This is a genomic window from Bacteroides sp. GD17, assembly GCF_038448625.1.
Classification (GTDB): domain Bacteria; phylum Bacteroidota; class Bacteroidia; order Bacteroidales; family Bacteroidaceae; genus Bacteroides.
Genome location: NZ_JBCEZS010000008.1, coordinates 57,672 through 115,342, shown reverse-complemented (window position 1 = coordinate 115,342; position 57,671 = coordinate 57,672). Strand labels below are relative to the sequence as shown.

Genomic DNA, 57,671 nt, shown 5'->3' with positions numbered 1-57,671 from the left:
CTGTATACGGGCGAAATTGTAGTGGGAGGTCTGTATGGATTGAACCGTTTCAGGCCCGATAATATAAAGTACAACAGTACGTTGCCGAAAGTGATGTTTACCGGTTTCCAACTGTTCAATGAAGAGGTAAAGGTGGGCGAGGAGTATGCCGGGCGCATTATATTGCCGGAAGCTCTGAATGAAACCCAGGAAATCGTTTTGGACTATAAGCAGAATGTTTTTACTGTACTGTTTGCTTCGGACAATTATGTACTTCCCGAAAAGACGCAGTATTTCTACAAACTGGATGGATTCAACGAAGACTGGCTGACAAGTATGTCCGACATGCACCGCGTCACTTATACAAATCTGGCACCGGGAACTTATACGCTGCGGGTAAAGGCTACGAACAGTGACGGATATGCGGGCACTGAAGAAGCTTGCCTGAAGATTGTTATCCTTCCGCCTTTCTGGATGACTCCATGGGCGTATGTTGTCTATATACTTCTGATTCTTGGCATCATCTTCTTCTCACTCTACACCGTGCAGCGCAGGGAACGGAATAAGTTCAAGATACGCCAGATGGAGGAAGATGCGAAAAAGAAGGAAGAACTGAACCAGATGAAGTTCCGCTTCTTTACGAACGTCAGTCACGAACTGCGTACACCGTTGACGTTGATTATATCGCCGTTGGAAAGTATGATGAAGGAGATTGGGGATGAAAAGCAGCAAAGCAAATTGAAACTGATGTACCGCAATGCGCAGCGTTTGCTGAATCTGGTCAACCAACTGCTGGATTTCCGTAAGAACGAGATGGCGGGTATGCATCTCACCTTGTCCGAAGGGGATATTGTGTCCTATGTGCGCAGTATCTGTACTTCCTTTCTGATACTTTCCGAAAAGAAGAACGTGCATCTCACCTTTTTCTCGGCTATGGAATCACTGAACATGTCGTTCGACGAGGATAAGATAGGCAAGGTGGTGATGAACCTTCTCTCCAATGCTTTCAAGTTTACTCCGGAAGGAGGACGGGTCGACGTAGCATTGGAGATGTCGAAGGAGGCACCCGGCAGGTTGCTGATAAAAGTTGCGGATACGGGCATCGGCATCAGGGATGAAGACAAGGAGCGAATTTTCGAACGTTTCTATCAAGTAGAGCAGGAAGAACCGGACCATCAGTCTACAGGCAGCGGCATCGGGCTGAGCCTGGTACGTGATTTTGTGATGTTGCATGAAGGCACGGTACGTGTGGTCGATAATGTGGGGTCGGGCAGTGTGTTTATGGTTGAAATACCGGTCAAACATGTGAAGCTGACCGCCGTTCCGGCACAGTCTGCCGAAACGGCACGCGAGGATGAGGAACTTTTATCTGCTATGGATAAAGAAGAAGCGTTACAGAATGAATTGCCGGATGATGTGGAAGACGATGACAGCGAGAGCGAAAAGGAAAAACCGCTGGCTCTTATCGTGGACGACAATGAGGACTTGATTGCATTTATGAAAGACAGTCTGAGCCTGTACTTCCGCATCCGGTCCGCCTCCAACGGCCGGGAAGCCTGGCAAATGATACCGGACTTGATGCCGGATATTGTTGTCAGTGATGTGATGATGCCCGAAATGGACGGCAATGAGTTGTGCCGCTGGGTGAAGACGGATAAGCGTACTTGTGACATTCCGATGATATTGCTCACTGCCCGTCAAACGGTGGAAGATAAAGTGGAAGGCCTGACTATTGGTGCGGATGATTATGTGACGAAACCTTTCAATGTGGAAATCCTGATTCTGCGTATGCGCAAGTTGATTGCCTTGAGTAAAAAGCATAAGGTACGGACACACATCGATCCCGAGCCGAGTGAAATAGCCATTACTTCACTGGACGAGAAGTTGATAGAGAATGCTATCAAATATGTAGAGGCGAATATTGCCCGCAGCGATTTGTCCGTAGAGGAGTTGAGCCATGAGTTAGGCATGAGCCGGGTGCATCTATACAAGAAGTTGTTGCAGATTACAGGCAAAACGCCTATCGAGTTTATCCGTATCATACGCTTGAAACGAGCGGCGCAACTGTTGCGCGAAAGCCAGCAAAATGTATCGGAGATAGCGTATCAGTTGGGCTTTAATAACCCCAAGTATTTCAGCAAATATTTCAAGGATGAATTCGGCGTTTTACCGTCTGTTTATCAAGAAAGAGAAGGTAAATAACAAACGATACCCATTACAGAAACATATTGTCTTTTAGAAAATCAAATGAGCCCTCTCGTTTCAACATTGGAGGGGCGCTTGTTTGGATGAAACTTCCTACTTTTACACTCGGAGAAAATAACTTTAAAAACAGTAATATGAAATTGAAAAACACTTCAGTTTATTTGCTTACCGGGTTGTTGCTTGCAGCATGTGCCGGAAGCGGATACCAGAAAACCGGAAACGGTGTGGTTGTAGAAGTTAAGCAACAGCAACCGACAGATGTACGTAAAGTACGGGTAGAAGTTATGGGAGAGAAGCTTATCCATGTATCGGCTACCCCGGAAAAAAACTTTTCACAGGAAAAGAGCCTCATTGTAGTTCCCCAACAGAACAAGACGGATTTTAAGGTAGAAGAGCAGGGCGATGAGATCTTTGTAAAGACATCGCAGGTATGCGCCATTGTGTCTAAGGCAACCGGTGAAGTCCGCTTTACCGATGCAGCCGGCAAGCAGATCCTTGCAGAAGACCAGAGAAGCTTTGCGCCGGTTGAAGTGGAGGGTACGAAGGGTTACACTGTCCGTCAGGTATTCCAGTCGCCCGATGATGAAGCCCTTTATGGTCTGGGACAGCATCAGGCGGATGAGTTCAATTATAAGGGAAAGAACGAAGAACTCTTTCAGTACAATACAAAAGTCTCTGTACCTTTCATCGTATCCAATAAGAACTACGGTGTGCTCTGGGACAGCTATTCACTTTGCCGCTTCGGCGATTCACGCGATTATTCACAGTTGGGTGGTGTGTTCAAGCTCTATGATAAAGAGGGGAAAGAGGGTGCACTGACCGGAACTTATGTTCCGTCTCCCAGAACGAAAGCAGAAACATTGGTACGTCGCGAGGATTCTCTTTACTTCGAACATCTGAAAAGGGAAGATTTGTCCAAGGTAGTGAACCTACCGGTAGGATTCCCGCTCGGTGGTGCGCAGGTCACATACGAGGGCGAGATTGAGCCGTCGGAAAGCGGATTGTTCCGTTTCATCCTGTATTATGCCGGATATATAAAGGTATATATAAACAATGAACTCGTTGTTCCCGAACGCTGGCGTACTTCTTGGAATCCTAACAGCTACAAGTTTGCCGTTAAGCTCGAAGCAGGCAAGCGAGTACCTTTAAAGATTGAGTGGAATCCCGATGGCGGTGTGTCCTATTGCGGATTGCGCGTCATGGACCCCGTGCCCGATGCAGAGCAGAACAAACTGGCCTGGTGGGGCGAAATGCAGAACGAGATAGACTACTACTTTGTATACGGTGACAATATGGACGATGTTATCGGAGGTTACCGTACATTGACCGGCAAGTCGCAGATCATGCCGAAGTGGGCGATGGGCTACTGGCAAAGCCGCGAACGCTATAAGACGCAAGATGAGATAGTAGGAACATTGAAAGAATTCCGCAAACGTCAGATTCCTATCGATAACATTGTACAGGATTGGAACTACTGGCCGGAAGATTCTTGGGGCAGTCACGAATTCGACAAAGCACGTTTCCCCGATCCGAAGGGAATGGTCGATTCTATCCACGCGCTGAACGCCCGAATCATGATTTCGGTTTGGCCTAAGTTCTATGCAACCACAGAACACTATAAAGAATTTGATAAGAACGGTTGGATGTACCAACTGGCCGTTAAAGACAGCATCCGCGACTGGATTGGCCCCGGCTACATCGGCTCGTTCTATGACGCATACGCGGCAGATGCCCGCAAACTTTTCTGGAAACAGATGGAAGATCACCTTTATACGTTGGGCATCGATGCCTGGTGGATGGATGCCAGCGAACCGAATATCCGTGACTGTACGGATATCCAGTATCGTAAAGACCTTAGTGGACCTACCGCTCTCGGTCCTTCTGCCAAGTTCTTCAATGCGTATGCTTTGATGAATGCCGAAGCTATCTACGACGGACAGCGCGGCGTGAACAACGACCAGCGTGTATTCCTCTTGACCCGTTCGGGCTTTGCAGGATTGCAGCGTTACTCTACTGCCACCTGGAGTGGTGATATCGCTACCCGTTGGGAAGATATGAAAGCGCAGATCTCTGCCGGTCTGAACTTTGCAGTCAGCGGTATTCCTTACTGGACGATGGACATCGGCGGCTTCTGCGTAGAGAACCGTTACGTGGCCGGACAGATGGAGTACGACAGAAGCGGTCGCGAGAATGCCGATTATAAGGAATGGCGGGAGTTGAACACCCGTTGGTATCAGTTCGGAGCTTTCTGTCCGTTGTATCGTGCACATGGCCAGTTCCCGTTGCGCGAGGCATGGAACATTGCGCCGGAGGGACATCCTGCTTACAATTCTATTCTTTACTATACGAAGTTGCGCTATAATATGATGCCGTATATCTACTCGTTGGCCGGTATGACCTATTTCAATGATTATACCATCATGCGTCCGCTGGTGATGGACTTTACGGCAGATGCGAATGTGAATAATATCAGCGATCAGTTTATGTTCGGTCCTGCCATCATGGCTGCGCCGGTTTATGAGTACGGTGCACGTAGCCGCGAGATGTACTTCCCCGCAGGTTGTGGCTGGTACGATTTCTACTCTGGCAAGTACACGGAAGGCGGACAGAAGCTGAAGGTAGATGCTCCGTACGAACGCATGCCGCTGTATGTGCGTGCAGGTGCCATTGTTCCTTACGGTCCCGATATGCAGTATAGCGATGAAAAACCGGCTGAAGACATTACGCTTTATGTTTATGCAGGTAAGGACGGCGCATTCACGCTGTACGAAGACGAAGGTGTGAACTACAACTACGAGAAGGGACAATACGCCACTATTCCGTTCACTTACAATGATGCTGAAGGTACTTTGACTATCGGTGACCGCACGGGTGAATTCCCCGGTATGCTGAAGGAACGTACGTTCAACGTTGTAAAGGTAAGCAAAGACAAACCGCAACCGTTCGATTTGAAGGCGAAGGGTACCGTGGTGAAGTATGACGGAAAGGCGCAGAGTGTACAAATCTAAATGATAATTTAGCGCAGCAAAGCATCAGTGCAGCAAGCCTGAAAGGCTTCCTGCTATCAGCCCAGGGCAATGCCCTGGGTCATAATGCACCTCTATCTCTGCGCCCTGAAAGGGCAAAAGCCCGTGTGTTATATCTTATGCCCTTTCAGGGCGTAAGGTCAGAGGGGCTTAAACCCAGGGCGTTGCCCTGGGCTGATAGATGAAAGCCCTTCAGGCTTTACTGCAAGTAATCCGAATAGAAACCTTGCTCCAGCGCTATGCTGGTAAATTCTCATTTATCTAATTCAATACCATGAAGAAACTATCAATAATACAACTGTTACCGTGCCTGCTCCTTTTACTATTGGCAGGTGCATGTACTTCTCAAAAGGAAGTAACCGATACTCGCCAGCAAAGATTTACAGATGGCTGGGCTTTCCGTTTAGGCGATGATGCTGCAGCAGCCCGTCCGGACTATAACGACTCGGACTGGCGGCGGCTGAACCTGCCTCACGACTGGGCTGTAGAAGGAGACTTCGATCGAAAGAATCCTTCGGGAACGGGTGGGGGAGCCTTACCCGGCGGCATCGGCTGGTATCGCAAAACGTTTACCGCCGATAAAGCGGATGAAGGCAAGCGCATGCGCATTGACTTCGACGGCGCTTATATGAATTCTACCGTTTACATCAACGGACACGAACTGGGCACACGCCCCTACGGCTATATCTCATTCAGCTACGACCTGACCCCGTACATCAAGTGGGGAGAGAAGAACGTGGTTGCCGTACGTGTAGATAATGCCGAACAACCCAATTCCCGCTGGTATTCCGGTTGCGGCATCTACCGCAATGTATGGCTGACGAAGCTGAACCCGGTGCATGTGGCACAATGGGGGACTTACGTCACCGCCGATGAGGTCTCGAAGAACAGCGCCCGTCTCACCGTTCGCACTACTTTGGAGAACAGCCAGGATGTGGATGCTCCGTTGGAACTGATATCCCGATTGGTAGACGAAAAGGGCAAAGTAGTAAGCGAAGTTTCCAGCCAGGTAACCGTAGAAAAGGGCAAGCAGCTTGAAGCGGTACAAGAGATAGCCGTTGAAAATCCTGAGCTGTGGAGCATCGACCGCCCTTATCTTTATAATGTAAAGACCGAAGTCCGCATGGCGGGCGCTCCGGTTGATACCTACAACACCCCTTTCGGTATCCGTACCTTCCGCTTCGATGCCCAAAAAGGATTTATCCTGAACGGCGAGCAGGTGAAGATAAACGGTGTCTGCATGCACCACGACCTGGGCTGTCTGGGTGCTGCCATCAACACCCGCGCCATCGAGCGACAGCTGGAAATATTGAAAGAGATGGGTTGCAACGGCGTCCGCTGTTCCCACAACCCGCCTTCGCCCGAGCTGCTCGACCTTTGCGACCGTATGGGCTTCATCGTAATGGACGAAACTTTCGACATGTGGCGCAAGCGCAAGACCCGTCACGACTACTCCCGCTACTTCAACGACTGGCACGAGCGCGACCTTACCGATCTCATCGTACGCGACCGTAACCATCCTTCCATCTTTATGTGGAGCATCGGCAACGAAGTGCTGGAACAATGGACCGACGCCAAAGCCGACACCCTTAGCCTGGAAGAAGCGAATCTGATTCTGAACTTCGGACGCAGTGCCGATATGCTGGCCGGCGGAGAGGAAATGTCCGTCAACTCACTGCTGACGAAGAAGCTGGCAGATATGGTAAAGGCACTCGACCCCACGCGTCCCGTGACTGCGGGTTGCAACGAGCCGAACCCCAATAACCACCTGTTCCGTTCGGGAGCATTGGATATCATCGGCTTCAATTACCACGACGATTGGTTTGCAGGCGTTCCCGAGAACTTCCCGGGCAAGCCGTTTATTGTGACGGAGAGTGTATCAGGCTTGATGACCCGCGGCTATTACCGCATGCCGAGCGACTCGATGTTCATCTGGCCTGTAAGTTGGGACAAACCATTCTATGAATCGTCTCTCTCTTGTTCTTCTTACGATAACTGCCATGTGCCTTGGGGAAATTATCATGAGGGCTCGTTGCGCCATGTGAAGAACAACGACTTTATCAGCGGGCAGTACATCTGGACCGGTTTCGATTATATCGGCGAGCCTACTCCTCATGGCTGGCCTGCACGCAGTTCCTTCTTCGGAATCATAGACCTGGCAGGCTTCCCGAAAGACGTCTACTATATGTATCAATCCGAGTGGCGCCCTGACAAGAACGTGCTGCACCTCTTCCCGCACTGGAACTGGACTCCGGGACAGGACATTGACCTGTGGGCCTACTATAACAATGCCGATGAAGTGGAACTCTTTGTGAACGGTCAGTCGCAAGGCGTGCGCAGCAAGGGCAAGGACGATTTCCATGTGATGTGGCGTGTGAAGTACGAGCCGGGCACGGTGAAGGCCATTTCCCGTAAGGACGGCAAGGTGGTGGCTGAGCAGGAAATCCGTACAGCCGGCGAGCCTGCACAGATTCGTCTGACACCGGACCGCAGCACGATCCAGGCCGACGGTCGCGACTTGAGTTTCGTTACGGTAGAGATATTGGATAAGGACGGCAATCTTTGCCCCAATGCCGAGAACGATGTAACGTTTGCCCTCGACGGCTCCGGATTCATTGCCGGTGTAGACAATGGTAGCCCCATTTCGCTGGAGCGCTTCAAAGATAATCACCGCAAGGCTTTCTATGGAAAGTGCCTGGTGGTGATACAAAACGACGGCCAGCCCGGCAGCGTCAAGGTGACGGCTACGGCGGACGGTTTGAGTAAGGCGACAACGGCTATTAAAGTGAAATAGTAATTTACCAGCGAGCGCTACGCAGGTAAATTCCCATTTAACTTGAATCGATATAGAAATGAATGAAATGATAAACATGAGTATCTCAAACTCTCCCGCCTGAAAGGGGGAGTACCCCGTAGGGGGAGGGGGTCTTACATAAGCAGAGAGTAACTTTGCAATAGATAAGTCCCTGCGGGTGTAAGACCCCTCCGCCCTACGGGCACCTCCCCTTTCAGGCGGAGGAGTTTGAGATACTCTTGCTCATATCCTGTCAGAAAGGAATTAATTCCGCCAACAGGTTAATACAATATCTATATGAAAACACTTCTTTCTTCTCTTCTTCTTATTATTTCGGCACCGCTTCTTGCTGCCGGAATGCCTGTCGGAACACCTGCTGAAACATCTGCCGGAACGCCATCCGACACCTGTAACCATCAGCTCTACTATACCGCCCCCGCCGCTATTTGGGAAGAAACCCTTCCCCTGGGCAATGGCCGTCTGGGTATGATGCCCGATGGAGGTATCCTTCGCGAGCACATCGTCCTGAACGAAATATCTCTTTGGAGTGGTATGGAAGCCGATTACAGCAATCCCGATGCTGCAAAAAGCCTGCCTGCCATCCGCCAATTACTATTCGAGGGCAAGAACCGCGAAGCGCAGGAACTGATGTACAGCAGCTTCGTTCCCAAGAAGCAGGAGACGGATGGAAGATATGGAGCCTATCAGGTATTGGGTGATTTGAATATTGATTTTAATTATGCCTCCCAGTCTCCGACTTCCGCTCCCCAACCTCAGCACTACCGCCGTTGGCTCAACTTGCGTGATGCCGTGGCAACCACCACTTTTACTCAAAACGATGTCACTTACCGCCGCGAATACTTCGTTTCCCGCGATCGCGACGTAATGATCGTGCATCTGACTGCCGACTGCAAAGGAGCCCTCAACTTCTCCGCCCGCCTGAGTCGCGCCGAACGTGGCACAGTAACCGCCGCAGGCAATACTCTTCTGATGAACGGCACCCTGGATAGCGGCAAGCCCGGACAAGACGGTATGAAGTACCGTGTTGCCATGCGCCTTGTCTCCCGCGACGGCAAGCAGACTACCACTTCTCAGGATGGCATCACCCTGTCCGGCGGACAAGAAGCCTGGCTGATACTTTCCGCCGCCACCTCCTACGCCGCCGCCAGCACCACCTTCCCCGGTGCCCGTTACGTTGAAGTCTGCGACAGCCTTCTTGATGCTGTTGCCACGCAGCCCCATTCTCAATTGTCCATTCTCCATTCTCAATTGTCCCATCGTTCCCTCTACGACCGTGTCTCCCTGACCCTGCCCGCTACTGCCGACGATGCCCTCCCCACCAATGAGCGCATTCTCCGCTTCACGCAGAAAGAGTCTCCCGCCTTGGCTGCCCTGTACTACAATTACGGTCGCTACCTGCTCATCAGCAGTACCCGCCCCGGCAGCCTGCCTCCCAACTTGCAAGGCCTTTGGGCTAATGGCGTGTGGACTCCCTGGAACGGTGATTACCATACCAACATCAATATTCAGATGAACCACTGGCCCCTGGAGCAAGCCGGCCTCTCCGAGCTCTACCAGCCCTTGACCACACTGATAGGGCGCCTGATCCCTTCGGGCCGCGAGAGCGCCCGCACCTTCTACGGTGACAGTGCCGATGGCTGGGTGCTCCACATGATGACCAACGTCTGGAACTACACCGCCCCCGGTGAGCATCCCTCCTGGGGAGCTACCAACACCGGCGGCGCCTGGCTCTGCGCCCACCTGTGGGAGCACTATCTTTACTCGCAAGACCGCGAATACCTGCGCCGCATCTATCCCATCATGAAAGGTGCCGCCCGCTTCTTCAGTTCCACCACCGTGCAGGAACCCCGTCACGGCTGGCTGGTTACCGCTCCCACCTCTTCGCCTGAGAACAGTTTCTATGTTCCGGGTGATAGCGTAACCGATGTCAGTATCTGCATGGGCCCTACCATGGACGTGCAACTGCTGACCGAACTTTATACCAACGTCATCGCCGCCGCCCGCCTGCTGGATTGTGATGCCGATTATGCCGCCCGCCTCCAAGCCGATTTACAGAAGTTCCCACCCATGCAGATTAGTAAAGAAGGCTATCTGCAAGAGTGGCTCGAAGACTATCGTGAGGTAGATGTGCACCACCGCCACGTCTCCCACCTCTATGGCTTGCATCCCGGCAATTTGATCTCCCCCGATGCAACGCCGGAACTGGCTGATGCTTGCCGCGTCACGCTGAACCGCCGGGGCGATGAGGCTACCGGTTGGAGCCGTGCGTGGAAGATGAACTTCTGGGCACGACTGGGCGATGGTAACCGTGCCTGGAAGCTATTCAAGAGTCTGCTTCATCCGGCGGTCGATGCCAAGACGGGGCGTCACGGCAGTGGCACCTTCCCCAATCTATTCTGCTCGCACCCGCCTTTCCAGATCGATGGGAACTTCGGCGGCACGGCAGGTATCGGCGAGATGCTGTTGCAAAGCCATGAAGGTTTCATCAACCTGCTGCCTGCCTTGCCCGATAGTTGGAGTAGCGGCAGTTTCCGTGGCATGCGCGTGCGTGGCGGCGCTTCCGTTGATTTGGATTGGAAAGACGGACGAGCCGTAAAAGCCGTCATTACTGCTCTTGTTCCGGGGCAGTTCGTCCTCAAGATGCCTGCGGGCGTTACCCGTGCGGAAGTAAAGACGGGAGGGGAGAAGCACGAATATACGGCAAAGACCTTCCCGGTGGAAATGCAACGAGGGGAGCAGTGCGAGGTGAGCTTCCAGTAAATGATAATTTAGCGTCGTGTGATAACAAGTGTATCTCAAACTCCTCCGCCTGAAAGGGGAGGTGCCCGCTTGCGGGCGGAGGGGTCTTACATAAATAGAAAGTAACTTTGTGCAAGTCCCTTCGGATGTGAAACCCCTCCGCCCTACGGGCACCTCCTCTTTCAGGCGGAGGAATTTGAGATACTCCGTAAAATCCCATTTATCAGGCTGCCCTTTACCTGCTATACCCGAGCAAACCATTATTGCTTAACTTTCAAGACATTATTCCCTATTTTCTAAGATATTATTCCCTATTTTCTAAAACATTATTCCTCATCCTCCGGAACATTATTGCCTTTCATCTGTAACACTATTCCTTGTACTGCACAAGATGGCATCTTATGCTGCTCAAGATGGCATCTTGTGTTGCTCAAGATGGCATCTTGTGCAGTACATCAAAGGGAGTTCTGTTTCTGATGAAGTAATGTTTCTGCTGTCGGGCAATAATGTTTCTGCTGTTGAGTAATAATGTTCTTGATATTGAGCAATAATATTCCTGCTATCGGGCAATAATATTCCTTATATCCGGCAATATCCTTTTGAATCTCCTGCCGTAATTCCTCCCTCTTTCCCTCCTTCTGCTTCCTGAACTTTCTTCCTGCCACGAACTTTTCTTCCTAAGATTTGTCTTTCGCTCTCGAATGCCGTATTTTTGCAGCCGATGTAAACACGGAACTTAAAACAATAATATAATGAAGAACAAATCCCTTTCTATCCTTTCCTTCTTTTGCTTGCTGAGTGTATTGTGCCCGCTGGCCGCCACCGCACAAATCAACGAGTTGCCACGCTCCACGCCCGAGGCGGAGGGAGTCTCTTCAAAGGCACTTATCGCTTTGTTCGACTCTTTGACCGCACTGCCCAAGACCGATATCCATAGCGTAGTAGTGCTGCGCCACGGCAAAGTGATAGCCGAGACCTATCCGGCACCGTTCGCCCCGGAGTACCGCCACACGATGTATTCCTGCTCCAAGACCTTTGTCGGTGCCGCCATCGGCCTGGCCATAGCCGATAACCGCTTGCGCCTGACGGACCGTGTCGGCACTTTCTTCCCCGAACTTCTTCCCGATACCGTCTCCGGGAATCTGGCAGACATGACCGTCCGCGACCTGCTCACCATGACCTCGGGCATTGCCCCCGACTGGAACATGCGCAGCCTCACCCCCGACTGGATACGCACCTACCTCGCCCGCCCCGTGCAGACTCCCGGCAAGAAGTTTCAATACGACTCCATCTGTACCTACCTCCTCTCCGCCATCGTGCAGAAAGTAACCGGCATGACCTTGCTGGACTATCTGAAACTGAAACTCTTCACCCCGATGAACATTACGGACGTTGCCTGGGAAGTAAGTCCCGAAGGCATCAACACCGGCGGTTGGGGACTGCACATTCAAAGCGAGTCGCTGGCAAAATTCGGTTTGCTGCTGCTGAATCGTGGCATGTGGGAAGGCAAGCAACTGCTTCCTGCCTCCTGGGTAGAGCAGATGATGAGCAAGCAGATGGAGACCGGAGGCGACGGCTATGGCTATCAGATGTGGCTTTGCGAATACCCCGGTGCCGTGCGGGCCGACGGTGCTTTGGGGCAATACGTCCTGATTATCCCCGATAAAGATATGGTAGTGGTCATCACCGAATGTACTTTGATAGACGGCCGTACCCAGCGCCGCCTGGTCTGGAACCGTCTGTTGCCCCAAGTAACAGATGAACCGCTGACTCCGGGCAAGGACTACAAGCTGTTGCAAAAGAAGCAGAGTGCTTATCAACTGCCTTTAGTACAGGGTAAAGCAAGTTCATCTGTGGCCGGAAGATATGCCGGTAAAAGCATTGCTTTGGAGCCTAATAAATATGGCTGGCAGTCCCTCCGTCTGGAGTTCAAGCCGAAGGAGGTGACGATGACGGTTACTGAAAAGGGAGGTGCTGCGTACGAACTTCCGTTTGGCTATAAGCAATGGCTGAAGACGGCAGTAGATGCCTGCCCGCCTTATTCCGTCACTGCGATAGATCGCTTTAAAGGTATCGAAGGCCCTTTCTGGGTGGCAGGGAGCTATGCCTGGCAGTTGCCTGCCACTTTGCAGTTGAAGGCGCATTACGTAAACTGGGTCAGTGCCCTCGGCATTACCTTTAAGTTCGACGGAGATAAGGTGCTCTTGACGGTTGCGGAGAACTTCTCCTCCAAGGAGTCGGTAATCAAGGGGAGTGTACAATAGGTAGAATATAAAGCAGTTGCTGACAGAAAATAAAAGTAATAGTTATGAATCGTATTACACTTGCTCTGAAACGTCCTTTTATCTGGCTGTACCGTTTCCGCCATCGTTGCGGCTACGGGGTACATTCGCCTTTTGCTTTCAACCTGATAACGCAGGTGATTTATGAAAATACACCTTATTATAAGTATGAAGCGCTGGCTAAGGAAGAGAAGCAGCTGGCGTTGCAGAAAGACAGACACTGGAAATACGAGTCGAGGAAGATAAAGCGTCTCTTGTTCCGGCTGGTCAACTATACGCAGCCCGATACCATTGTAGATGCCGGCACGCTTGCCGCTTCTGCCCTCTATCTGAAGGCAGGCAAGGAAAGTGCGGACTATACTTCTGCTTCCGACCTCACCGAACTCTTCCTGGAAGCGGGTGTGCCTGTGGGCTTTCTTTATCTGCACGATTACCGTCATCCGGAGTTTGTAGAAGAAGTGTTCCGTATCTGTGCCGCGCGCACAACGGGGCAGTCTGTCTTTGTCGTCGAGGGCATCCGCTATTCTTCGCGCATGTCCGCCCTTTGGAAGCGTATGAAGCAGGACGAGCGGGCAGGCATCACCTTCGACCTGTACGACCTGGGTATCATCTTCTTCGATAAAACAAAGATAAAACAAGACTATATTGTCAACTTTTGATTATCTTTAGGCGTTTTACTCTAAACATCTTTCATTATGAAAAAGAGCCTTGTATATACCAAAACCGGAGATAAAGGAACTACTTCCCTCGTGGGAGGTACCCGCGTACCCAAAACCCATATCCGCCTCGAAGCCTACGGAACGGTAGATGAGCTGAACTCCAACCTGGGACTGCTTATCACTTACCTGCCCGACGAAGCCGATAAACTTTTTCTGCAACAAGTGCAGGACAAACTCTTTGCAGTAGGTTCCCACCTGGCCACCGACCAGGAAAAGACCCGGCTCAAAGACGCAAGCATCATCAACCCGGAGCTGGTTGAAACGATGGAACACGAGATAGACCGCCTGGACAGTCTCCTCCCGCCTCTTTCTGCCTTTATACTCCCCGGTGGAAGCCGTGGTGCTGCCGTTTGCCACATTTGCCGCACAGTCTGCCGACGTGCCGAACGCCGCATACTTGCCTTGGCCGAACAAGTGGAAATATCCCCGGAACTGCTGGCTTACGTGAACCGTTTGTCTGATTATCTGTTTGTTTTGTCGCGCAAAATCAACCAGGATGAGAAAAATGACGAAATATTTTGGAATAATAGTTGCAAGTGAAATATTTTGTTATACTTTTGCCGAAAAATAGAAAGTAGGACTTACTAAGTACAATTTTAATACTTATAGATATGTATTGGACGTTGGAATTAGCATCAAAACTAGAAGATGCTCCTTGGCCGGCAACTAAGGATGAATTAATTGATTATGCCATGCGTTCGGGTGCTCCGCTTGAAGTGATTGAGAATCTTCAGGAAATGGAAGATGAAGGCGAGATTTATGAAAGCATTGAAGATATTTGGCCTGATTACCCCAGTAAAGAAGACTTCTTTTTCAATGAAGAGGAATACTGATGCAGAAACGGTAAAGCCTTGTATATAGGCAGTAGAAAATAAAATGGACGATTGAAGAATCGCCCATTTTTCGTTTTATGCTGTTCCTTCTCTGGTTATTTCCCGGAGCGGGGTACGTATATCAGTTCTATTCCTTTGCCTTTCTTCAGGTTGCGGCTGTACTGCTTGTCCTTCGCATTGTTCCAATGCTCGGCCACGCCCAGGCTGGGCAGATAGGTGCCGTCGCCTTCGGGATCGTACTTGGTGCCGGAAGGTGCATTATCGGCTTGCGCGGCTTCCTGCAGGTACATATCCGAGTAGTTGACGTCGGGCATGTCGGGGAATTGGTTGATCAGGAAGTCATTTCCTACCATATCGATGGCTACCGGGTCGAGGCTGCCGAACACGGAACAGGGCCAGTTGCCGTTGAAAGGTTCCATGCTCCATTTAGGTGAGGGCATTCCGTCTACTTTCTTGCATCCGTACAGGCCGTCAATCAGCCAAAGCAGCCCTTTGCCACCCAAGTCTTTGTGTCCCATGAAGTCGACGAAGGTGATATACTTGGGCGTTCCGTCCGCACTTTGATTGAAGTTGTTGTGGAAGTTCTTTCTCCAGTCGGCATGGATGCTCATGGTTCCGTACCAGTTCTTACCGCAGAGGGTGACACCCTGTCCGACGTGCCCTTTCAGCAATGCCATATTGATGACGTAATCGGCTTCGGTGAAGGCTGTGGCAATGCCGCGTGCCAGCGGACCGTTGTCGCGGGAGTAAGCCATTGCGTCTGCCACATAGGTCGACTTGGTGCGTCCGTCGCCTCCATGATTATCTACGAAGCGGACTTTGGGGAATGCGCTGTGGCACTTCTCGAACAGAAAGTCGGTGATGAACCGGCTCGGCTCGGCAACGGTGATGGATTCTTCCGGTACCCCGGCGTCCCGTACCAGGCTTTTCAGCAATGACAACAGCAGTTGGGGAGAAGTATTTATCTCCTTGCAGTCGGCATGGGAGTAAGTATTGTTGTTGTTTACTTTAATCGTGACTTTTTCGGTGGGGGCATAACCGGCTTTTCCCTTTCCGTGGTTGGCATTGTAATACTTGAACAAGGCTTTCCAGGCTGCTTTTGCATTCTTGGTGCCGGTCAGCGAACAGAGGGCGTGGTCTATCAGCCAGTCGCAGTCTTCCTGGTTGTTGAAGCGGTCTTCGAACCAGAAACTGTCTCCTTCGTCCCAGTGTGCCGCGCCGGGTGCATGGCTCCAAACCACCCGGCCGGGAAATATTCCGCGGGCTGTCCCTACGGGCTGGTTGGCAGGAAGGCATTGCTTGACTGTAGATCCTTGGGGTGTATCTTGCCCCCAAGCAAAGGGACTTGCTATAAAGAAGAGTAAAAATAGCAATACCCGGTTAGCAATGCTCTCCCGGTTGCTTTTCAGAATTAAGAGAATGTTTTTCATCATACATTTATTATCATTTAGTCTTTCGTTAGCCAAAGATAGTGAATATCGCCAGTTTTACAAAAAAATGGTAGGATAACAATAATATCTCTCTTATCTTTGTGGTGTTTTCTCGCATACGAATGTAACACCCGTAATAATGACTGATATACAAGAAGGAACAACACAGCGGTTACCGGAATTGAAAGAACGGCATTTACCTGAAACCTGCCGTGGGGAAGTAAAAGCGCTTTTAAATGAGATTTATGGTTACGAACAGTTTCGCGACCTTGAGATTTACGATGATTTGTCCAAGAGCAGAGAGAAACTTTGCATTTCGCAAGGACAACTGATAGAGAACGTTATCCTGGAAGCGGAGAAGGCGCACAAGGGCGAAACGCAAGTAGATAATATTTTGCTGACGGCTCCCACCGGTTCCGGCAAATCATTGCTGTTCCAGCTTCCCGCCATCTACCTGGGAAAAGAATACAACCTGCTTACCATTGTGGTTTCTCCTCTGAAAGCACTCATCGTAGACCAGGTGGACAGTTTGCTCGATCTGGGCTATACACGCGTGGCGTATGCCTCTTCCGACCTCTCGCCGGAGCAGAAAATGGAAGTTTACCAGCAGGTGCGTGAAGGCGAAATAGACTTGTTCTACCTTTCGCCGGAGTTGCTTCTTTCTTATGACATCAAGCATTTTGTGGGCGAACGCCGTATCGGAATGGTGGTTATCGACGAGGCACATACGGTAACGACATGGGGCAAGGAGTTCCGTGTGGATTACTGGTTCCTGGGACGCTACCTGAGCACGTTGCAACGGAGCCTCGGCTATAACTTCCCGTTGTTTGCACTGACGGCTACGGCCGTATGGAACCCGAAGGGAGGCAACGACATGGTGTTCGAAACCATCCGCTCGCTGAAGATGGAACCTTGTGTGCTCTATGTGGGTACGGTGAAGCGCCGGAACATCGGCTTTGATATCCGCCAGATGGAGATAGAAGAAGGCGAGACTTACGATAAAGCCAAGCAACGTGTGATCTCTGCACGGGTAGACGATTTTCTGGACGGGCACAAGACGCTGCTCTACTATCCGTTTGCCAGCAGCATCGACATGCGCATCAAGACATGGGTGAAGCCGGCCGGCTGGTCCCTGGTGGCCTCTTATTATGGTAAGAAGGAGAAGGAACAGAAAGCTGCCATCGTGCAGGAGTTCAAGGAAGGAACCAAGCGCCTGATTGTGGCAACGAAAGCTTTCGGTATGGGAGTGGATATCAGTGATATCGACCGTGTGTATCATGTGGCTCCGTCCAGTACGTTTGTCGATTATATCCAGGAGATAGGCCGTGCGGCGCGCGATGCCGATATTCAGGGTATCTCTGCAACCGATTACCACGAACGTGATTTCTACTATATGAAGCGTCTGCACCAGACGGGGAACATCGCCCAGGAACAATTGGTGCTTATCCTGCGGAAGCTCATGGAAGTATACCGGATGAAAGGGAAAAAGCAGGAAATGCTGGTGTCCTTATCCGATTTTGAGTTTGTGGTGAAAATGCCGCGTACAAAAAATAAGTTGGAGTATGAGGCAGAGTTGGGACAGCTCATCAAGACCGCTTTGTTGTGGCTGGAAGATGACCTGGCACAGCGTTATGGGAAGCATCTGCTGGAAGTCAGCCCCAAGAATCTGCTCACCGAAGGATACGTTCAAGACAAGACGGGTGATGTCTTTGCCCGTGAATTCGAGCATTATCTGACGAAAGTAGAAGGGGAAGAAGGCGTCTACAAGGCGCGCTTGGAGGAACTTTGGGAAGAACGTTTCCCGGAATACGGTTATAAGGAATTCAAGCAGAAATTGAATAACGGAACGCTGTGGGAAGGTGCCCGTGCCGTGTCTGTGGGCAAGCATGAAGTCTTGCTGAAAGAAGATGCAACGGTGATTCGCGAACGGATGGACGCCTTGTTCAAGGACCTGACGGTGATGTTGAAGACTGCCCTGTTCAAGTCCAAAGGCCGTTTTGATGAGGAAGAGTTGCGGGCGCTCTTTGCCGAGCATGGCATGGATGTGCGCTCCGCCAAGCGTTTCATCGGCTCCCTGCTGGAAAGCCGTACGGAAGAAGGACGCAGCGTCAGCTATATCAGCAGCGTGAAGAAGAAAGACTCCAACGAACTTTCCTTTACCGTGACAAAAGGTTTCGATTTGCTCCTGTCCCGTTATCAGAAGCTGTTCAGCCAGCGCATTGTGGGCAATAAGGGCGCACGTTTACAGTTCTACTGCACGCCCTTCTCCGATTTGAATATGCTTCTCAATCTGCTTTCCATGCTCGATTGCCTTTCGTTCAGCGTCGAGGGTGGTGGTACGCCTTGTGTCTTTATCCGTTTCAATGATCCCGAGAACTTGCAGGAGATTGCATGCTCGGACGATTACCGGAATCTTATCCTGGATACCAACGAACAGATATTCCAGGAGCAGATTGACCTGTTTTCTTTCTTCTTCGGTACGGACCGGCTGACGGATGAACAGCGTTGGGACTTGATAGAAGATTACTTTACAGGCATGCATGTAGAGGAACTGAAAAAGAAGTTTGCACAATAGCGAAACATCCTCTTTCTACCATACGAATGCGGGGAAGGGCTATAGGACTAACTCCTTAAACAGCCTTTCCAGCGTTTGTTCCAGATTATCGGAAAAGCCTGCATGCGGACGGGAGGTCTGTATGCAGGAACTTCTTACGGCAGTGAGCCACCGGAAGCGTTCGGGCACATCGAGTGCAGCTATCGCCCCTCCGTCTTTATCTCCCGCACATATCTTCTGGAACACCTGCAAGTGGGCGGACGCCAGTTCCGGGTCCAGCTCGGAGGCGTATAGTTTCAGCTTACGCTCGTCTATATGGCAAAGAGAGCGGATGAAGTTCGCCTTTTTGGAGAACAGGATGACTCCCACATTGAAGAACTCTTCCCGTTCTACTTTGGGAACCAGACGGATGACTGCGTATTCATATAAGTGTTTTCCTTGCATCTTGCGCTTCTTTTACAAATGTTGCGGAATGGGCCAGTCTTTCGGTCAGAAAGCGGGTATATACTTCTCTGATTTCTTCGGGTGTTTGGGACGTGTCGTTCCACTGCAACCAGTCATCGGGCAGCAGGGCTACGATGGATTGTATTTTTTCCTCCGTCAGCAGGGCGCTGAGATCTGCATCCGCCTTTTCGAGTTGGGACGCTTCGGGCAGCAGTACATGGTTCTTGATGTAGTTGAACGGGCTTTGAGCATGCTTCTTCCAGTCTCCCCAGGAGTGGTGGAAATAGAGGGAGGCGCCATGGTCTATCAGCCAGAGTTCCTTGTGCCACGTCAGCATGTTGGTGTTGCGGGAGGTGCGGTCGATGTTGGTCAGGTAGCTGTCCAGCCAGACAATGCGGGAGGCTTGTTCGGCATCGATATGCGTGGCTGCGGGGTCGAAGGTGAGGGCACCGGACAGAAAATGCAAGCCCAGGTTCAAGCCCCTGCTACCTTGCAGCAGGTCTTGTATTTCTTCGTCTCCTTCGGTACGCCCGAAGGCTTCATCCAGATTCAGGAACACGAGCTCGGGCACGCGGAAACCCAGCGTACGGGCTATTTCTCCACCTATCAGTTCGGCTATCAGGGCTTTGGTGCCATGTCCGGCGCCACGGAACTTGACGACGTATTTAAACTCATCGTCTGCCTCGGCAAGCGCAGGCAGCGAGCCGCCTTCGCGCAGCGGAGTGATGTAGCGGGTCAGATTGACTGTACGTAATTCTATCATAGTCTATTATAAACGTATCTCTCAGTATGATTGTTCTATCTTCTGGAATGCCAGCCTTTCGTCTCCGTTGGCCAGGAAGATGATGCCGCAATAGCTGAAACCGTGTTTCTTGAGGATGTATTGCAGGATGTGGTTATCGCGGTGGGTATCGGCACGCAGGTTCGGAATCTGCCGGTAGCACCATTCCAGGCAGGCGGCGGCTACTCCTTTGCTCGTTTCGGTGCTTGCCAGACGGTGGATGACGCCGTAGGGAAGGGTGTCTTCCAGCCATTCTCCTTCGTAGATGCGGGCATAGGTGGGGTCGTTTCCCCGGATGAAGGCGAAGGTTCCGATGATTTCTCCGGCATCGTTGAGGCAGACGTAGCTGTTGCCATTAGTGATGTCTTGCATAATCAATTGCGGAGAAGGGTAGTTGCCCGTCCACTGCTTCATGTTTCCGTCTTTGCGCATGATGCGTTTGCCTTGCTCAAAGATCTCCATGAGGATTTCTATCTCAGCGGGTTGCGTCTTTCTGATTTCTATCATAAGCTTTATTGACTTTCCTTGATATAACAATGCAAATGTAGTGTGTTTTGTGGCTTGTTGTACTTTTCTTGATGAACAAACTCTGATGGTTCTTGTTTCTTTAGGAAGATTTTGCATATATTTGTCCCATAATTTTAAACACAATGAATTATGAAAAAGATTATTAGTGCCTTGATGATAGCTGTATGCTGTACACTGTGTGCAATGCCTGCCCAGGCGCAACTCCTTAAATGGGGTGTTAAAGGTGGTGTGAATGTGGCGAAGATAGATGTGAAGAACCCGGGGAACAATTTTAAGGAAGACAAAGTGGGTGGTTTCTTTATCGGCCCGATGGCCGAAGTTACCATTCCTATTATCGGCCTGGGTGTAGACGGTGCTTTGTTGTTCTCTCAGAAGGGCATCAAGGCTGATACGGATGCGTCGAAGCAGTATGGGCTGGATATTCCGGTGAACTTGAAGTATACGATCGGTCTGGGTAGCATGCTGGGCGTGTTTATTGCTGCCGGTCCCGATTTCTATTTCGACTTCTCCAAGAAAGAACAACTTGAAGGAGGGGATATTGATCGGAAGAAAACCCAGGTGGGCATCAATGTGGGTGCCGGTGTGAAACTTATCAAGCATCTGCAGATTGGTGTAAACTATAATATCCCGATGGGCGACAGCTTTACCTGGAAAGCTGCGGGCGATGCATTGACCCGCAAGGCCAAGACTAAAACTTGGCAGATTTCTGCTGCTTATCTCTTCTGATGCGGCAATTATTTGATTGATTAATATTGAAAAGGCTCTCCCGTTTGGGAGGGCCTTTTTCGATGAAATCGGCTAAAATTGCATTTGTTGCCTGTAATCGTCTATCAAACTGTCCATACCCAATGTAAAAGATATTCGTGCGTAACGATTAACTTTGCCGTATTTACAGTATAAAACAACAATGCAATGAAAGTATTAAAATCTTTGTTCCTGTCACTGCTGATGGCGATAGCCTTTTTCAGCTGTGGCGATGACTATGACGACACTGCCTTGCGCAATGACGTGAACGATCTTAAATCGCGAGTAGAAAAACTGGAAGCGTGGTGCAGCAATGCCAATTCTCAAATCTCTGCGTTGCAGGGACTGGTGTCTGCGCTGGAGGAGAACGATTATGTGACCGGCGTAGCTCCGGTGATTGATGCGACTACCGGAGAACAGACAGGTTACACGATTACCTTTTCTAAAAGTTCTCCTATCACTATTCTGAATGGTAAGGATGGTGCCGATGGTAAGGACGGTGTCGATGGTAAAGATGGTGCCGATGGTAAAGACGGTGCTGATGGTGCTGATGGTGCCGACGGTAAAGACGGCGCTGACGGCAAGGACGGCGCCACCCCCATCATCGGTGTGCAGAAGGGCGATGACGGAAAGTACTACTGGACGGTGAAGACCGGCGATGCCGCCCCCGCCTGGCTGACGGATGCTGACGGCAACAAAATCCGCGTGACCGGCGAGGATGGCGCCCCGGGTGCCAAGCCCGTGATTAGCGTAGATACGGCCGACGACGGACGCCTCTGCTGGAAGATAGACGGCGCGTGGCTGCTGGATGGAAATGGGAAGAAAGTACCTGTCACCGGGGAGAACGGCAAGGATGGTACCGACGGTAAAGACGGCGCCACCGGTCCTCAAGGTCCCGCAGGTACCGACGGCAAAGACGGAGCTACTGGTCCTCAAGGTCCCGCAGGCCCCCAGGGCGATGCCGTCTTCGCCGCTGGCGGTGTGGACCTCACGAACCCCGCCTTCGTCACCTTCACTTTGGTGGACGGGACGACGACGTTCACCGTTCCGCGCTCGGCGCCCCTCATGATGGGCAAGGGCGGGATAATCCTCTACCCGGCGGCCATGGATAGTTACGACGTCACGGTGACGCTGCCCACGGGCTTCACGGACAAAGATTACGTCTCCATCATGGCCGAGGTGAAAGGCAGCTTCGGCACGAGTACGGACGTGAAGACGCGCGCTGACGAGGGAAACAACATCGGCTGGAAGGTCTCCGTGACCCAACCGAATTTTGACGGAGAATGCGGGCAGGCCGTGGTGACGCTCACTGCACCCCGCATAGACGGGCAGGTGGCGGACGACGCCCCCGTGTGGCTGGAAGTGACCCTGCTGGACAGCAAGGGGATGAAGTACACGGCTACATGCGCCGTCAAGGTGATGGACGTAACCATCGTCTCTACCGCCGACGAGCTGATAAAAGCGTTGATGGACAACAAAGGAACGGCGGACGCACCGGTGAGGATTGTGCTGGCGAACGACCTAACCGTGACCGCGAAGGATGTGGATGAAGCTACGGGAACGTATAACGGCTACTTCGCCGTGCAAGGCTACAAGGTGCTGGACGGCAACGGCTTCACGCTGACGAATGGCATCGTCACCGGCAGAAACTACCAAATCAAGATTGAAGACAACAACACTTCGCTGGAACTGGCTGACCTGGTGATAAAGGATGATAATGTGCGTGGGAGCAATTTGTTCGACCTGAAGAATGAGTGCCGCCTCACCTTGGGCAAGGGTGTTTCCATCGTCACCAAAGGGAGGGACACTTCTAATAAGGCATTCGCCTACATCGAGGTCGGGTACAACGCTACGGTAGTGCTGGATGGCGTCAAGTTCGGCAGCGAGACGGGCAGCTTCGACCAGTGGATAAACGTGGGCGGTTCATATAACACGAACCTCGTGCTCAAAAGCTTCTCCTTCGGTGGGGCCGACGACTGCATCAACGTGATGCAGTCGATGCGTGCCCACATCAGCATGGCGCCCGGCATCGCCACCACGGTGCCCCTGTGCGGAATGTTCTACACGCAGGACTTCACCGTGACCCCCACCGAGGGACGGTTCACTGCGGCAGACGTGGCAAGGCTGACACTCCTTCCGGATAAGACGTGGGTAGACAGCGACGGCCTCAGCGACCCCAACGGCGAACAGTACGAGTTCTGGCTCGATGAGGCCACCAACAGCATCCGCCTGCGCCGGAAGGGAACGGTGACGACATTCGCCGGACTGGTGGCAGCCATTGATGCCGCGGATGGCACGGCAGATGCGCCCACGCTGATAGAGCTGGGAGCGGATATCAAGTTCCCGGCACGGACGGTTGGCATTTCTAATTCAATCCTCCTCCCCCAGGGCAAGCATATCGCCATCGATGGCGGTGCGGACAAATTTACACTCACGCGCGCCAATGCGGAGGACTTCCTCTTTTGGGTGACGGATGGCGCCTCGTTGCGGCTGACCAACCTGACGGCGGACGGCGAAAACACCAGCGGTAACGCCCTTTTCTTTATAGGAGATTCCAATATCTCACATCAGTATGGTATCGGACGGCTGACGCTGGGCAGCGGCTTCCGCCTGACGGGTGCGGTGTCCAGTAATATAGTAAACGGAATTGTCGTCCGCGGGACACTGGTGATGGAAGGCGATGCCACCATTACGGGCAACGGCACGGGGAATGCGGTTTCCCTCATTTCGTACAATCCCTCCCTGCACCTGACGGGAGGCAGCATCACGGGCAACAGCGGCGAAAGCCTCCTCTTGTCTTATAGCAATACCGCCCCCACCGTCACGGTGGACGCCGCCCTCCCCACGACCTCCGCCTACGTGCTGACGCTGGATAACTACATCACGGCGGACGGCACTGTCATCTGCGAAACGGTGGTCACCGGGGGGAACGGACATATCCTCACCGACGACGACTTCTCGCGCTTCACCTTGGAGAAAATCCGCAAGCAGGGCAGCAGCGGCTTCATCGCCCCCGACGGCTACGGGCTGTACCTCGACAAGGCGGCGAACGCCATCAAGCTGTGTGCGGGCATCGGTCTGCCCGACATTCCCGTGGGTGGGGAAGGGCTGGTGAAACCGTGACCGGTAGGATGGCAGAAAGAGTAACCTTATAATATTATATACATTAATAATCCAATAACAGAAATTCATATGAACCATAAATTCACATTCACCCACCCCCTTGCCCTTCTCGCCCTCTTGGGCGGAATGACCCTCGCCACCTCCTGCACCGATGATGCAGTCCCCGACGGCGGAAACCAAAACCCCGATGCCGCCCGACGTGGCAAGTCCATCACCCTGCGCGCCACCTTGCCTGCCGACCTCGCAGGTACGCGCACCACTATCACCGAAACCGGCACCTCCGGCAACCTGCTCAAACATCCCCTCAAGAGTGCCTGGACACCGCGCGATGCCTTCATTGTCTGCGCCAAGGGATACAACCTCTCCAACAAGTACCTCCCCCTCGATGCCACCGCTACCGCCGTCTTCACCACTGCCAATGGCGGCATCCCCTCCGCAGCCTTCACCGGCACCGACATCACCTACGACGACGATGCCCCGTTCGACTGCCAGGCAATCTATCCCGCCAAGCCGATTGACAGCGTCGAGGCGTTAGCACAGAGCTACTCCTACAGCAGACAAGTGCAGCGCGGCAACGGCGATACCCGCCACTTGGGCGACTTCGACTACATGACCGCCAACGGATACAAGCTCACCTCGCTTGCCGGCTTCGACTTCGAGTTCAAGCGCTACAGCTCGTTCTTCCGCTTCGTCATCACCATGACCGCGGCCGGTACCCCCGTCAGCCTCAACCTGACGGCTCCCACGGAGGAGCAGGCGTTCGTTGCCGATATCATCACCGGCACGCTGACCAACTGCCTCACTCTCGCCTTCTCCGACATGGAGAAGATACCCAAGGGCGGTCAGCTCGTGGCATACCTGGCAGTGTCGCCCAAACAGCTGGTTGACACCGAGCTCGTCCTCACCCTGACCTGCACCGACGCTACCTATACCTGTAAGGCCAAGGGGCATAGCAAATCGGAAAGCTCCGACCCCGCCGACCTCTACTACGTCCCGGGGAAGGTGTACGATGTGGCGATTGACAACAACTGGCATCTGGCCGCCGCCAACTGCATTACATATAGCTCGGCGATGGCTGGCATGCTCACGGCACCCGAACTCTTGAATACCAACGAGGAGAATTCCGCCGACAATCCCTATCTGATAAAGACAAACTCGAACCTGCATTGGCTGGTGAAGAACGTCAACGAGGGCGGCTTCCCCGCCGATGGCCCCGCCGCCACCGCCTACTACCGTCTCGACAGCGACGTCAAGATAAACGCCCCCAGCACCCCCGTCAAGTGGACGCCCATCGGTACCGCCGAGCACCCCTTCCAGGGCCACTTTGACGGTGCGGGCCACGTCATCACCGGCAGCCTCCAAGGCGATGCTCAGGAGTTCGGGTTCTTCGGTCACGTGGAACCCGACGAAAACTTCACCGCCGACATTCGCAACCTCACCGTGATGGCCGACGTGGAGAGCACCTTTGCCGACACCGACGTGAGCAGTAGAAGCGTCGGCGCCATCGTAGGCGCCGCGCAAGTGAATGTTACGGTGGAGAACTGCCATTTCGGCGGTCACCTCACCGTGTTGGGCCATTGTCCCACCTACTGCTACGTGGGCGGCATTATCGGCATCGCCGGTGTTGGCGGCGTTGTCATTGAGCGCAACGACATCTCCCGCATCACCGGTTGCACCACCACCTCCGGCGCCTCCGTCTCCTTTGCCGAAGGCGTCAGCGTCAATGGCGCTGCTAATCTCAGCCTGGGTGGCATCGCCGGGGAGTGCACATACGCCACCACCGTGTCCGGCTGTACCAACGGCGCCGCCGTCAGCGGGCCCGTCGTCGCGTCGGGCACGGGAAACGATCCGACATTTTACACCGGCGGCGTCGCGGGCTGCGTGCGACGGGAAAACCAGCAGGCGTCCATCCGTCAGTGTACCAACAACGGTGCGGTGACCGGCGGTGTCCATCCCGGCGTCACGACCTACACGGGCGGCGTCGTGGGCTTCCTCTCCGTCACCTCCGCGTCCAATCTCGTGAACCGCGGCACTGTTTCCGTTGCCGTAACCCCCGCTACCGAAGTCAAGCAGTGCGGCACGGGCGGCATTGCCGGTGCCCTCTCCTCCAATCCTCCGGGGTTCTACGACGGCACCCACTCCCTGCTCTACGCCGACAACGAGGGCGAGGTGACCGGCGGCGCGGCTGTCGTGGGCTCCTACACGGGCGGCATTGCGGGCGATAACCTCGACATCCGTCCCATCCACCTCTGCCATAACGGAGGCAATGTGTGGTCGCCCTCTGCTAGTAACGCCACCATCATCGCTACCGGTGCCTGGATAGGCTACAACAGCGGCCGCAGCAGCAACGGTACCACCACTACCTTCGGCTTCCTCTACGACTGCTGTACCATCGCCCCCGGCGTCACCGTGGATGGCGTGCCTGCCAACCCGCAGACTAACGGTATCGGCGGCGCTGCCACAGGCGGCAGTGATAAGCCTGCGCAGTGCACGGAGGGACACAGGGGAGATATGCAGATGCCGTAATCCCTCTCACTTCGCTATTAATGTGGTTTCGTCCCGTCCCTTGCATCAACAACTGCACGGGGCGGGACGTTTCTTTCCAAAAACTTCGTATCTTTGCCCCCGCAATGAAAAAATTCGTCGACGTCATATTGCCCCTGCCCCTGCACAGCTGCTTCACCTACTCCCTGCCTGCGGAGTGGGCCGACGAGGTGCAAATAGGTTGCCGCGTCGTAGTGCCCTTCGGCCGGAAGAAGTACTACACCGCCATCGTGCGCAACGTACACTATTCCGCGCCTACCGAATATGAAGTAAAAGAAGTCTCCGCTGTGCTGGACGCTGCGCCCATCCTGCTGCCCCGCCAGTTCAAGTTCTGGGAGTGGCTGGCCGATTACTACCTCTGCACGCAGGGCGACGTCTACAAAGCCGCCCTGCCATCGGGCCTGAAGTTGGAGAGCGAAACGATGGTGGAGTACAATCCCGACTTCGTATCCGAAACCCGTCTGCCCGAGCGCGAACAGCAGATACTGTATCTCCTCTCCGCCGACCCGGAACAATGCGTGACGAAACTCGAGAAGGATAGCGGCATCAAGAATATCCTCGCCGTCATCAAGTCACTGCTCGACCGTGAGGCCATCTTCGTGAAAGAAGAGATGCGTCGCACCTACAAACCAAAGACCGAAACCCGCGTACGCCTGACGTCCGCCGCCCGCAACGAACGCCGCCTGCACTTCTTCTTCGATGAATTGCAGCGCCGTGCGCCCAAACAGTTGGACTTGCTGATGAAATACATTGAACTCTCCGGCTGCCTTTCCGCCACCGGAACAGTGAAGGAAGTCTCCAAAGCGGAACTGCTGAAGCGTGCTGCTGCCACTCCCGGCGTATTCAACGGACTGGTGGAACGGGGAGTGTTCGAGGTCTACCAGCAGGAAATCGGTAGGCTGGATGCCGGACTTGTCAGGGAAACCGTTCCCCTTCATCCGCTGAACGAACACCAACAGCGGGCATACCACGAGATTATGGAAGATTTCCAAACCCGGAACGTCTGCCTGCTCTATGGTGTCACTGCGAGCGGTAAGACCGAGGTTTATATTCATCTCATAGAAGAAGTCCTCCGGCAGGGAAAGCAGGTGCTCTATCTCTTGCCGGAGATTGCCCTGACTACACAGATTACGGAGCGCTTGCAGCGTGTCTTCGGCTCGCGTCTCGGTATCTACCACTCCAAGTTTCCCGACGCCGAGCGGGTGGAGATCTGGCAAAAGCAACTGTCTGAAAGCGGCTACGACATTATCCTCGGCGTCCGTTCGTCCGTCTTCCTGCCATTTCGTAACCTGGGACTGGTGATTGTGGACGAGGAGCACGAGAATACCTATAAACAGCAAGACCCCGCACCCCGCTATCATGCCCGCAACGCTGCCATCGTGCTGGCATCCATGTACGGTGCCAAGACGTTGCTGGGCACGGCCACCCCTTCGGTGGAGAGTTGGCATAATGCCACGTCCGGCAAGTACGGGCTGGTGGAACTGAAGGAGCGATACAAGGAGATACAGATGCCCGAGATTATTCCGGTAGATATCAAGGAACTACACCGCAAGAAGATGATGAAAGGGCCTTTCTCCCCGTTGTTGCTGCAATATGTGCGCGAGGCACTGGAGCAGAAAGAGCAAGTCATCCTGTTCCAGAACCGCCGCGGTTTTGCCCCGATGATAGAGTGCAACACCTGCGGCTGGGTGCCGAAGTGCAAGAACTGCGATGTAAGCCTGACGTTCCACAAGGGGCTGAACCAACTGACGTGCCACTACTGCGGATACACTTACCAAGTGCCGCGTGTCTGCCCCGCCTGTGAGGGCACCGACCTGCGCCACCGCGGCTTCGGCACGGAGAAAATAGAAGACGACATCAAAACTCTCTTCCCCGAAGCACGCGTCGCCCGCATGGACCTTGACACCACCCGCACCCGTTCAGCCTACGAACGCATCATTGCCGACTTTGAGCAAGGGCGGACCGACATCCTCATCGGCACGCAGATGGTATCCAAAGGCCTGGACTTCGACCACGTCAGCATCGTAGGCATCCTCAACGCCGACACCATGCTGAACTACCCCGACTTCCGCGCCTACGAACGTGCCTTCCAACTGATGGCACAAGTAGCCGGCCGAGCCGGACGAAAGAACAAACGGGGCAGGGTAGTGCTGCAAACCAAAAGCATCGACCACCCCATCATCCCGCAGGTCATCGCCAACGATTACGAAGGCATGGTCGCCGGACAGCTTGCCGAACGGCAGATGTTCCACTATCCGCCCTACTATCGCCTGGTGTACGTCTACCTGAAGAACCGCAATGAGACGCTGCTCGACCTGATGGCACAAACCATGGGCACCAAGCTCCGCGCCGTCTTCGGCAACCGCGTACTCGGTCCTGACAAGCCCCCCGTGGCGCGTGTCCAGACTTTGTTCATCCGCAAGATTGTGTTGAAGATAGAGACGAATGCCCCGATGGCGCGTGCCCGTGAATTGTTGGTGCAGGTTCAGAAGGAAATGCTGATGGAGGACCGCTTCAAGTCGCTGATTGTCTATTATGATGTAGACCCGATGTAGCTGTGCCTCTTAAGTCCCCGATGCTTCAGTTTTACTCCTTGGTTCCCTGCAGGATTCCCGTATCATTGTCCATATTCTGAATGCTCTTTCGGGCCCCCTTGTAGCTCCGGCCGAAGTTGAGGTTGAAACTGGCTTTGACGACGACGAGATTCGACATGTTGTTGCTGTGTATATCGGACTTCACCGGATTCAGCGCCGACCAGTTCTCATTTTTGGAGCGGTAGGTTTTCACAAAGGGATTGTATACTCCCGCCATGATGGACCATGCCGGTTGTTTGTAGCCCGCCATGAGCGCATGCATCAGTTCTCCCTTCATCAGTTGTTCGCCATATACAAGCCGGTTGGGTGGGGCGATGGTGGTAAAGTTCATCATCCAATTTCCGAACGAGGCATCCAGGTCGATGCGCACTTCTTTCAGCGTATAGGTGTGCAGGTAGTTGTTTCCGGTGCTGATGTAGCGGTTTATGCCGGGTGTGACGGCGAGGCTGAGGTGGTCTTTCCAAGGCTTTATCTTGAAGGTGACTTCTGCTGCCAGCTGCCGGAAAGACTTCTGGTTCTCATAAGTATGCACAAATACTCCTTGTTCGTAGAGCACACTCTCCATGATAGGGCTCTTTTCGTATGAGTAGCGTACCAGGGCGTCTATGCTGCAAATGCCTGAGGAGTATACTGCATTGAAGTCCTGGATGGTGCTATGGAATGACTTCAGATTAGGATTCCCTCTGCGTATCTGCAGGTTGTCAATGCCCTGCTCTATGTCGTTGAGGTAGGCAATGGAAGGAACGTTGTTCTTCAGATTGATGTGGTAGCGGAAGTGCAACTCATCCGTCGGGTTGTAGGATAACAGGAAGGAGGGCTGAAGGGCGTACTTCTCACTGCGGTTATCTTCCTGGCTGTAATAGAAACGGCTGAGTGTGAGGTTTGCCATATAGCTCCAGTTTTGTATCTTGCCTCGATATTCGGCATACGCGTAGCTTTCGGCTTGCCTCATGAGGATGTCTTTCTGGTTGCCGCCCCGATATTGATTGTCGGTGTAAGCCTGCATATGCTTGAGTCCGCCGGATAATGTGCCATATTCCATTTCCTTTTCATAAATACCTTCTGCTATCAGAGAGTATTTCTTACCGGATACATCGGAGTGGAGTTCGGCATTGGCTGCATTTTCAGCTTCTTCGTGGTAGGTGCGGGTGCTGCTGCTGTTGATATAGGTGCCCACCAGGTTGAAGATGAGTTGCTGGTTGTGTTTCAGGCTTTGCTGGTAGTACAGGTCGAGAGCCGGCAGGTGGTTTCGCTCGCGGGTATGGTCGTAGATGGACAGGGGAATGTCGGAGTCGGAAGTATAGAGTTTGCTTTTCCGGTCCTCGTAACCGGCAGGATTGTCTTGCAGGGTATATCGGAGTTGGGCGTTGAAAAGATATTTTCCTTTATCCTGCAGGCTGTAAGTCAGATTGGAGGTCAGCAGTTTCTTGTTGAACAATGTAGGTTCGCCGGTTTCCAGCTGGTGCAGTTGCTTGTCGGGGAAGTGGAACCATTCGTCGTATTCGCGCGTCCAGTCTCCCTTGCGCTGTAAGTAGTGCACGTTTGCAGATATTTCGGACTTCCCGTAGTTGTATCTGCCGGAGAACATATCATCGATGGAAGTACGGTCGCTTCCGATGCCGTGGAGTGCTTCTCCGTTCAGGCTGAGGCCTGAGTTGCGGACTCTGGTGATGTAATCAATCACGGCGGCAGCACCTCCATAGCGCGCTCCGGGGCTGTCGTGGTATTCTATGCGGAGAACATCTTCTGGGTTGAGAGCGGCAATCTCTGCATAAGTGACCTGGATGCCGTTGATCCTTAGTTGTACTTCTCCATTGCCGGAGACGGTCACTTCGCCGGATATGACGTCGACCATGATGCGGGGCAGTTGCAGCTTATTTAGCAATTCCAGACCGCTCGAAGAGGTTTTCAACTGGCTCCGGGTGGGGAGGACGACTTTGTGGTCGCCTTTCTCGATGACGGAGCGGGCTTTTACGGTTACTTCGTCCAACTCGATCGCCATGACGCCTGTAGAATCTTTGGCAATTAATTGCGCACGAGAGGGGATAACCATACAGAACAGTATGGTCATAAATGATACGATGGTTTTCATAAATGTTTATTGTAGGGGGATTGCTGCCTGATGTGCCAGGCAAAGGTTTGAATAATGAATTAGTTGGTAATGCGAATCAGTAGCCGGATTACTTATTGCCTGCATACATCGAATCAGCCCGAGATATGGCCTGCGGGGTGTCCGAAAATGCCGTATTTGAGCAAAAATATGGCTTTTGGGGTGCCCGAGGTGCCGCATTTGAGCAAAAATCCGACTTTCAGGGTGTCCGAAAATGCCGTATTTGAGCAAAAATATGGCTTTCGGGGTGTCCGAGGTGCCGCATTTGAGCGAAAATCCGACTTTCGGGGTGTCCGAAGGTGCCGCATTTGAGCAAAAATCCGACTTTTGGGGTGTCCGAAGGTGCTGCCGCACTAAAAGTTCCTTTCATTTCCGGCAGGAACAGGTGCTAAATCCAACTCCTGATTCGTATTTAGTAGTTAAGGAGGTCGTTGTACAGCCCTTTCAGCCGTTTTCTGAGGTGGAGGACTGCGTAATGTTTCCGCGATAACAAGGAGTTGACAGGAACTCCGGTGGTCTGTGAAAGTTCTTTTGCCGGTATGCCCTCCATTTCCATGAGCTCGAATGCTTCCCGCTGTTCGGGTGGTAGTTCCGAGAGTGCAACTTCCAACTCTTGCCAGACGAGCGAGCGCATGTACTCCGTTTCGGGAGAGGGGGCGGACTCACCGAACAGTACTTCCGAAAAGTCTTCCAGTACGTTGTCGTCTTTATCGTAGCTCGGTGAGGGTAACTCTTCCTCTTGCATTTTTTTGCTTTTGTTGATGATCGTGTTACGCGTCACACGATACAACCAGGCAGTCACTTGCTCGATGGGGTTGAAGGTTGTTTCGATGGTTTTCACCAACTGATAAAAGACATCTTGCAGAATATCTTCGGCATCTTCCTTGCTCGAAACCCGCTTCCGGATAAATGCCTTGAGGCGGGGCTGATGCTCGGCTATCAGTTCTTCCAGGTTGCTGTCTTTTCCGGGTTGATTATTCATCTTCTTTCGGCTTTTCGCTTCCTTTGGGCTTTTCTGTCCTTTGTGCTTTTTCGCTTTCTCCCGATCTTTCCGTTTGATTGTCAAACCCGCCTCTGCTGAAGAAATCTTCTCTATCGAAAGGACCTCCGAAACCGAAATTCCGCCTCCGGCTGATAAAATTCTTACGTTCTTCGGGCGACATCTTTTCCCATTTTTCACGGAATGGGTTTCCGGTTCTGCCGCTTCGGGGCATCCGTCGCCCTCTTCCTCCGGGGAAAGGGAAATTGCCGAAAAGAAGCCGTGCCAGGACAAACAGTGCCAGTGCCTGCCAGAAACTGATACAGGCTGCTCCAAGTATTGCCGGCATCACTGCGTTCCACAATAACATGATGGCTGCGCCGAAACCTGCGACTGCCAATATCCAAAACAGGGGTATAAGAAAGAATCTCTTTTTCATAATGTGCTAATTTTTATTGGTTCATACTGCTTTGAGGACGTTCTCTATCTATGCAGACAATCGTGGTGGAGAAATATTTTAGGGAAACACAAAAAAAATCTATCTTTACGCCCCAAAGCAAAAAATGTAGCTATGAACAAGCCCCATAAAATCCTTTTTGTATGCCTCGGCAATATCTGCAGGTCCTCGTCGGCCGAGGGAGTGATGAAACATTTGGTGGAAGAAGCCGGCCGTGAAGATGAATTTGTGATAGACTCTGCCGGTATTCTGTCCTATCACCAGGGCGAACTGCCCGACAGCCGGATGCGCGCCCATGCCGCCCGTCGCGGATACGACTTGACTCACCGCTCACGCCCCGTACGCACCGAGGACTTCTACAACTTTGATTTGATAATAGGTATGGACGACCGCAACATCGACGACCTGAAAGACCGTGCTCCTTCACCCGAGGCGTGGAGCAAGATTCATCGCATGACGGAGTATTGCACCCGGTTTACACACGCCGACCACGTACCCGACCCCTACTACGGAGGCGCCGAAGGCTTCGAATACGTGCTCGACCTGCTGGAAGATGCATGTGCAGGGCTATTGGCAAGCCTCAATGGTTGACGTACGTGTCCTGATAAAACCGTTTATTGTCGTTCAGGCTGCAAGTCGCATCCACACCGGATTCCTGCAGGCGTTTAGCAATTTCGTTCAGCTTCTTTCTTGAAACCCGGCCGATGTAGAACAGCCGGTAGCGATAGTTTTCATCCAGCAATTCCATGACATGTGTAAAGTTCTGTTCGCGGGCGAAGTCGAAGTTCACCTTGCGCAGTTTTTCGTACTGATAGCAGATGGTCCGGCCTACACTGTGCACCAGGAGTCCGTCTGTTGCCAGCGTCAGGTAGCAGAAACGGGTCATCAGCATGCTGATGAAGAACAGGCTCAGCCCGAAGGAGATGATGGCAGGTATGAATCCCCACCACACTGAACTGCTGATGCAGTAGTACCCCAGTATCAGGAACATGAGGAATAATATGAAGAACCAGAACATATAGAGTGAAGGGCGCTGGTATGTTATTTCCTGAGATCTGAGGATAACCTCCTCTTGAGGCACGTAGTTGTCAAAAGGTATCTCTTTTGAAACCAGAAAACGGATGACTGACGACGGATGGCGGAAAGGAGGCACGTAAACGGCTTTATCTTGCCCTCCTTTCAGATGCAATGTCAGTACGCCGGGACCATATTTGTCCTTGCCCGCAGGCTTGCCGTCTTTGCGGGGTGCTTGGTGATAACGTTTCATAAAACTGAAACTCTGAATCTGATGTAGCCCTATGTGCTGGCTTTGCAGCAATCGTTCGGCTCTTTTCTGTTCTTTTGCGGTCACTTTCATGGTCTTATTTTTTTAGTTCGGGATAGCTGATACGGGTATGGTAAATCGTTTTAAGTTTCTCCTTGAACACGGTTTTCACGATAGCAATGTCCTTGAAGGTGATGGGACATTCCTTGAAATAGCCATCTGCCACCTGCGAGTCGATAATCTTGTCTACCAGATTGCTGATGCTTTCTTCTGTGTATTCGGACAAACTGCGTGAAGCTGCTTCCACCGAGTCGGCCATCATCAGGATAGCCTGCTCTTTGGTGAACGGGTTCGGACCGGGGTAGGTGAAGAGTTCATCGTTCGGTTCTTCGCCGGGGTGTTCGTTCTTCCAGGAGATATAGAAATACTTCGTTTTTCCGCGGCCGTGATGGGTGGTGATGAAATCCTTGATGACCTTGGGCAGATTGTTCTTCTCTGCCAGTTTCAGTCCGTCCGTCACGTGGCTGATGACTACCTGGGCGCTTTGCTCATAATTCAGGTTCTTATGCGGATTGACGCCTCCCGATTGGTTTTCGGTGAAGAACACCGGATTCTCCATTTTGCCGATGTCGTGATACAAGGCACCGGTACGCACCAGCTGGCTTTTGGCACCGATACGATTGGCTGCTTCTGCTGCCAGATTGGCCACTTGCATGGAGTGCTGGAATGTGCCCGGAACGGTCTCGGACATGCGGCGCAGCAGGTTGTTGTTGATGTTTGACAACTCCACCAGGGTAACGTTCGAGGTAAAGCCGAATGTCTTTTCCACAAGGAAGAGCAGGGGGTAGGTGAACAGGAGCAATACTCCGTTGATGACGAAATAGGTATACATGCTTCCGTTGAGTTTCGACAAGTCGTTCTCCGTAATCAGTTCAAATGCAAGATACACGGCGGCATACGTCAGTATCACCAGCACTGCCGTGCGGAAGAGTTGCGAGCGCTGGGACAGTTCGCGCAAACTGAAAATGGCAACCATTCCGGCGGAGAGTTGCAGCAGGATGAACTCATGCGGATAGCGCAGGCAGATGGAACATATCAGTATCGTGACTACTTGCGTGATGAATGCCGTACGCGAATCGTGGAATACGCGGATGATGACGGGCAGCATGGCATACGGGATGATGTAGACGTTGAATATATTATTGGCAACCATGAGAGCCGTCACCACACAATAGAACATGATCAGTGCAAAGAGCAGGGAAAGACTGCCCCTGCGCTTGTAGTAGTCCTTGCGGAACAAGTCGAGATAGAGCATGAAGCACAGCATGAAGATACCGACAAACAAAATCTGTCCTACCAGCATCAGCCGTTTCTGTCCGATGGACTCGCTACGCTTGATGGACTCTTTCCGGAGGCTTTCGAGGATGTTGTAAGTTTCCCGGTCGATAATTTCTCCGCGGTCGATGATTTTCTGTCCGCTCAGTACGATGCCGTTGGCCCACGAATAGTTGTCGAGCATTTCTTTCCGGGCGGTTTGGGTGCGCATCTCGTCGTAGGTCAGGTTGGGGAACAAATACTCGTTCAGCGAACACTGCCGCAGGATTTCGGGACGGTAGTGGACGGTGTCGGCGGTGAGTATATAGTTGTAGGCATCCTTGACGGAGTACAACTTGTCGATGTTTCGCTGGTTGGCAAGTTTGTCGTCAATCACCATGATGGCACTGGTGCTGTCTTTGCGCAATTTGTCCAGTTCGTCTGTCGAGACGATACCGGCCTGGTACACTTCTGCGAGTTTCTTCTCCAGGAACCGTACGTAGTCGCTGGATGGGAGCAAAGCACGCAGGTGCGTCTGATAATCAGCTCTCAGCTTAGTTTGGATACTTTTTCCAGTGCTCTTGTCCAACTGGAAATAGGGTTGGAAGTGGGCAAGTATGCTGTCTTGCTCGTGTTTCACCACTTCGTCTCCCTTATAGATGGGAAAATCGAAGGTAGCCATTAACTGTCCGTACTTCCACGGCTTGTCGAGGTCGAACTGATAATTGAATTTACCGTCGCGCGGCAGAAAATAAACAATAACTGCCACTGTACCGATAAATATCAGTGCTCTGTATAGCAAATCTCTGAGTGAGAACTCTTTTTTCGTCTTGAAATAACTCATATCGGCTGAAATTTTTGCGAAAAGTACGAAAAAAAACATTAGTGTGGAAAAAAAGATTTAATTTTGCCGTCTAAAATATTCATAAGTAAGGTAGATTATGACAGAAAGAAAGGTCAGAGTCCGTTTTGCCCCGAGTCCTACGGGGGCTTTGCACATAGGTGGTGTGCGTACAGCTTTATACAATTATCTCTTTGCGCGTCAGCATGGAGGAGACTTAATTTTCCGTATTGAAGATACTGATTCCAACCGGTTTGTGCCGGGTGCAGAGGAATATATATTGGAGTCTTTCAAGTGGCTGGGCATTCCGTTCGACGAAGGAGTGAGTTTCGGTGGAAACCACGGTCCGTACCGTCAGTCGGAGCGTCGCGAAATATACAAGAAGTATGTGCAGGTTTTGCTCGATGCCGGAAAGGCATATATCGCTTTCGATACTCCCGAAGAGCTGGAGGCCAAGCGTGCCGAGATTGCAAACTTCCAGTACGACGCTTCCACCCGTATGCAGATGCGCAATTCGCTGACACTCTCCAAAGAAGAAGTCGATGCGTTGATTGCCGACGGAAAACAGTACGTGGTACGTTTCAAGATAGAACCCAATGAGGATGTACATGTCAACGACTTGATCCGCGGGGAAGTAGTAATCAATTCCTCCATTCTCGATGACAAAGTTCTTTATAAATCGGCCGATGAGCTTCCTACTTACCATTTGGCCAATATCGTAGACGACCATTTGATGGAGGTATCCCACGTGATTCGTGGTGAAGAATGGTTGCCTTCCGCACCGCTGCATGTGCTTTTATACCGTGCTTTTGGTTGGGAAGATACGATGCCCGCCTTTGCCCATCTGCCTTTGTTGCTGAAGCCCGAGGGCAATGGCAAACTGAGCAAGCGCGACGGCGACCGTCTTGGTTTCCCCGTTTTCCCGCTCGAGTGGCACGATCCTAAGACAGGAGATGTGTCTTCCGGTTATCGTGAGTCCGGCTATCTGCCCGAAGCGGTTATCAACTTCCTTGCCTTGCTGGGATGGAATCCGGGCAATGATCAGGAATTGATGTCTATGGACGAGCTGGTGAAACTCTTCAACCTGAGCCATTGCAGCAAATCGGGGGCGAAATTTGACTATAAAAAAGGTATCTGGTTCAATCATGAATATATCATGATGAAGCCGGATGAAGAAATAGCGGTTCTTTTCCGCCCTGTGCTGAAGGACAATGGCATCGATGCAGAACAATACAGCGATGCGTTCCTCACTAAAGTGGTCTCTCTTGTGAAAGGTCGTGTCAACTTCGTGAAGGAGTTGTGGGATCAGGCACGCTTCTTCTTCGTGGCTCCTGTGGGATATTCGGAGAAAGATGTCAAGAAACGCTGGTCCGAGGATACTCCGCGCATCATGACCGAGTTGATGGACGTACTGCGTGGCATCGAAGACTTCTCGTCGAAACCTTCCGAGGATATCGTTATCGGTTGGATTACCGAACGCGGTTATCACATGGGCAATGTGATGAATGCTTTCCGCCTGTCGGTAGTAGGAGAGTGTAAGGGACCTCACATGTTCGACATTACCGAACTGCTCGGTAAGGAAGAAACCTTGGCCCGCATCGGGCGTGCCATTGAAGTGCTTTCTTAATTAAGATTGAAGATTTAATTCTCAATTCTCAATTTCTAAATTAATAAAGTATGCTCTACGACTTGGCAATAGCCGTCTACGATATCCTGATACATCTAGCTGCTCCGTTTAGCCGCAAGCCCCGCAAGATGATGAAAGGGCATTGGGTGGTCTATGAACTGCTCCGGCAGCAGTTGGAGAAGGATGTACGCTATATCTGGTTTCATGCTGCTTCTTTGGGGGAATTTGAGCAGGGACGGCCGCTGATTGAGAAAATCCGTGCAAAATATCCGGATTATGGTATCTTGCTGACTTTCTTTTCGCCTTCGGGCTATGAGGTCCGCAAAAATTATAGAGGAGCCGATGTGGTTTGTTATCTGCCTTTTGACAAGCCTCGCAACGTGAAAAAGTTCTTGGATATTGTAAATCCTTGCATGGCATTCTTTATCAAATACGAGTTCTGGAAAAACTATCTGGATGAATTGCATAAACGCCGTATTCCGGTGTATAGCATCTCGTCTATTTTCCGTCGCGGGCAGGTTTTCTTCAAGTGGTATGGCGGTACGTACCGGCATGTGCTACGCGATTTCGACCATTTGTTTGTGCAGAACGAACGCTCCAAACGTTATTTGGCAAAGATCGGCATCAACCGTGTTACGGTGGTAGGCGACACCCGTTTCGACCGTGTGCTGCAGATTCGTGAAGAGGCTAAAGAACTGCCTTTGGTGAGACTCTTCAAAAATGATACAATGACTTTTGTTGCGGGCAGTTCCTGGCAGCCGGATGAAGATTTGTTTATCGAATACTTCAACCAGCATCCGGAAGTGAAATTAATCATTGCTCCGCATGTCATTGACGAAAACCACCTAGTAGAGATTATCAGTAAGTTGAAGCGTCCGTATGTACGCTATACCCGTGCCGACGAGAAGAATGTGCGCAAGGCGGACTGCTTGATAATCGATTGTTTCGGGTTGCTCTCTTCTATTTATCGCTATGGGGAAATAGCTTATATCGGCGGTGGTTTCGGTGTGGGTATTCATAACACACTCGAGGCGGCAGTCTATGGCATCCCGGTAATTTTCGGTCCAAAATATCAGAAGTTTCAGGAAGCTATCCAGTTGCTCGAAGCTAAAGGTGCATTCTCAGTAAAAGATTACGAAGAACTGAAAACCCTGCTCGACCGTCTGTTGACCGATGAAATTTTCCTGCGTGAAGCGGGCATGAATGCCAGCCATTATGTGACCAGTAATGCAGGGGCAACGGAGAAGATCTTGAATATGATTAATTTTTAATGTGCTAATAGGAGATAAAGTGATAAGGTGATAAAGTGATAAGGTGGTAATAACCATGCGGCGTCAACATCGCGCAGCCAATTACCACCTTATCACCCTACCATCTTATCACTTTATTTATACCAGTCCGAATACATCAAATAATTGTGTGCAATCTTCTGATTCAATTCCTTGGCTTGTTCCGGATCTACCTTTTTGATAAACTTGGCGGGTACTCCTCCCCAAATACTGCCCGGTTCAATCACCGTATTGCTTAGCACTAGGGAGCCTGCGGCTACAATCGCTCCTTCTCCCACCACTGCATGGTCCAGGATGGTAGATCCCATCCCTACTAAAGCATAATCCTTGATGGTAGCTCCGTGTATGGTGACATTGTGTCCTACGGATACATGGTCGCCTATTTCTATGGTCGATTTCTCGTATAAAGTGTGCAGTACGCTTCCGTCCTGGATGTTTACTCCGTTTCCTATGCGGATGGAGTTGACGTCACCCCGTAATACCGTACTGAACCAAATGCTGCAATCACGTCCCATCTTGACGTCGCCGATGATAACAGCATTGTCTGCCAGGAAACAATTCTCCCCGATTTCGGGAGTGAATCCTCTTACTGATTTTATTAATGCCATTTTTATGTATTGATTAATAATTAAATTCTGCTTGTAGCTTCTCTCAACCATTCCTGCTCTTCTTTGTCCAGGTCCGGCGAGAGCTTCTCGTACACATTCCGGTGATAATCATTCAGCCAGTCTGTTTCTTCTGCTGTCAGCATCTCTTTGATAATGCCTTTTTTGCAGATGGGGCAGAGGGTGATTGTCTCGAACTTCAGGTAATTGCCAAACATGCCTTCGCCGGCATTCACAGTCAAAACGATATTTTCGGTACGTATGCCGTGGCTGCCGGCCTTATAGACGCCCGGTTCGTTGGAAGTTACCATGCCTGCTTGCAGGGTTACCGGATTCTCATTCATGCGGATGCTCTGCGGACCCTCGTGTACGTTGAGGAAGTGTCCTATCCCGTGGCCGGTTCCGTGCAGGAAGTTCATGTGATGCTGCCATATCGGCATGCGTGCCAGTACGTCCAGTTGCGCGCCTCGCGTGCCTTCGGGAAAGACTGCCATTGCCAGGTCGATGTGTCCTTTTAATATCAAGGTATAATCTGTTTTCTCTTCTTCGGTCAGTGCCCCCAGTGCGATGGTACGGGTGATGTCCGTTGTTCCGTCCAGGTATTGCGCTCCCGAGTCCAGCAGCAGGAAACCTTCCGGTTTCAGTGGAACATCCGTTTCGGAAGTTGCTTCATAGTGCACAATGGCTCCATGTTCTTTGTAACCGGCAATGGTATCGAAACTTTCGCCCATATAGAGCGGTTGCGCGGCGCGGAATTCATGTAACTTCTTGTCCACGCTGATCTCTGTTTCCCCACCTGCGGGAACAGCTTCTTCCAGCCACTTCAGAAATTTCACCAAAGCTACTCCATCGCGCTGCATGGCTGCATGGATGCCGGCAATTTCCTGCTCATTGCGGATCGCTTTCAGCATGGCGACGGGCGATGCCCCTTCAATAATCCGGCAGTCGGGGCAGATAGCCGAATAGGCTGCATAATTTGTCTTGCCGGGATTTAGCAAGATGCTGCCGGCTGTAAGGCTGTTTAAGAAATGCTCTATATCTTCATAGCGATGTATCGAAACTCCAGTTTCTTTCAGGTAAGCAGAAAGTTCGCCGGTAACTTTCTGAGGCTGGATGAAGAAGTGTGCATCCTGTTCTCCTATCAGCAGATGGCTCACTACTACCGGATTGCAATGTACGTCGTTGCCACGGATGTTCAGCGTCCATGCTATCTCGTCCAGGGCTGAAATCAACAAGGCTTCCGCACCCTGCTTTTTCATTTCCTCCCGGATGATAGCAATCTTCTCCTGGCTGCTTTTTCCTGCATATTTAGTCTCATAAATATAGGCGGGAGCTTCCGGCATCGCAGGGCGGTCTGCCCATATCTGATTCATAGGGTCGGTAATGCTTTTGACGGAGATACCGTCTTTCTCCAGTTTGCCTTGCAACTGCTTGACTTCTTCGGCAGAGAATACGGCGCCGTCAATCCCTACCACTTCTCCCGGTTTCAGGTTTGCACTAAGAAATGCCGGAATGCAGGGCGTTTCGGGCAACATCTCTTTATATAAGTCGATGCCGCTTCCTTCCAACTGCCGGGCAGCCTGAAGAAAATAGCGAGAGTCTGTCCATAGACCGGCTTTTTCGCGGGTGACGACTACGGTTCCTGCCGAACCGGTAAAACCGGAGATCCATTCTCTTGATTGCCAGTGTGGAGCGACGTATTCACTCAGGTGCGGGTCCGTACTGGGGACGATGAAGGCAGCGATGCCTTCCTTGCCGAATATACCCCGCAAGGCATTGATTCGGTTATTGATTGTTTGATTCATATATTATAAGGTATAAGAAATTTCTCCTCAAAGATACTTATCTTTCTACAAACTACCTTGCAGGATGCTGCATTTTATCTTTGCAACTGCGATAAACAATTTCTGCTGTTGTCTAAAACTAATCTGTGGTTACTAATAATTAATCGTTCGACATACGTTGAACAATCATCCGACAGTTGTCGTATAATCATTCGACAGTTGTCGGACGATAATATGACAATTGTCGAACGATTAATTGTTGCCTGCGCAGGATTTAGTTTCTGAGGAATCTGAAAATAGAATCTTTCTGTTTTGCACGTAATTTACACTTGATTTATGGAATTTTTCCTCGAAAGTTTTGTGAATAAAGAAAGTATGTGTAATTTTGCCGCTCAATTTAATCGTGAGATTTTTAAACCATTAACAATTAATAAAAAGAAAATGATTGTAGTACCTGTAAAAGAAGGCGAAAACATTGAAAAATCGCTGAAGAAATTCAAAAGAAAATTTGAAAAGACTGGCATCGTTAAGGAACTGAGACGCAGACAGCAGTTTGACAAACCGTCTGTAACCAAAAGACTTAAGAAAGAGCGTGCCGTTTACGTTCAGCAACTTCAGCAAGTAGAAGATTAATAATTCGTAAATTCCTTTGAATTATTGAATTCTTTTTCATACATTCGTTGCATGATTTAGATATGTAGCGATATGTTGTTGACAGACTCTTTTCTTGACTATCTTCTGTATGAACGGAATTATGCCGAAAGTACGGTAAAACGCTACCAGATGGATATCCTGGAGTTGCAGAAGTTTGGTGAAGAACAAATTGAGGAATTGACTCCTTCGGGCGTGGATGCTGAGCTTATTCGTGAATGGATTATATTCATGATGGATAGAGGTTGTGCTCCAGCTACGATTAACCGAAAGTTGAGTTCGCTCCGGACATATTATAAATTTCTCTTGCGGAGAGGAGAGGTGGAGGTGGATCCGTTGCAAAAGATAACGGGACCGAAAAAAACAAAGCCGCTTCCTGTTTTTCTGAGAGAGAAGGATATGGATAGGTTGCTGGACGATATAGACTTTGGAGAAGGATTTGAAGGGTGTCGCGACCACATGATTATCGAAATGTTTTATGCCACGGGCATGCGACTTTCGGAATTGATAGGGTTGGATGATGAAGACGTCGATTTTTCGACCTCCCTCATTAAGGTGACGGGAAAGCGAAACAAGCAGCGTCTGATACCTTTTGACGAGGAGTTAAAACGCTCGATGCGGGAATATGTCAACGTACGGAATGAAGCGGTTTCGGTTCGCTCGGATGCATTTTTTGTCCGGGAAAATGGGAAGCGGCTCTATCCAAGTATCGTATCATCTCTTGTGAAACGAAATCTTTCGAAGGTAGTGACTGTAAAGAAAAGAAGTCCCCACGTGCTTAGGCACACCTTTGCAACAGCAATGTTGAACAATGGTGCAGATTTGGGTTCGATAAAAGAACTTCTTGGGCACGAAAGTTTGGCGACGACTGAAATTTATACGCATACTACTTTTGAAGAACTTAAAAAAGTGTATAACCAGGCTCATCCTCGGGCCTAAAGTAAAAAGGAGGTTAGTATGGAAGTAAGAATTCAATCGATTCACTTTGACGCGTCAGAGCAATTGCAAGCTTTTGTTCAGAAAAAGGTTGCTAAGTTGGAGAAATATTACGACGATATAAAGAAAGTAGAGGTGTCATTAAAGGTGGTGAAGCCAGAAACAGCCGAAAATAAAGAAGCCGGAGTGAAAATATTGGTTCCCAACGGTGAATTTTATGCTAATAAGGTTTGTGATTCGTTTGAAGAAGCTGTCGATTTATGCGTGGAAGCTTTGGAAAAACAGCTGGTTAAGTACAAGGAAAAACAACGGAGCAAATAAAATCTCGCTAAAAATTTGCGGGTAAAAAATAAATGCCTAAATTTGCAGCCGTTTCGCTCGCGATAGAACGTTACGGTTGCATTTTTTAAGCCTGCCTCTTTAGCTCAGTTGGCCAGAGCACGTGATTTGTAATCTCGGGGTCGTTGGTTCGAATCCGACAAGAGGCTCGAAGAAAAAAGAAGAAGATTGTTCAAGGTAAGTTCACTTTGCAACAGTCGGTAAGGAAAAAAGAGTTCTTTATATTAATGCATGGGCAAATACCAGAGTGGCCAAATGGGGCAGACTGTAAATCTGCTGGCTTACGCCTTCGGTGGTTCGAATCCATCTTTGCCCACAACTCTTATTCTCCTTGCTGTTATAGCTCAGCGGTAGAGCACTTCCTTGGTAAGGAAGAGGTCCCGGGTTCAAGTCCCGGTAACAGCTCACAAAGATGTAAAAGCTGATTATTAATCAAATAAATAACAAGTAAAGCTATGGCTAAAGAGAAATTCGAACGTACCAAACCGCACGTAAACATTGGTACAATTGGTCACGTAGACCACGGTAAGACAACGTTGACAGCTGCTATCACTACAGTGTTGGCAAAAAAAGGTTTTTCAGAAGTAAAGTCTTTCGATCAGATCGATAACGCTCCTGAAGAAAAGGAAAGAGGTATTACTATCAATACTTCTCACGTAGAGTATGAAACAGCTAACCGTCACTACGCTCACGTAGACTGTCCGGGTCACGCCGACTACGTAAAGAACATGGTAACTGGTGCTGCTCAGATGGACGGTGCTATCATCGTAGTTGCTGCAACTGATGGTCCGATGCCTCAGACTCGCGAACACATCCTGTTGGCTCGTCAGGTAAACGTACCGAGACTGGTTGTATTTATGAACAAGTGCGACATGGTAGACGATCCTGAAATGTTGGAACTCGTTGAAATGGAAATGCGTGAGTTGCTTTCAGCTTACGAATTCGATGGCGACAACACTCCTTTCATCCAGGGTTCTGCTCTTGGTGCATTGAATGGCGTTGAAAAGTGGGAAGAAAAAGTTCTGGAACTGATGGATGCAGTTGATAACTGGATTCCGCTGCCTCCGCGTGACGTTGATAAACCGTTCTTGATGCCGGTTGAAGACGTATTCTCAATCACAGGTCGTGGTACTGTAGCTACTGGTCGTATCGAAGCTGGTATTATCCATGTAGGTGATGAAGTTGAAATCCTTGGTTTGGGTGAAGATAAGAAGTCAGTTGTAACTGGCGTTGAAATGTTCCGTAAACTGTTGGATCAAGGTGAAGCTGGTGACAACGTAGGTCTGTTGCTCCGTGGTATCGACAAGAACGAAATCAAACGTGGTATGGTTCTTTGTAAGCCGGGTCAGATTAAGCCTCACTCTAAATTCAAAGCTTCTATCTATGTTTTGAAGAAAGAAGAAGGTGGTCGTCACACTCCGTTCCACAATAAATATCGTCCTCAGTTCTATCTGCGTACTATGGACTGTACAGGTGAAATCACTCTTCCGGAAGGAACTGAAATGGTAATGCCTGGTGATAACGTAGAAATCAACGTAGAACTGATCTATCCGGTAGCTTTGAACGTAGGTTTGCGTTTCGCTATCCGCGAAGGTGGTCGTACAGTAGGTTCTGGTCAGATTACTGAAATTCTTGACTAATAACCATTAATATACTAATCAGTTCCTGGTGAATGCTGGGAACTGATTATGTTCACACGGGAGTAGCTCAGTTGGTAGAGCACCGGTCTCCAAAACCGGGTGTCGGGAGTTCGAGCCTCTCCTCCCGTGCTAATATTTTTGAAATGAAGAAGATTGTAGCTTATTTTAAAGAAACTTACGACGAACTTGTTCATAAAGTGTCGTGGCCTACGTATTCTGAACTTACTAACAGTGCAGTAGTTGTTTTATATGCTTCCCTGCTCATTGCATTGGTAGTATTTGCGATGGACTTCTGTTTCCAACACGTAATGGAGTTTGTTTATCCACATTAAAAAAGTAAGGAGAAAATGTCTGAGATTGAAAAGAAGTGGTACGTTCTGCGTGCTATTAGCGGAAAAGAAGCTAAGGTAAAGGAGTACCTTGAAGCTGATATTAAAAACAGCGACCTTGGTGATTACGTGTCTCAGGTATTGATTCCTACCGAAAAGGTATATCAGGTTCGCAATGGTAAAAAAGTTGTGAAGGAGAGAAGTTATCTCCCTGGTTACGTTTTGGTGGAGGCTGCTCTGGTAGGTGAGGTCGCTCATCACCTGAGAAATACTCCTAATGTGATAGGGTTCTTGGGTGGTTCGGAGAAACCCGTTCCTCTGAGACAGTCAGAAGTGAATCGTATACTTGGTACGGTCGATGAATTGCAGGAATCAGGTGAAGACCTGAATATCCCGTATGTAGTTGGCGAGACTGTAAAGGTGAATTACGGTCCGTTCAGTGGATTCAGTGGAATCATTGAAGAAGTGAACACCGAGAAGAAGAAACTGAAGGTTATGGTAAAGATATTCGGACGGAAGACTCCGCTCGAATTGGGCTTTATGCAAGTTGAAAAAGAATAGTACAGGTGTTACGCTGTAGTATTCTTCATTAATGTTTATATATAAATCAATTAGAAAATGGCTAAAGAAGTTGCTGGACTAATCAAATTACAGATTAAAGGAGGCGCGGCAAACCCATCACCCCCAGTAGGACCTGCATTGGGTTCCAAGGGTATCAATATCATGGAGTTTTGCAAGCAATTCAACGCCAGAACCCAGGACAAAGCAGGAAAGATTCTTCCTGTGATTATCACTTACTACGTAGATAAGTCTTTCGATTTTGTAATCAAGACTCCTCCCGTGGCTATCCAGTTATTGGAAGTGACGAAACAAAAGAGTGGTTCTGCTGAGCCTAACCGTAAGAAAGTTGCCGAGATTACTTGGGAACAGGTTCGTACGATTGCTCAGGACAAGATGGTTGACTTAAACTGTTTCACTGTCGAAGCTGCCATGAAGATGGTTGCCGGTACGGCACGTAGTATGGGTATCGCTGTAAAAGGGGAGTTCCCGGTTAATAACTAATAAACTTCAATTAGAATGAGTAAACTGACAAAAAATCAAAAGTTGGCTGCAGAAAAAATTGAAGCAGGGAAAGCATACTCTCTCAAGGAAGCTGCTACATTGGTAAAAGAAATCTCTTATACCAAGTTTGACGCTTCTCTGGATATAGACGTACGTTTGGGCGTAGACCCGCGTAAGGCTAACCAGATGGTGAGAGGTGTTGTATCACTTCCTCACGGTACTGGTAAAGTTGTACGCGTTCTGGTGCTTTGTACACCGGATGCTGAAGCTGCTGCAAAAGAAGCCGGAGCTGACTATGTTGGTCTTGACGAATATATTGAAAAGATCAAAGGTGGATGGACTGATATTGATGTAATCATCACTATGCCGTCTATCATGGGTAAGATTGGTGCACTCGGTCGTGTGCTCGGTCCTCGTGGATTGATGCCTAACCCGAAGAGTGGCACTGTAACTATGGATGTTGCTAAAGCTGTTAGAGAAGTAAAACAAGGCAAGATTGACTTTAAAGTTGATAAGAGCGGTATTGTTCACACTTCTATCGGTAAAGTTTCATTTAGTGCTGATCAAATTCGCGACAATGCGAAAGAATTCATCTCTACTTTGAATAAATTGAAACCGACTGCAGCCAAGGGTACATATATTAAGAGTATTTATCTTTCTAGCACGATGAGTGCGGGCATCAAGATTGACCCGAAAACAGTAGAAGAAATCTAATAAAACGGAGTAATAATGAGAAAGGAAGATAAAAGTACGATTATTGAGCAGCTTGCTGCTACAGTGAAGGAATACGGTCACTTCTATTTGGTTGATACCACTGCTATGGACGCTGCTGCAACAAGCGCGTTGAGAAGAGAATGTTTCAAGTCTGACATCAAATTGATGGTAGTAAAGAATACATTGCTTCACAAAGCATTGGAGAGCCTGGAAGAGGATTATTCTCCGCTTTATGGCACTTTGAAAGGCACCACAGCCGTAATGTTTAGCAATGTTGCTAACGCTCCGGCAAAGCTGATCAAGGACAAGTCTAAAAACGGTATTCCCGGACTGAAAGCTGCGTATGCAGAAGAAAGCTTCTATGTTGGTGCTGACCAGTTGGATGCTCTCGTAAGTATCAAGAGTAAGAATGAAGTTATTGCCGATATCATTGCCTTGCTGCAGTCACCGGCCAAGAATGTTATTTCTGCTCTGCAATCAGGTGGTAACACCCTCCACGGAGTTCTCAAAACTCTTGGTGAACGTCCCGAAGCGTAATTTTCGGAAAAAATTATAATCAATTTATTTAGTATTTAAACAATTAAAATCATACAAAAATGGCAGATTTGAAAGCTTTTGCAGAACAATTAGTTAACTTGACAGTAAAAGAAGTTAATGAACTTGCAACAATCCTGAAAGAAGAATACGGTATTGAACCTGCTGCTGCAGCTGTTGCTGTTGCTGCTGGCCCCGCAGCTGGTGCTGCTGCTGTAGAAGAGAAGTCTTCTTTCGACGTAGTATTGAAGAGCGCTGGCTCAGCTAAACTTCAGGTAGTTAAAGCCGTTAAGGAAGCTTGCGGTCTTGGCTTGAAGGAAGCTAAGGACATGGTAGACGGTGCTCCTAGCGTAGTAAAAGAAGGTTTGGCTAAAGACGAAGCAGAATCATTGAAGAAAACATTGGAAGAAGCTGGAGCTGAAGTTGAACTTAAATAACATTAGCCTGTAAATCAGGTAATTCGGTTAAGAACCCTTGCGAAAAGGGTTCTTAACCTTTTTGTGTATATATTTAAAATTAAGTTCTACAAATCCATTATCAGATGTCTTCAAATACTGTAAATCAAAGAGTTAATTTTGCTTCGACTAAGAATCCGCTTGAATATCCGGATTTCCTGGAAGTACAATTGAAGTCATTCAAAGACTTTTTACAACTGGATACCCCACCCGAGAAACGTAGAAACGAGGGGTTGTATAAAGTATTTGCTGAAAACTTCCCCATTGCCGATACAAGAAACAATTTTGTTCTTGAGTTTTTGGACTACTATATTGATCCGCCGCGCTATACCATCGATGAATGTATAGAGCGAGGGCTTACATATAGCGTGCCTTTGAAGGCAAAATTGAAGTTATATTGTACCGATCCCGACCACGAAGATTTTGATACCGTCATCCAGGATGTATTCTTGGGACCTATCCCTTACATGACGGACAAGGCGACTTTCGTCATTAACGGTGCAGAGCGTGTGGTTGTTTCCCAGCTTCACCGTTCACCGGGTGTATTCTTTGGACAAAGCGTACACGCCAACGGTACCAAATTGTATTCAGCCCGTATTATCCCGTTCAAGGGGTCATGGATTGAATTTGCTACCGACATCAACAACGTCATGTATGCGTACATTGACCGTAAGAAGAAGTTGCCCGTTACCACTTTGCTGAGAGCTATCGGCTTTGAGAATGACAAGGATATTCTCGAAATCTTTAACTTGGCGGAAGACGTGAAGGTGAACAAGACCAATCTCAAGAAGATTGTGGGACGTAAGTTGGCCGCACGTGTATTGAAAACATGGATTGAGGATTTTGTAGACGAAGATACCGGTGAAGTTGTTTCCATCGAGCGTAACGAAGTCGTTATCGACCGTGAAACGGTGATTGAACCGGAACATGTTGACGTTATATTAGAGTCGGGCGTTCAGAACATCCTTGTACACAAGGAAGAGCCGAACCAGTCTGACTACTCCATTATATATAATACGCTGCAGAAGGACCCGAGTAACTCGGAAAAAGAAGCTGTGCTTTACATCTACCGTCAGTTGCGTAATGCAGACCCTGCCGATGATGCCAGTGCACGCGAGGTTATCAACAACCTGTTCTTCTCAGAAAAGAGATATGACTTGGGTGATGTAGGTCGTTACCGTATCAACAAGAAGTTGAATCTGACGACCGACATGGATGTACGTGTCCTCACCAAGGAAGATATTATCGAGATCATCAAATACCTCATCGAGTTGATTAACTCGAAAGCAGATGTGGACGATATCGACCACTTGAGCAACCGTCGTGTACGTACCGTAGGCGAGCAGTTGTCCAATCAATTTGCTATCGGTTTGGCACGTATGTCGCGTACCATCCGTGAGCGTATGAACGTTCGTGACAATGAAGTCTTCACTCCGATTGACTTGATTAACGCAAAGACCATTTCTTCCGTTATCAACTCTTTCTTCGGAACGAACGCCTTGTCGCAATTCATGGACCAGACGAACCCGCTGGCTGAGATTACTCACAAACGCCGTATGTCGGCCCTGGGTCCTGGTGGTCTGTCACGTGAGCGTGCCGGTTTCGAGGTACGTGACGTACACTACACGCACTACGGCCGTCTCTGTCCGATTGAAACTCCTGAAGGTCCGAACATCGGTTTGATTTCTTCACTCTGTGTGTTCGCCAAGATCAACGAACTCGGTTTCATCGAGACTCCCTACCGCAAGGTAGCAAATGGTAAGGTTGACCTTTCTGATGAAGGTTTGGTTTACCTCACAGCCGAAGAAGAAGAAGCCAAAATCATCGCTCAGGGTAATGCACCTCTGAACGACGACGGTACATTCATCCGTGATAAAGTAAAAGCCCGTCAGGATGCCGACTACCCGGTAGTTACTCCGGATGAGGTGGAATTAATGGACGTATCTCCTCAGCAGATCGCCTCCATCGCAGCTTCTTTGATCCCGTTCCTGGAACATGATGATGCCAACCGTGCATTGATGGGATCGAACATGATGCGCCAGGCAGTTCCTTTGTTGAAGAGTGAAGCTCCGATTGTAGGTACAGGTATCGAACGTCAGTTGGCACGCGACTCTCGTACGCAGATTACTGCCGAGGGTGATGGTGTGGTTGACTTTGTAGATGCTACGACTATCCGCATTCTGTACGACCGTACGGACGAGGAAGAGTTTGTAAGCTTTGAACCTGCACTGAAAGAATATAACATCCCTAAATGGCGTCGTACCAACCAGAACATGACGATCGACCTTCGTCCTATTTGCGAAGCAGGTCAGCGTGTTACGGCAGGTCAAATCTTGACCGAAGGTTATTCTACCGAGGACGGAGAACTCGCTTTGGGTAAGAACCTGTTGGTGGCATACATGCCTTGGAAGGGTTATAATTACGAGGATGCTATCGTGTTGAACGAACGCGTGGTTCGCGAAGACCTTTTGACTTCTATACACGTTGAAGAATACTCTTTGGAAGTTCGTGAAACGAAGCGTGGTATGGAAGAGTTGACTTCCGATATTCCTAACGTAAGTGAAGAAGCAACGAAAGACCTTGACGAGAATGGTATCGTTCGCGTGGGTGCCCGCATTGAACCGGGTGACATCCTTATCGGTAAAATTACTCCGAAGGGTGAATCAGATCCCTCTCCCGAAGAGAAGTTGCTTCGTGCTATCTTTGGTGACAAGGCCGGTGATGTGAAGGATGCTTCTTTGAAGGCTTCTCCTTCTCTGAAAGGTGTTGTCATCGGTAAGCGTTTGTTCTCTCGCGTAATCAAGACCCGCAGCTCCAAGCTGGCCGACAAGGCTCTGCTGCCGAAGATTGACGACGAGTTCGATGCCAAGATAGGCGACTTGAAGAAAATATTGATAAACAAACTGTTGAAGCTCACCGAAAACTATACTTCTGAAGGCGTGAAGGACTATATGGGTGCTGACATCATCTCTAAGGGTGCCAAGTTTTCAGCTTCCGATTTCAGTGACCTGGACTTCACCGCCGTACAGTTGAGTAACTGGACGAAGGATGAACACACGAATGGTCTGATCCGTGCTTTGGTGATGAACTTCATCAAGAAATACAAGGAACTTGATGCCGAGTTGAAGCGCAAGAAATTTGCGATCACGATCGGTGACGAGTTGCCCGCCGGAATCATCCAGATGGCTAAGGTTTATATCGCCAAGAAGCGTAAGATCGGTGTTGGTGATAAGATGGCCGGTCGTCACGGTAACAAGGGTATTGTTTCCCGCGTTGTACGCCAGGAAGACATGCCGTTCCTTGCCGATGGTACTCCGGTAGATATCGTATTGAATCCGCTGGGTGTGCCTTCTCGTATGAACATCGGTCAGATATTCGAGGCTGTTCTGGGGCGTGCCGGGAAGAAGTTGGGCGTGAAGTTTGCGACTCCTATCTTCGACGGTGCATCGCTGGATGACCTGAACGAATGGACAGACAAGGCAGGACTGCCGCGTTATGGCAAAACAACGCTTTATGATGGTGGTACAGGTGACGCATTCGAGCAACAAGCTACGGTGGGTGTGACATACATGTTGAAACTCGGTCACATGGTTGAAGATAAGATGCACGCACGTTCCATCGGTCCGTACTCACTTATTACACAGCAGCCGTTGGGTGGTAAGGCTCAGTTCGGTGGTCAGCGTTTCGGAGAAATGGAAGTTTGGGCACTCGAAGCATTCGGTGCCGCACACATCCTGCAGGAAATCCTGACAATCAAGTCTGATGACGTGGTTGGACGTTCCAAGGCTTATGAAGCAATTGTGAAGGGTGAACCGATGCCTGCTCCGGGTATTCCTGAATCACTGAATGTATTGCTGCACGAGTTGAGAGGTTTGGGCTTGAGCATCAATCTTGAATAATGGATAATGGATAATTGAGAATGGACAATGTGTTGTCTCATTCTCAATTTGTCAGTCTGTTTTCTAATTATCAATTATCAATTGTCAATTATCAATTATATATAAAAGTATGGCTTTTAGAAAAGATAACAAGATAAAGAGTAATTTCTCGAAGATCTCTATCGGTTTGGCTTCTCCTGAAGAAATCCTTGAGAATTCGAGTGGTGAAGTTTTAAAGCCTGAAACCATCAACTATCGTACGTATAAGCCTGAACGCGACGGTTTGTTCTGCGAGCGCATCTTTGGTCCTATCAAGGATTATGAGTGCCATTGCGGTAAGTACAAACGTATCCGTTACAAAGGTATTGTCTGCGACCGTTGCGGTGTGGAAGTGACTGAGAAGAAAGTACGTCGTGAGCGTATGGGACATATCCAGCTGGTTGTGCCGGTGGCTCACATTTGGTATTTCCGTTCACTTCCCAACAAGATCGGTTACTTGCTGGGTCTGCCTACCAAGAAACTCGATGCCATTATCTATTACGAGCGTTACGTCGTTATCCAGCCGGGTGCGCTGGACGGTGAGGTCGCACAGTATGACCTGCTCGAAGAAGGTGAATATCTGGATCTTCTGGAAAAGTTGCCGAGCGACAACCAGTACCTTGAAGATTCCGATCCTAATAAGTTTATTGCCAAGATGGGTGCCGAAGCAATCTATGATTTGCTGGCACGCTTGGATCTCGACTCTTTGTCTTACGAATTGCGTAACCGTGCCGGCAGTGATGCTTCACAGCAGCGCAAGAGCGAAGCCTTGAAGCGTCTCCAGGTAGTAGAATCGTTCCGTGCATCACGCGGACGCAACAAGCCCGAATGGATGATTGTGCGTATTGTACCCGTTATCCCGCCCGAGCTTCGTCCGTTGGTTCCACTGGACGGTGGCCGTTTCGCCACTTCCGACTTGAACGACCTCTACCGTCGTGTCATCATCCGTAACAACCGCTTGAAGAGACTGATTGAGATCAAAGCTCCTGAAGTGATTTTGCGTAATGAGAAGCGTATGTTGCAGGAAGCCGTTGATTCATTGTTCGACAACTCCCGCAAGTCCAGCGCTGTGAAGACCGATGCCAATCGTCCGTTGAAGTCACTCTCCGACAGTTTGAAGGGTAAGCAGGGACGTTTCCGTCAGAATTTGCTGGGTAAACGTGTCGACTATTCTGCACGTTCCGTAATCGTTGTAGGTCCTGAGTTGAAGATGGGCGAATGCGGTATTCCCAAACTGATGGCAGCCGAACTTTACAAGCCGTTCATTATCCGTAAGCTTATTGAGCGCGGCATCGTGAAGACGGTAAAGAGCGCCAAGAAGATCGTAGACCGCAAGGAACCCGTAATCTGGGACATCTTGGAGCACGTGATGAAAGGTCATCCGGTGTTGTTGAACCGTGCCCCGACACTTCACCGTCTTGGTATTCAGGCATTCCAGCCTAAGATGATTGAAGGCAAGGCAATCCAGCTCCACCCGTTGGCATGTACGGCATTCAACGCCGACTTCGACGGTGACCAGATGGCTGTTCACTTGCCGTTGAGTAACGAAGCTATACTGGAGGCACAGATGCTGATGCTCCAGTCACACAATATTTTGAACCCTGCCAATGGTGCGCCTATCACAGTGCCTGCACAGGATATGGTACTTGGTCTGTACTACATCACCAAACTGCGTAAGGGTGCTAAGGGCGAAGGCTTGACCTTCTACGGTCCTGAAGAGGCTCTTATCGCTTACAATGAAGGTAAGGTCGATATTCATGCTCCGGTCAGCGTCGTTGTGAAAGACGTGGACGAACATGGAAATATCGTTGACAAGATGATGCACGATACATCAGTAGGTCGTGTTATTGTGAACGAGATCGTTCCGGCAGAAGCAGGATACATCAATACGATTATTTCCAAGAAGTCACTCCGCGACATCATCAGCCACGTAATCAAAGTGTGCGGTGTTGCCAAAGCTGCCGACTTCCTCGACGGAATCAAGAACCTTGGTTACCAGATGGCCTTCAAGGGTGGTCTGTCGTTCAACTTGGGCGATATTATCATCCCCGAAGAGAAGGAAGCATTGGTACAGAAGGGTTACGACGAAGTAGAGCAGGTAATCAACAACTATAACATGGGTTTCATCACCAACAACGAGCGTTATAACCAGGTAATCGATATCTGGACACATGTAAACTCCGAGTTGTCTAATATTTTGATGAAAACTATTTCTACCGATGACCAAGGATTCAACTCTGTATACATGATGTTGGATTCCGGAGCCCGTGGTTCTAAGGAACAGATCCGTCAGCTTTCCGGTATGCGTGGTTTGATGGCAAAACCGCAAAAGGCAGGTGCCGAAGGCGGTCAGATCATTGAAAACCCGATTCTTTCGAACTTTAAGGAAGGTCTGTCCGTGTTGGAGTACTTTATCTCTACCCACGGTGCCCGTAAGGGTTTGGCCGATACGGCCTTGAAGACAGCCGATGCCGGATACCTGACTCGTCGTCTTGTAGACGTGTCACACGATGTGATTATTAATGAAGAAGACTGCGGTACGCTCCGTGGACTGGTTTGTACAGCTTTGAAGAACAATGATGAAACCATTGCTACGCTGTACGAACGTATCCTCGGCCGTGTATCTGTACACGATATCGTTCATCCTACAACCGGTGAACTGATTGTTGCCGGTGGTGAAGAGATCACAGAAGATATTGCACAGCAGATTGAAGATTCTCCGATCGAGAGCGTTGAAATCCGTTCTGTATTGACCTGCGAATCTAAGAAAGGTGTTTGTGCTAAGTGTTACGGACGTAACCTGGCTTCCAGTCGCATGGTTCAGAAGGGTGAGGCAGTCGGCGTAATTGCTGCACAGTCTATCGGTGAACCGGGTACACAGTTGACACTGCGTACGTTCCACGCCGGTGGTACGGCAGCCAACATCGCTGCCAATGCCAGTATCGTAGCCAAGAACCCTGCCCGTTTGGAATTTGAAGAACTCCGTACGGTAGACGTGATTGACGAAGCAGGCGAACCCGCCAAGGTAGTAGTAGGTCGTTTGGCCGAAGTACGTTTCGTGGATGTGAACACGGGTATCGTGCTTTCTACGCATAATGTGCCTTACGGTTCTACGCTTTATGCAGCCGATGGCGAAATGGTAGAGAAAGGCAAGATGATTGCTCGTTGGGACCCGTTCAACGCAGTTATCATCACCGAAGCTACCGGTAAGATTGAATTCGAAGGTGTTATTGAGAACGTTACCTATAAAGTAGAGTCTGATGAGTCTACCGGTTTGCGCGAAATCATCATCATCGAGTCCAAGGATAAGACGAAGGTGCCTACTGCACACATCATGACCGAAGATGGCGAACTGATCCGTACTTACAACTTGCCGGTGGGTGGCCACGTGGTAGTGGAAGACGGTCAGAAGGTGAAAGCCGGTGAAGTAATCGTGAAGATTCCGCGTGCCGTTGGTAAAGCGGGTGATATCACGGGTGGTCTTCCTCGTGTCACTGAGTTGTTCGAGGCACGCAACCCGTCCAACCCTGCTGTGGTTTCCGAAATCGATGGTGAGGTTACAATGGGTAAGGTGAAACGCGGTAACCGCGAAATCATCGTTACGTCCAAGACCGGTGAAGTTAAGAAATACCTCGTACCGCTGTCCAAGCAGATCCTGGTGCAGGAGAACGACTATGTGCGTGCCGGTACTCCGTTGTCTGACGGTGCCACCACGCCTGCCGATATCCTCGCTATCAAAGGTCCTACGGCTGTACAAGAATATATCGTGAACGAAGTTCAGGACGTTTATCGTCTGCAAGGTGTAAAAATTAATGATAAGCACTTCGAAATTATCGTTCGCCAAATGATGCGTAAAGTCGAAATCGACGAACCGGGCGACACCCGCTTCCTGGAACAACAAGTAGTGGACAAGTTGGAGTTCATGGAAGAGAACGATCGCATCTGGGGCAAGAAGGTGGTAGTAGATGCTGGAGATTCCCAGACAATGCAAGCCGGCCAGATTGTAACAGCCCGCAAGTTGCGCGATGAGAATTCTATGCTGAAGCGTCGTGACTTGAAACCGGTTGAAGTGCGCGATGCAGTGCCTGCTACTTCTACGCAGATTCTTCAGGGTATCACCCGTGCTGCTCTGCAAACTTCGAGCTTCATGTCGGCTGCCTCCTTCCAGGAGACAACGAAGGTGCTCAACGAAGCTGCTATCAATGGTAAGGTAGATCGTCTGGAGGGTATGAAGGAGAACGTAATTTGCGGTCACTTGATTCCTGCCGGTACCGGACAGCGCGAATTCGATAAGATTATCGTAGGCTCCAAGGAAGAGTACGACCGCATGCTTGCTAACAAGAAGACGGTGCTCGACTATGCTGTAGACGAAAAAGTAGACGAATAACATTACGTTAATACAATCAGTTATTTGATAAGAAAGGGTGGCCCGGTTTTCCGGTTCACCCTTTTGCTTTCTTAGGCCTTTAGAGATGCTTTTCTGGGGAAGTCCTTTGCGGGCTCAACCGAAAGAAGTATATTTGTCTTCCCTTATCATAGAAATAAAATATGGAAAATCAAGAAAACAACAACGGTCAGTTACAAATTGAACTGAAAGAAGAAGTGGCAGAGGGTACGTATGCCAACCTTGCCATCATTACACATTCCAGCTCGGAATTTATTCTGGATTTTGTGCGGGTGATGCCGGGGATGCCCAAGGCGGGAGTAAAATCTCGCATCGTGCTGGCACCCGAACATGCAAAGCGCTTGCTGCGCGCGCTTGAAGAAAATATCGGTAAATATGAACGCTCTTTCGGTCCGATTCGTATGCCCGATGAACAACCTTTACCTCCGTTGCCCAACATTAAAGGTGAAGCGTAAAATTAAAAAAAAACTTGTAGTGCATTGATTATTCAAAACTTATTCGTATCTTTGCAGCCCAAAAGTGTATAGTTTTGAATTAATATAAACAATAATATATAACTAAAAACAATTAAAATGCCTACAATTCAGCAATTAGTAAGAAAAGGACGCGAGGAGCTGGTAGAGAAAAGTAAATCTCCTGCCTTAGACTCTTGTCCTCAAAGACGTGGCGTTTGCGTGAGAGTGTATACAACCACTCCGAAAAAACCGAATTCAGCTATGCGTAAAGTAGCTCGTGTGCGTTTGACCAACGGTAAAGAAGTAAACTCTTATATTCCGGGTGAAGGTCACAACTTGCAGGAACACTCTATTGTATTGGTACGCGGCGGTCGTGTGAAAGACCTTCCGGGTGTACGTTATCACATCGTTCGTGGTACATTGGATACCGCAGGCGTTGCAGGTCGTACTCAAAGACGTTCCAAATACGGTGCTAAGCGTCCGAAACCAGGTCAAGCAGCTCCCGCTAAGAAGAAATAATCGGGCAGCCGAATACTGAAAACAGTTAAATTAAAAGTAATAACTTACGTTTTAGTTTGTTGGAAATGCTAAAGGTTGAGTAAATTCTCCGGTGGGAGAGTTGAA

At 50.0% G+C, this 57,671-nt stretch carries 41 protein-coding genes and 4 tRNA genes (1 of these 45 only partly in view); 34 read left to right on the top strand and 11 right to left on the bottom strand.

Annotated features, from left to right (window positions below; genetic code table 11):
• From AAE250_RS14235 to AAE250_RS14200, 8 genes are all read left to right on the top strand, one after another.
• A protein-coding gene (locus AAE250_RS14235) for a hybrid sensor histidine kinase/response regulator transcription factor (protein WP_294601648.1) crosses the window boundary here: on the top strand, window positions 1–2,181 show its 3' portion. The gene continues 1,905 nt to the left of window position 1, outside the view; the window shows 2,181 of its 4,086 coding nt (coding positions 1,906–4,086); its start codon lies off the left edge, out of view; the stop codon is at window positions 2,179–2,181.
• Window positions 2,182–2,318: 137 nt separating this feature from the next.
• Window positions 2,319–5,192, top strand: a complete 2,874-nt coding sequence (locus AAE250_RS14230; RefSeq protein WP_294601646.1) for a TIM-barrel domain-containing protein — start codon at window positions 2,319–2,321, stop codon at window positions 5,190–5,192.
• A gap of 292 nt (window positions 5,193–5,484) precedes the next feature.
• The gene (locus tag AAE250_RS14225; RefSeq protein WP_294601644.1) at window positions 5,485–8,004 is read left to right on the top strand and encodes a glycoside hydrolase family 2 TIM barrel-domain containing protein; all 2,520 of its coding nucleotides are present in this window, start codon (window positions 5,485–5,487) and stop codon (window positions 8,002–8,004) included.
• Window positions 8,005–8,301: 297 nt separating this feature from the next.
• Window positions 8,302–10,785 (top strand): glycoside hydrolase family 95 protein, encoded by a 2,484-nt coding sequence (locus tag AAE250_RS14220; RefSeq protein WP_294601642.1) that lies wholly within the window; start codon window positions 8,302–8,304, stop codon window positions 10,783–10,785.
• 731 nt (window positions 10,786–11,516) lie between these two features.
• Window positions 11,517–13,028 carry a 3-succinylated cholic acid synthase gene (bas-suc, locus tag AAE250_RS14215; RefSeq protein WP_294601640.1) on the top strand — a complete coding sequence of 504 codons (1,512 nt, stop codon included), beginning with the start codon at window positions 11,517–11,519 and terminating at the stop codon, window positions 13,026–13,028.
• A 44-nt stretch (window positions 13,029–13,072) separates the two neighbouring features.
• Window positions 13,073–13,705 (top strand): hypothetical protein, encoded by a 633-nt coding sequence (locus AAE250_RS14210; RefSeq protein ID WP_294601638.1) that lies wholly within the window; start codon window positions 13,073–13,075, stop codon window positions 13,703–13,705.
• Between the two features lie 36 nt (window positions 13,706–13,741).
• A complete protein-coding gene (locus AAE250_RS14205; RefSeq protein ID WP_294601636.1) occupies window positions 13,742–14,305 on the top strand; it encodes a cob(I)yrinic acid a,c-diamide adenosyltransferase in 564 nt (187 codons plus the stop codon).
• Window positions 14,306–14,376: 71 nt separating this feature from the next.
• A complete protein-coding gene (locus tag AAE250_RS14200) occupies window positions 14,377–14,598 on the top strand; it encodes a DUF2795 domain-containing protein (RefSeq protein WP_002558131.1) in 222 nt (73 codons plus the stop codon).
• Between the two features lie 95 nt (window positions 14,599–14,693).
• Here AAE250_RS14200 and AAE250_RS14195 read toward each other — a convergent pair whose 3' ends face one another.
• Window positions 14,694–16,031 (bottom strand): DUF362 domain-containing protein, encoded by a 1,338-nt coding sequence (locus AAE250_RS14195; RefSeq protein ID WP_294601634.1) that lies wholly within the window; start codon window positions 16,029–16,031, stop codon window positions 14,694–14,696.
• Window positions 16,032–16,167: 136 nt separating this feature from the next.
• On the opposite strand from AAE250_RS14195, the gene AAE250_RS14190 reads away from it, so the two are divergent.
• Window positions 16,168–18,603, top strand: coding sequence for a helicase-related protein (locus AAE250_RS14190; RefSeq protein ID WP_294601632.1), 2,436 nt, complete (start codon window positions 16,168–16,170; stop codon window positions 18,601–18,603).
• Between the two features lie 39 nt (window positions 18,604–18,642).
• On the opposite strand, the gene AAE250_RS14185 is transcribed toward AAE250_RS14190, so the two are convergent.
• The 3 genes from AAE250_RS14185 to AAE250_RS14175 are packed head-to-tail and all read right to left on the bottom strand — an operon-like array spanning window position 18,643 to window position 20,314.
• Entirely contained in the window at window positions 18,643–19,026 is a 384-nt protein-coding gene (locus AAE250_RS14185) for a DUF3037 domain-containing protein (RefSeq protein WP_294601630.1), read from the bottom strand.
• On the bottom strand, window positions 19,004–19,786 hold the full coding sequence (locus AAE250_RS14180) for a HipA family kinase (protein WP_294601694.1): 783 nt from the start codon (window positions 19,784–19,786) through the stop codon (window positions 19,004–19,006). Before AAE250_RS14180 ends, AAE250_RS14185 begins: the two co-directional genes overlap by 23 nt.
• A 24-nt stretch (window positions 19,787–19,810) precedes the next feature.
• Window positions 19,811–20,314, bottom strand: a complete 504-nt coding sequence (locus AAE250_RS14175) for a GNAT family N-acetyltransferase (protein ID WP_294601629.1) — start codon at window positions 20,312–20,314, stop codon at window positions 19,811–19,813.
• A 150-nt stretch (window positions 20,315–20,464) separates the two neighbouring features.
• Between AAE250_RS14175 and AAE250_RS14170 the strand changes: the two genes are divergently transcribed.
• The 4 genes from AAE250_RS14170 (at window position 20,465) to priA (ending at window position 29,301) form a co-directional block, all read left to right on the top strand.
• Window positions 20,465–21,061 (top strand): porin family protein, encoded by a 597-nt coding sequence (locus AAE250_RS14170; protein WP_294601628.1) that lies wholly within the window; start codon window positions 20,465–20,467, stop codon window positions 21,059–21,061.
• Window positions 21,062–21,247: 186 nt separating this feature from the next.
• Window positions 21,248–24,202, top strand: a complete 2,955-nt coding sequence (locus AAE250_RS14165; protein WP_342289075.1) for a PL29 family lyase N-terminal domain-containing protein — start codon at window positions 21,248–21,250, stop codon at window positions 24,200–24,202.
• 69 nt (window positions 24,203–24,271) lie between these two features.
• Complete coding sequence (locus tag AAE250_RS14160) at window positions 24,272–26,728, top strand: fimbrillin family protein (protein WP_342289073.1); 2,457 nt, start codon at window positions 24,272–24,274, stop codon at window positions 26,726–26,728.
• A 104-nt stretch (window positions 26,729–26,832) separates the two neighbouring features.
• Window positions 26,833–29,301, top strand: a complete 2,469-nt coding sequence (gene priA / locus AAE250_RS14155; RefSeq protein WP_294603177.1) for a replication restart helicase PriA — start codon at window positions 26,833–26,835, stop codon at window positions 29,299–29,301.
• Between the two features lie 31 nt (window positions 29,302–29,332).
• On the opposite strand, the gene AAE250_RS14150 is transcribed toward priA, so the two are convergent.
• From AAE250_RS14150 to AAE250_RS14140, 3 genes are all read right to left on the bottom strand, one after another.
• The gene (locus AAE250_RS14150) at window positions 29,333–31,432 is read right to left on the bottom strand and encodes a TonB-dependent receptor plug domain-containing protein (RefSeq protein WP_294603178.1); all 2,100 of its coding nucleotides are present in this window, start codon (window positions 31,430–31,432) and stop codon (window positions 29,333–29,335) included.
• Between the two features lie 430 nt (window positions 31,433–31,862).
• A complete protein-coding gene (locus AAE250_RS14145) occupies window positions 31,863–32,432 on the bottom strand; it encodes an RNA polymerase sigma factor (protein WP_294603179.1) in 570 nt (189 codons plus the stop codon).
• Window positions 32,425–32,868: a hypothetical protein gene (locus AAE250_RS14140; RefSeq protein WP_294603180.1), complete on the bottom strand. Its 444-nt coding sequence runs from the start codon at window positions 32,866–32,868 to the stop codon at window positions 32,425–32,427. Before AAE250_RS14140 ends, AAE250_RS14145 begins: the two co-directional genes overlap by 8 nt.
• A gap of 132 nt (window positions 32,869–33,000) precedes the next feature.
• Between AAE250_RS14140 and AAE250_RS14135 the strand changes: the two genes are divergently transcribed.
• Window positions 33,001–33,477, top strand: coding sequence for a low molecular weight protein-tyrosine-phosphatase (locus AAE250_RS14135; protein WP_294603181.1), 477 nt, complete (start codon window positions 33,001–33,003; stop codon window positions 33,475–33,477).
• On the opposite strand, the gene AAE250_RS14130 is transcribed toward AAE250_RS14135, so the two are convergent.
• On the bottom strand, window positions 33,467–34,243 hold the full coding sequence (locus AAE250_RS14130; protein ID WP_294603183.1) for a hypothetical protein: 777 nt from the start codon (window positions 34,241–34,243) through the stop codon (window positions 33,467–33,469). The genes AAE250_RS14135 and AAE250_RS14130 overlap by 11 nt on opposite strands.
• Before the next feature lie 4 nt (window positions 34,244–34,247).
• On the bottom strand, window positions 34,248–36,308 hold the full coding sequence (locus tag AAE250_RS14125; protein WP_294603185.1) for an HD family phosphohydrolase: 2,061 nt from the start codon (window positions 36,306–36,308) through the stop codon (window positions 34,248–34,250).
• Between the two features lie 97 nt (window positions 36,309–36,405).
• Between AAE250_RS14125 and gltX the strand changes: the two genes are divergently transcribed.
• Both gltX and AAE250_RS14115 read left to right on the top strand, forming a co-directional pair.
• Window positions 36,406–37,932, top strand: coding sequence for a glutamate--tRNA ligase (gltX, locus tag AAE250_RS14120; RefSeq protein WP_294603186.1), 1,527 nt, complete (start codon window positions 36,406–36,408; stop codon window positions 37,930–37,932).
• A 50-nt stretch (window positions 37,933–37,982) separates the two neighbouring features.
• Window positions 37,983–39,203, top strand: coding sequence for a 3-deoxy-D-manno-octulosonic acid transferase (locus AAE250_RS14115; protein WP_294603187.1), 1,221 nt, complete (start codon window positions 37,983–37,985; stop codon window positions 39,201–39,203).
• A 113-nt stretch (window positions 39,204–39,316) separates the two neighbouring features.
• Here AAE250_RS14115 and AAE250_RS14110 read toward each other — a convergent pair whose 3' ends face one another.
• Both AAE250_RS14110 and AAE250_RS14105 read right to left on the bottom strand, forming a co-directional pair.
• The gene (locus AAE250_RS14110) at window positions 39,317–39,829 is read right to left on the bottom strand and encodes a gamma carbonic anhydrase family protein (protein WP_294603188.1); all 513 of its coding nucleotides are present in this window, start codon (window positions 39,827–39,829) and stop codon (window positions 39,317–39,319) included.
• A gap of 20 nt (window positions 39,830–39,849) precedes the next feature.
• Window positions 39,850–41,631: an aminopeptidase P family protein gene (locus tag AAE250_RS14105; RefSeq protein ID WP_294603189.1), complete on the bottom strand. Its 1,782-nt coding sequence runs from the start codon at window positions 41,629–41,631 to the stop codon at window positions 39,850–39,852.
• Between the two features lie 420 nt (window positions 41,632–42,051).
• On the opposite strand from AAE250_RS14105, the gene rpsU reads away from it, so the two are divergent.
• The 18 genes from rpsU to rpsL all read left to right on the top strand — a co-directional run bounded on the left by rpsU (window position 42,052) and on the right by rpsL (window position 57,566).
• Window positions 42,052–42,243, top strand: coding sequence for a 30S ribosomal protein S21 (rpsU, locus tag AAE250_RS14100; RefSeq protein WP_005675407.1), 192 nt, complete (start codon window positions 42,052–42,054; stop codon window positions 42,241–42,243).
• Between the two features lie 72 nt (window positions 42,244–42,315).
• Window positions 42,316–43,200: a site-specific tyrosine recombinase/integron integrase gene (xerA, locus tag AAE250_RS14095; RefSeq protein ID WP_294603190.1), complete on the top strand. Its 885-nt coding sequence runs from the start codon at window positions 42,316–42,318 to the stop codon at window positions 43,198–43,200.
• 18 nt (window positions 43,201–43,218) lie between these two features.
• The gene (gene hpf, locus AAE250_RS14090; protein WP_294603191.1) at window positions 43,219–43,518 is read left to right on the top strand and encodes a ribosome hibernation-promoting factor, HPF/YfiA family; all 300 of its coding nucleotides are present in this window, start codon (window positions 43,219–43,221) and stop codon (window positions 43,516–43,518) included.
• A gap of 93 nt (window positions 43,519–43,611) precedes the next feature.
• Window positions 43,612–43,685, top strand: a tRNA-Thr gene (locus tag AAE250_RS14085).
• A gap of 84 nt (window positions 43,686–43,769) precedes the next feature.
• Window positions 43,770–43,852, top strand: a tRNA-Tyr gene (locus tag AAE250_RS14080).
• Window positions 43,853–43,869: 17 nt separating this feature from the next.
• A tRNA-Thr gene (locus AAE250_RS14075) sits at window positions 43,870–43,941 on the top strand.
• Window positions 43,942–43,991: 50 nt separating this feature from the next.
• Window positions 43,992–45,176, top strand: coding sequence for an elongation factor Tu (gene tuf / locus AAE250_RS14070; RefSeq protein WP_342289072.1), 1,185 nt, complete (start codon window positions 43,992–43,994; stop codon window positions 45,174–45,176).
• 56 nt (window positions 45,177–45,232) lie between these two features.
• Window positions 45,233–45,305 (top strand) — tRNA-Trp (locus AAE250_RS14065).
• A gap of 14 nt (window positions 45,306–45,319) precedes the next feature.
• A complete protein-coding gene (secE, locus tag AAE250_RS14060; RefSeq protein ID WP_342289071.1) occupies window positions 45,320–45,508 on the top strand; it encodes a preprotein translocase subunit SecE in 189 nt (62 codons plus the stop codon).
• A 15-nt stretch (window positions 45,509–45,523) separates the two neighbouring features.
• Window positions 45,524–46,066, top strand: a complete 543-nt coding sequence (nusG, locus tag AAE250_RS14055; protein ID WP_342289070.1) for a transcription termination/antitermination protein NusG — start codon at window positions 45,524–45,526, stop codon at window positions 46,064–46,066.
• A 57-nt stretch (window positions 46,067–46,123) separates the two neighbouring features.
• The gene (gene rplK, locus AAE250_RS14050; RefSeq protein WP_300700064.1) at window positions 46,124–46,567 is read left to right on the top strand and encodes a 50S ribosomal protein L11; all 444 of its coding nucleotides are present in this window, start codon (window positions 46,124–46,126) and stop codon (window positions 46,565–46,567) included.
• Between the two features lie 15 nt (window positions 46,568–46,582).
• Window positions 46,583–47,281, top strand: a complete 699-nt coding sequence (gene rplA, locus AAE250_RS14045) for a 50S ribosomal protein L1 (protein ID WP_342289069.1) — start codon at window positions 46,583–46,585, stop codon at window positions 47,279–47,281.
• Window positions 47,282–47,296: 15 nt separating this feature from the next.
• On the top strand, window positions 47,297–47,818 hold the full coding sequence (rplJ, locus tag AAE250_RS14040; protein ID WP_342289068.1) for a 50S ribosomal protein L10: 522 nt from the start codon (window positions 47,297–47,299) through the stop codon (window positions 47,816–47,818).
• A gap of 59 nt (window positions 47,819–47,877) precedes the next feature.
• A complete protein-coding gene (gene rplL, locus AAE250_RS14035; RefSeq protein WP_342289067.1) occupies window positions 47,878–48,252 on the top strand; it encodes a 50S ribosomal protein L7/L12 in 375 nt (124 codons plus the stop codon).
• Between the two features lie 104 nt (window positions 48,253–48,356).
• The gene (rpoB, locus tag AAE250_RS14030) at window positions 48,357–52,169 is read left to right on the top strand and encodes a DNA-directed RNA polymerase subunit beta (RefSeq protein WP_342289066.1); all 3,813 of its coding nucleotides are present in this window, start codon (window positions 48,357–48,359) and stop codon (window positions 52,167–52,169) included.
• A 109-nt stretch (window positions 52,170–52,278) separates the two neighbouring features.
• On the top strand, window positions 52,279–56,574 hold the full coding sequence (gene rpoC / locus AAE250_RS14025; RefSeq protein WP_342289065.1) for a DNA-directed RNA polymerase subunit beta': 4,296 nt from the start codon (window positions 52,279–52,281) through the stop codon (window positions 56,572–56,574).
• A 161-nt stretch (window positions 56,575–56,735) separates the two neighbouring features.
• Entirely contained in the window at window positions 56,736–57,047 is a 312-nt protein-coding gene (locus tag AAE250_RS14020; protein WP_342289064.1) for a DUF3467 domain-containing protein, read from the top strand.
• A gap of 117 nt (window positions 57,048–57,164) precedes the next feature.
• Entirely contained in the window at window positions 57,165–57,566 is a 402-nt protein-coding gene (gene rpsL, locus AAE250_RS14015) for a 30S ribosomal protein S12 (protein WP_025834060.1), read from the top strand.
• The last annotated feature ends 105 nt before the right edge of the window (window positions 57,567–57,671 follow it).

Bases quoted from the DNA above. Each gene is read 5' to 3' on its own strand.
- AAE250_RS14115 (WP_294603187.1), top strand. From the start codon at position 37,983: ATGCTCTACGACTTGGCAATAGCCGTCTACGATATCCTGATACATCTA.
- AAE250_RS14175 (WP_294601629.1), bottom strand. From the start codon at position 20,314: ATGATAGAAATCAGAAAGACGCAACCCGCTGAGATAGAAATCCTCATG.
- AAE250_RS14020 (WP_342289064.1), top strand. From the start codon at position 56,736: ATGGAAAATCAAGAAAACAACAACGGTCAGTTACAAATTGAACTGAAA.
- AAE250_RS14125 (WP_294603185.1), bottom strand. From the start codon at position 36,308: ATGAGTTATTTCAAGACGAAAAAAGAGTTCTCACTCAGAGATTTGCTA.
- AAE250_RS14220 (WP_294601642.1), top strand. From the start codon at position 8,302: ATGAAAACACTTCTTTCTTCTCTTCTTCTTATTATTTCGGCACCGCTT.
- AAE250_RS14195 (WP_294601634.1), bottom strand. From the start codon at position 16,031: ATGATGAAAAACATTCTCTTAATTCTGAAAAGCAACCGGGAGAGCATT.
- AAE250_RS14110 (WP_294603188.1), bottom strand. From the start codon at position 39,829: ATGGCATTAATAAAATCAGTAAGAGGATTCACTCCCGAAATCGGGGAG.
- AAE250_RS14185 (WP_294601630.1), bottom strand. From the start codon at position 19,026: ATGCAAGGAAAACACTTATATGAATACGCAGTCATCCGTCTGGTTCCC.
- rpsU (WP_005675407.1), top strand. From the start codon at position 42,052: ATGATTGTAGTACCTGTAAAAGAAGGCGAAAACATTGAAAAATCGCTG.
- AAE250_RS14130 (WP_294603183.1), bottom strand. From the start codon at position 34,243: ATGAAAGTGACCGCAAAAGAACAGAAAAGAGCCGAACGATTGCTGCAA.
- rplK (WP_300700064.1), top strand. From the start codon at position 46,124: ATGGCTAAAGAAGTTGCTGGACTAATCAAATTACAGATTAAAGGAGGC.
- AAE250_RS14205 (WP_294601636.1), top strand. From the start codon at position 13,742: ATGAAAAAGAGCCTTGTATATACCAAAACCGGAGATAAAGGAACTACT.
- AAE250_RS14170 (WP_294601628.1), top strand. From the start codon at position 20,465: ATGAAAAAGATTATTAGTGCCTTGATGATAGCTGTATGCTGTACACTG.
- AAE250_RS14150 (WP_294603178.1), bottom strand. From the start codon at position 31,432: ATGAAAACCATCGTATCATTTATGACCATACTGTTCTGTATGGTTATC.
- tuf (WP_342289072.1), top strand. From the start codon at position 43,992: ATGGCTAAAGAGAAATTCGAACGTACCAAACCGCACGTAAACATTGGT.
- rplL (WP_342289067.1), top strand. From the start codon at position 47,878: ATGGCAGATTTGAAAGCTTTTGCAGAACAATTAGTTAACTTGACAGTA.
- AAE250_RS14190 (WP_294601632.1), top strand. From the start codon at position 16,168: ATGACTGATATACAAGAAGGAACAACACAGCGGTTACCGGAATTGAAA.
- AAE250_RS14135 (WP_294603181.1), top strand. From the start codon at position 33,001: ATGAACAAGCCCCATAAAATCCTTTTTGTATGCCTCGGCAATATCTGC.
- AAE250_RS14200 (WP_002558131.1), top strand. From the start codon at position 14,377: ATGTATTGGACGTTGGAATTAGCATCAAAACTAGAAGATGCTCCTTGG.
- priA (WP_294603177.1), top strand. From the start codon at position 26,833: ATGAAAAAATTCGTCGACGTCATATTGCCCCTGCCCCTGCACAGCTGC.
- AAE250_RS14145 (WP_294603179.1), bottom strand. From the start codon at position 32,432: ATGAATAATCAACCCGGAAAAGACAGCAACCTGGAAGAACTGATAGCC.
- AAE250_RS14105 (WP_294603189.1), bottom strand. From the start codon at position 41,631: ATGAATCAAACAATCAATAACCGAATCAATGCCTTGCGGGGTATATTC.
- rpoC (WP_342289065.1), top strand. From the start codon at position 52,279: ATGGCTTTTAGAAAAGATAACAAGATAAAGAGTAATTTCTCGAAGATC.
- nusG (WP_342289070.1), top strand. From the start codon at position 45,524: ATGTCTGAGATTGAAAAGAAGTGGTACGTTCTGCGTGCTATTAGCGGA.
- AAE250_RS14230 (WP_294601646.1), top strand. From the start codon at position 2,319: ATGAAATTGAAAAACACTTCAGTTTATTTGCTTACCGGGTTGTTGCTT.
- xerA (WP_294603190.1), top strand. From the start codon at position 42,316: ATGTTGTTGACAGACTCTTTTCTTGACTATCTTCTGTATGAACGGAAT.
- rpsL (WP_025834060.1), top strand. From the start codon at position 57,165: ATGCCTACAATTCAGCAATTAGTAAGAAAAGGACGCGAGGAGCTGGTA.
- hpf (WP_294603191.1), top strand. From the start codon at position 43,219: ATGGAAGTAAGAATTCAATCGATTCACTTTGACGCGTCAGAGCAATTG.
- AAE250_RS14165 (WP_342289075.1), top strand. From the start codon at position 21,248: ATGAAAGTATTAAAATCTTTGTTCCTGTCACTGCTGATGGCGATAGCC.
- rpoB (WP_342289066.1), top strand. From the start codon at position 48,357: ATGTCTTCAAATACTGTAAATCAAAGAGTTAATTTTGCTTCGACTAAG.
- rplJ (WP_342289068.1), top strand. From the start codon at position 47,297: ATGAGAAAGGAAGATAAAAGTACGATTATTGAGCAGCTTGCTGCTACA.
- AAE250_RS14160 (WP_342289073.1), top strand. From the start codon at position 24,272: ATGAACCATAAATTCACATTCACCCACCCCCTTGCCCTTCTCGCCCTC.
- AAE250_RS14140 (WP_294603180.1), bottom strand. From the start codon at position 32,868: ATGAAAAAGAGATTCTTTCTTATACCCCTGTTTTGGATATTGGCAGTC.
- gltX (WP_294603186.1), top strand. From the start codon at position 36,406: ATGACAGAAAGAAAGGTCAGAGTCCGTTTTGCCCCGAGTCCTACGGGG.
- AAE250_RS14210 (WP_294601638.1), top strand. From the start codon at position 13,073: ATGAATCGTATTACACTTGCTCTGAAACGTCCTTTTATCTGGCTGTAC.
- AAE250_RS14225 (WP_294601644.1), top strand. From the start codon at position 5,485: ATGAAGAAACTATCAATAATACAACTGTTACCGTGCCTGCTCCTTTTA.
- secE (WP_342289071.1), top strand. From the start codon at position 45,320: ATGAAGAAGATTGTAGCTTATTTTAAAGAAACTTACGACGAACTTGTT.
- bas-suc (WP_294601640.1), top strand. From the start codon at position 11,517: ATGAAGAACAAATCCCTTTCTATCCTTTCCTTCTTTTGCTTGCTGAGT.
- rplA (WP_342289069.1), top strand. From the start codon at position 46,583: ATGAGTAAACTGACAAAAAATCAAAAGTTGGCTGCAGAAAAAATTGAA.